Source organism: Rhodococcus sp. BP-241 (assembly GCF_019836145.1).
GTDB lineage: Bacteria > Actinomycetota > Actinomycetes > Mycobacteriales > Mycobacteriaceae > Rhodococcoides.
Window position 1 is genome coordinate 1 of the sequence record NZ_JABUEI010000012.1, and the last position, 57,671, is coordinate 57,671.

Sequence of the window (57,671 nt, forward strand, 5' to 3'; positions counted from 1 at the left end):
CACCCCCGTAGCCGTGGAACCCCCGGCCGCCGAATCGACGCCACCCGAGCCCACCGAGTCGGCACTCGAGCAGACAGAGACGGCAGCAGAGACAGCACCCGAGCCCGCCGCGCCGAGTCCCGCCGCGGCGGAGGGTCCGGATGCCGCGGACGTGCGCGCCGTCTGGTCCGAGGTGCGGACGAAGGTGCGCGAGCGCAGCCGCACCGTCGAGGTGATGCTCTCGGGCGCCACCGTGAAGTCCGTGGGGGACGGGGCGATCGTGTTGGCTCACGACTCGGTACCCCTGGCCAAGAGGCTGGTCGAGCCCCGCAACGCCGAGGTCATCAAGGACGCGCTGCGTGACGTCTTCGGCGTCGAGTGGACCGTGGTCTGCGAGGCGGGCGACGGCACCGCTCGGTCGGCGGCACCGGCGCCGGCATCCGCCCCGGCCGAGCGCCCGGCGTCCACCGGCCCTCGGTTCTCGCGCCCGAGCAGGTCGGCGCCCACCCCGGAGCCGGCACGGCCGGCGCAGTCCGGCAGCGCCCCGGCGCGGTCGACGCCCTCGCGCCCGTCCGACGACGACATCCCCCCGCCGCCCGAGGAGCCCGACTATCCGGACGACCCGGGTCCCTCGCCGTACGACGGTCCACCTCCCCCGGAGAGCCCGGAGGAGCAGGAAGAGCTCATGAAGCAGGCGAAGGAGCCGGTCGATCCGTCGACGCGTCGCGATCCGGACGAGGTCGCGCTCGAGCTGCTGCAGTCCGAGCTGGGTGCCACCCCGCTGAAAGACGTCTGACCTGCTGCTGACGGTGTGAAACACCGGCAGGAGTGTCACAGTGCGCGCTCGTTTCGGTCCTTTCGGCAGCGCGGCTCCATGCCTAGGGTGAATGGCGTCGAGGTCTGTCCTCGTGGGCGCCGGTGTCTCCAGTGCACCGTGCTGCCCGAGTCTCACGTCGGAAGGAACTGTGTTCAGTGACCACAGAGGCATACATCTACGAAGCCATCAGAACACCGCGAGGTAAGGGCAAGAACGGGTCGCTGCACTCGGTCAAGCCGATCTCGCTGGTCACCGGGTTGATCGACGAGCTCCGCCGTCGTTTCCCCGACATGGACGAGGATCGCATCTCCGATCTGATCCTGGGCGTCGTCTCGCCCGTGGGAGATCAGGGTGCCGACATCGCCCGTACCGCGGTGCTCGCCGCGAAGATGCCCGACACGGTCGGCGGCTTCCAGCTCAACCGTTTCTGCGCGTCCGGCCTCGAAGCCGTCAACCTCGCCGCGCAGAAGGTGCGGTCGGGCTGGGACGAGCTCGTCATCGCCGGTGGCGTGGAGTCGATGTCCCGCGTTCCCATGGGATCGGACGGCGGCGCGTGGGCCATGGACCCGCAGACCAACTACGACACCTACTTCGCCCCCCAGGGCATCGGCGCCGACCTCATCGCGACGATCGAGGGCTTCACCCGTGAGGACGTCGACGCGTACGCCGCGCAGTCCCAGGAGCGCGCTGCAGCCGCATGGTCGGGTGGCTACTTCACCAAGTCCGTCGTGCCGGTCACGGACCAGAACGGTCTGCTGATCCTCGACAGTGACGAGCACATGCGCCCCGGCACCACCGTCGAGTCGCTCGGCAATCTCAAGCCGGCCTTCGAGGGCATCGCCGCGATGGGCGGGTTCGACGACGTCGCGCTGCAGAAGTACCACTGGATCGAGAAGATCGATCACGTCCACACCGGCGGTAACTCGTCGGGCATCGTCGACGGTGCGGCCCTGGTCGTCGTCGGCAGCGAGGACGCCGGCAAGTCGATGGGCATGACGCCGCGCGCTCGCGTCGTCGCGACCGCCACCAGCGGCGCCGACACCACCATCATGCTGACCGGGCCGACGCCCGCGTCGAAGAAGGTGCTGGCCGCGGCCGGCCTGACGGTCGACGACATCGACCTGTTCGAGCTGAACGAGGCATTCGCCTCCGTGGTCCTGCGCTTCCAGCGCGACCTGAAGATCCCGGGCGAGAAGCTCAACGTCAACGGTGGCGCCATCGCGATGGGCCACCCCCTCGGTGCCACGGGCGCCATGATCACCGGCACCGTGCTCGACGAGCTCGAGCGTCGGAACGGCCGCTACGCACTGATCACCCTGTGCATCGGCGGCGGCATGGGCGTGGCCACCATCATCGAGCGAGTCTGAGGAACAGCATGAGTGACAACATGATTCAGTGGGACCAGGATGCCGACGGCATCGTCACCCTGACGATGGACGACCCGAACCAGGGCGCCAACACGATGAACGAGCTCTACAAGACCTCGATGGGCGCCACGGTCGACCGCCTCGAGGCCGAGAAGGACTCCATCACCGGTGTCGTCGTCACCTCGGCGAAGAAGACCTTCTTCGCCGGTGGCGATCTCAAGAACATGATCAAGGCCGGCCCCGCCGACGCCCAGCAGATCTTCGACGAGGTGCAGACGGTCAAGTCGCAGCTGCGTCGGCTCGAGACGCTCGGCAAGCCTGTCGTGTCCGCGATCAACGGCGCCGCACTCGGTGGCGGCCTGGAGATCACGCTGGCGACGCACCACCGCATCGTCGCGGACGTTCCCGGTGTCCAGCTCGGCCTGCCCGAGGTGTCGCTGGGCCTGCTGCCCGGCGGCGGCGGCGTCACCCGCATCACCCGCATGATGGGTATCCAGAACGGCTTCATGTCGGTGCTGTCCCAGGGCACGCGATTCCGCCCGGCCAAGGCGCTCGAGCTCGGTCTGGTGCACGAGGTCGTCGGCAGCGTCGAGGAACTCGTTCCCGCCGCGAAGGCATGGATCAAGGCCAACCCCGAGGGCGGCGTCGCCCCCTGGGACGTCAAGGGCTACAAGATCCCCGGCGGCACGCCGTCCAATCCCAAGCTCGCGCAGATCCTTCCGGCGTTCCCGTCGAACCTGCGCAAGCAGATCAAGGGCGCGCCGATGCCGGCACCGCTCGCGATCCTGTCCGCCGCGGTGGAGGGTGCGCAGGTCGACTTCGACAACGCGTCCACCATCGAGTCGCGCTACTTCACGTCGCTCGTCACCGGCCAGGTGTCGAAGAACATGATCCAGGCGTTCTTCTTCGACCTGCAGGCGATCAATGCCGGCAAGTCCCGCCCGGACGGCCACGAGAAGACGCAGTTCACCAAGGTCGCCGTGCTCGGCGCCGGCATGATGGGCGCCGGCATCGCCTACGTCTGTGCCAAGGCCGGAATCGACGTCGTCCTCAAGGACGTCGAGCAGGCGTCCGCAGACAAGGGCAAGGCGTACTCCGAGGCCATCGAGGCCAAGGCGCTCTCACGCGGCAAGACCACGCAGGAGAAGTCGGACGCGCTGCTGGCGCGTATCCACCCGACTGCCGATCCGAAGGACGTCGAGGGTGCAGACCTCGTCATCGAGGCGGTCTTCGAGTCGCAGGACCTCAAGCACAAGGTCTTCCAGGAGATCGAGGACCTCGTCGCACCCGATTCGCTGCTCGGCTCGAACACCTCGACGCTGCCCATCACCGGTCTCGCGACGGGTGTCAAGCGCCAGGAAGACTTCATCGGAATCCACTTCTTCTCGCCCGTCGACAAGATGCCGCTGGTCGAGATCATCCGCGGTGACAAGACCTCGGATGCCGCTCTGGCCAAGGCATTCGACCTCGTGCAGGCCATCAAGAAGACTCCGATCGTCGTCAACGACAGCCGTGGCTTCTTCACCTCCCGCGTGATCGGCACCTTCATCAACGAGGCCATCGCCATGCTGGGCGAGGGCGTCGAGCCCGCGACCATCGAGCAGGCCGGTCTGCAGGCGGGCTACCCGGCGCCGCCGTTGCAGCTCTCCGACGAGCTGACGCTGACGCTGATGCAGAAGATCCGCAAGGAGACCTACGACGCGATCGTCGCAGCCGGCGGAACTCCTCCCGAGGATGCCGCGGGCGCGGTCATCGACAAGATGGTCGACGAGTTCGAGCGTCCGTCGAAGGCCAAGGGTGCCGGCTTCTACGAGTACGTCGACGGCAAGCGCACCGGCCTCTGGTCGGGTCTGCGTGACGCCTTCAAGTCGGGTACCTCGGAGTCGTCGTTCGAGGACCTCAAGGAGCGCATGCTCTTCATCGAGGCGATCGAGACGCAGAAGTGCTTCGACGAGGGCGTGCTGAACACGACGGCCGACGCCAACATCGGCTCGATCTTCGGTATCGGCTTCCCGGCGTGGACCGGTGGCGTGCACCAGTACGTCGTCGGCTACGAGGCCGCGGACGGCTCGATCGGCAAGGAGGCGTTCGTCGCCCGTGCCGAGGAGCTGGCCAAGCAGTACGGCGAGCGGTTCACTCCGCCTGCGTCTCTGCGCTAGTCACGAGTACACGACAGCCCCGCACCTCCTGGTGTGGGGCTGTCGTCGTCTCAGCTCAGGACGCGCGCGGCGAAGTCGAGTGATGCGGGCATGGAGGCCATCAGGGTGCCGATGTGATCGGGCGTCGGAAAGGTGACCAGCTGGAAGTCCGTACCGGCAGCGGTCATCCGGGCCGTGTGGACGAACGTGAGCGGAGCCGGAACCGTCTGATCGGAGAGGCTCTGAGTCATGAGGAGCGGCCGGTCGTAGCCACTGACGGGGACGGCCTGCATCTGCGCGAGCACGGGGGCCAGCGGCGTCAACGGGCGCGTGAGGAGCTCCCCGAACTGGGCCGGGTGCGCCGAGCGATAGTCGCGGAACTCGGTGCCGCACAGCGTGGTCGCAGCGTCGAGATACTCGACGCCCTTCGGCGTCAGGTACTGCCGGACGTCGAGTTCCGGACGCTGGTCCGCCAGTCCGGCGAGGGTGTAGAAGACGTAGCCGAGAAAGCCGCTGGGGACGACCGGCGGGAGAACCGGACCGACCAGCGGGAGCACGGTGTCGAGCCCCGTCGGGCCGGCCACGGACACGGCGCCGCGGAAGTCGAGGTCCGGTGCGCGGGTGGATGCCGCTGCGGCGGTGAAGAAGGACGTGTTGCCGCCCTGGGACAGGCCGGTGGTGATCCATTCCGGCGAGAGCCGATCGCCGAGCATCGTGTGTGCTGCGCGGACGATGTCGATCGCGTTGGCACCGGCGGCGGGTCCGTCCAGATAGGCGTGCACACCCGGAGTCCCCATGCCCGCGTAGTCGGTGGCCACCACGGCGTGGCCGGCGGCCAGCCACGCCTCGATCGCCGGACGCTCGTACTGCGCGGTGCCCGTCGCCGACGGTGCACACGAGTCGGCGACACCGGTGGTGCCGTGGGCGTAGGACACGACCGGCCATCCGTCGGCGGGAGCATCGCCTGTGGGCACGAACACCGTGCCCGTCGACTCCCCGGCCTGCTCGGCCGTCCGCAGCGTGGAGTAGCGCACCACATAGCTCTCCGCGGCGCCGGCGGGTGCCAGCGCGGGATCGAGCGCGGTGCTGGAGAGCACCGTGCCCGCGGCCGTCTCGGCGGACGCGGGAGCAGGGACGAGAAGGACGGACGACGCGAGTGCGACGCACGCGACGAGGACCGGTGGACAGAATCGTCGGGGAAGAGAAGTCACGGACAGCAGTCCATCATGTCGAGCGGCGTCCGTGGTGTGTCCCGTCGCGACGATGTGTCTCGTCACGAGAACGGGCCCGACGCGGCATCAGGGGACTAGGTTCGACACGTGAAGACTCCCGTTGTCACCGTCATCGGTGCCGTGATCGCCGTCATGGGCCTGCTGTTCAGCCTCCAGGGATTCGGGGTGATCGGTGGCAGTGCGATGAGCAACACGACCACCTGGTCGATCCTCGGCCCCGTCATCCTGATCGTCGGAGTGGCGATCGTGGTGGTGAGCAGGCGCCGAGGGGTCTAGTCGGAGAAACGCCTGCGCAGGTCGACCTTCACGACCTTGCCGCCGGCGTTGCGGGGGAGCGCCTCCACCAGCACCAGGTGGCGCGGGTGCTTGTAGTGCGCGAGGCGTCCGTCCAGCCAGCCGACGAGGTCGGGAAGCGTGAGGTCCGGCTCGTCGGTGCCGCGCTGCGCGACGACGGCGACGGGCACCTCACCCCAGCGGTCGTCCGGGCGGCCTATCACTGCTGCCTCGAGGATTCGGGGGTGGGAGAACAGCACGTTCTCGACCTCGGCGCAGTAGATGTTCTCGCCGCCGGAGATGATCATGTCCTTCTTGCGGTCGACGACGAAGACGAAGCCCTCCTCGTCCTGACGCACCAGGTCGCCGGAATGGAACCAGCCGCCGTGGAACGCGTCCGACGTGGCGGCAGGGTTCTCCCAGTACCCGTGCATCAGCGTCGGCCCGCGATAGACGATCTCGCCGATGTCACCTCGCGGGACGTCGACCATGTCGTCGTCGACGACCCGAGCCTCCACCGTGGCGACGACGCGTCCCACGGACCCGAGTTTGCGGAGTGCGTCGCCGCCGTCGAGGACGCAGGTGATCGGCGACATCTCGGTCTGACCGAAGACGGCCACGGTGAGGGCGTCGGGGAAGGTCTGCGACATCGCCCGCAGGACGGTGTCCGACGCCGGCGCCGCACCCCACGAGATCACTCGCAGCGACAACGTCCTGGGGCGGCGCGCCTGTTCCGCGCAGACCGCCTGCCACTGCACCGGCACGAGGAACAGGGTGGTCACCGCCTCGGCCTCGAGGACGTCGAGCAACGCGGCCGGATCGAACGCACCGACGGGGTGGACGACGGTCGGGATGCCGAGCTTGAGGCTGGGGGCGATGCTGCCCAGGGCGGCGATGTGGAACATCGGTGACGCACAGAAGTTGATCTCGTCGACTCCGTACATCTGCAGGGCGCGAATGCAGGTCAGCGCCTGAGCCTGCATGTTGGAATGGGACAGCACAGCACCTTTGGGGCGGCCGGTCGTTCCCGAGGTGTACATGATCAGAGCCGGTGCGTCGTCCGGGACGTCGGTGTCCGGCGCGGGCGCGCCCTCGCGGATCAGAGCCTCGTAGGTGTCCCCGTCTCCGCCCACCACGATCGAGTCCGCGACGCCCACCGCCGCGGCGAGCGGCGCCAGAGCGTCCTCCACGACGATGAGGCCGGCGCCGCTGTTCTGCGCGAGGTAGGTGATCTCCGGGGCGCTCATCCGAAAGTTGACGGGCACGGCGATCGCACCGACGGCATTGATGGCGAGCACCGATTCGATGTACTCGGGCCGGTTGAGCATGAGGATCAGCACCCGGTCCCCGGCCGTCACGCCACGGTGGGACAACCCGCCGGCGAGTGCGTCGACACGATCGCAGAGGCCGCGCCAGGTGTGCGTCGTCCCGCCGAAGCGCAGCGCCACGCCCGCGGGATTCATCAGTGCGTGTCGTCGTACCTGGTTGTTCCAGTTGTCCCGCCGTGCACGTCCGGGCTGCGACTGATCCGCCATCTCGGGTGTCCTCTCGTGGAGTCGCACCCACTCGGGTGTCGACAGTCCCCGTGATTCGACACCCGAGACGGCGTCCGTGTCAGTGGATCAGCCGATCCACCAGGGCCGCAACGGAAGACCCGCGTCGTTGTTCTCGTCGAGCTTGACGGCGAGCACCTGGTGCAGCTGGACCACGTTGCGCTCGAAGCCCAGGCGTGAGCCCGCCATGTAGAGGCCCCACACGCGCGCGGTGCCCTCACCGACCTCCGCGACGCAGGCGTCCCAGTTGTCGACGAGGTTGCGGCACCAGTCCCGGAGCGTCATCGCGTAGTGCTCGCGCAGGTTCTCCTCGTGACGCACCTCGAGGCCCACGTCCTGCATCTCGGTGATGATGCGGCCGGATCCCGTCAGCTCGCCGTCGGGGAAGACGTAGCGGTCGATGAAGCCGCCGGCCCGCGCCGACGAGCGGTTGTCCGGGCGGGTGATGCAGTGGTTCAGGACGCGGCCACCCGGGCGCAGCTTTCCCTTGATGAACTCGAAGTACGCCGGGTAGTTCGAGACGCCGATGTGCTCGGTGAGGCCGATCGACGACACGGCGTCGAAGTCGCCCTCGACGATGTCGCGGTAGTCGCTGTGACGCACCTCCGCGAGATCGCTCAGACCGTCGGCGGCGATGGCGTTCTGCGCCCACTCTGCCTGCTCGCGCGAGAGCGTGGCGCCGATGACGTGGACGCCGCGACGGGCCGCGTAGCGCACCATCGAGCCCCAGCCACAACCGATGTCGAGCAGTCGGTCGCCCGCCTTCAGGTTCAGCTTCTCGAACACCAGGCGGTACTTGTTCTCCTGCGCCTCCTCGAGCGACGCCTCGAGAGTCGGGTAGGCGGCGCAGGTGTAGGTCATCGACGGGCCGAGTACGTACTCGTAGAACGTGTTCGACACGTCGTAGTGGTGGTGGATGCTCTCGGCGTCCCGAGTCTTGCTGTGCCGCAACCCCTCGGCGATACGCCGCCAGCGTGGGAGGGACTCCTGGGGCGGGGGAGCGATGGGACGCAACAACTCCCATCCGAGAGACCGGGTGACGGTCGCCAGTGCGCGCGCGGACGGACGTTTGAAGTGCAGGTCGTCGCCCAGCATCCGGAGCACGTCGTACGGGTCACCCGGGTGGGCGCCCTCGATCTCCAGATCGCCCGAGACGTAGGCGCGAGCCATGCCCAGGTCGCCGGGGGCGGTCGCGAGGTAGGTGGTGCCGCGGGGTGAGGTGAGCCTGAGCCCGTACTCGGAATCCTCGGCACCGGCCGTACTGCCGTCGTACGCCGAGAATCGAACGGGCAGATCACCTTCGGTGAACTGCTCGAGAATCTCGGCGATGGAGAGTTTGGGGGAACCGCCGGACAGGCCGGGGTTCCGTTGATCTTTGAATGTCGTCATCGACGATGCACCGCCTTCGAATACAGATCCAACAACCGCGAATCGGGGTCGTACTTCTCTTTGAGTCGGCGGTAACCGTCACCGCCGTAGAGGGCATCGAACTCGTCCCTGTCGTAGAACGAGTCCGAGTAGAGGGACTTGTGACCGTCGAACTCGGTCACCTTCTTCTCGATCCGACGGTTGGCTGCCCCGTCGGGTTCACCGGGGACCACGGGCACCGACGACCAGAAGCCGACGTTGACGTAGGTGCGGTGAGGTTCGAGCGGATAGAGGGGCCACCCGCGTACTCCGGCGTCGGAGTCCTGCGCGTCGGCGTACCCGTCGGGTTCGCGAAGTCGCAAGGGACACAGCCACAACGGCTCGATCGGGATCTCGTCGAGGAACCACGAGACGAACGCGGCCGTGTTCTCGATCGGCACCTCGATGTCCTGCACCACGCGCTCGCGGATCGGGTTGCCCTTGCGCTTCTCGAGACGGTCGGCGATGTCGTACTTCTGGTCGAGCGCGATCAGCTTCCAGTAGAAGCTGCTGCGCAGGTACTTCTTCGGCCAGAGACGTCGGATGCGCGGGTTCTGCGCACCGAAGGCGCGCGAGCACCAGAACCAGTCGGTGTCCCACCGCCACAGGTAGTCGCGCACCGTCAGGCGGTCCGTTCGCGGTGCGGTGCCGTCGTGCTGGATGGACCGGTAGAAGATCGCCGAGTCGGTGTAGTCGCTCACCGGTCCCGGCTCGTCGGTCTGCCGGCCCAGGGTCAGATAGGCCTCGGTCCCGGAGAACACCACCCCGTCGAGGTAGTCGACGCGGTCACCCTCGTACTCCCGCTCCGCGACGATGCGCGCCATGACCGTCTGCACCGACTCGAGGTCGTGGAACCGGACGTGGCGTAGGGCGACATAGGGAAGGACGGGCTCGAGTTCGATGCGCAACCGTGTCGAGTAGCCGAGGGTGCCGTAGGAGTTGGGGAACCCTCGGAAGAGGTCGCCGTACTCGTTGTCGGGAGTGGCCGTGACGACGTCGCCCGATCCGGCGAGAATGTCGATCTCGAGGACGGACTCGTGCGGAAGGCCGCTGCGGAACGACGTCGACTCGATGCCGAGGCCGGTGACCGCGCCGCCGAGCGTGATCGTCTTGAGCTGCGGCACCACCAGGGGAGCGAGCCCGTACGCCAGGGTGGCGTCGACGAGGTCCTCGTAGGTGCACATTCCCTGCACGTCGGCGGTCATGGCGTCGGGGTCGACCGAGATGACGCCTCCCAACCCGGAGACGTCGAGTCCGGGGGCGGAGTTCTTCGGCCTGGCCCGGAAGAGGTTGGAGGTCTTCTTCGCCAGGCGGACGGTCGCGTCCCGGGGAATGGCACGGTAACTGGCCAGAAGCCGTTCCACACCCGCCCGATGTCCCGCTTGTCCGATCTCGTGCGGACGGTTGCCGCCCCCGCCGGGTTCCCGCGCTCCCCCGAGCGCCGCATCGACTGTCTGAGCCACGCGAGAACGCTATACGGAGGTTGTTCGCAACGCTATGGAAGGTGCCTCCCGACGAGGAAACTTCACACGATCGTTGCGCTCGATTCGCCCGGGCGTGGACGTGAAACAATGAATGTCACCGTCCGTCCCACCCCGACATCAGGAGTTCTCCCCGTCATGGCCAAGGTCAGCGCGAGCAGTTCCCTCACCATCAGTGCGGCTCCCGACAAGGTCCTCGCGGCACTGTCCGACTACGAGACGGTGCGTCCGCGCATCCTGCCCGAGCAGTACCGCGACTTCGCGGTCATCGAGGGTGGGCAGGGCGACGGCACCGTCGCTCGCTGGGTCCTGCAGGCGACCGAGAAGCGCTCGCGGAACGTGCTCGCGACCGTGTCGGTGTCCGGCGCGACCGTCACGGAGAAGGACGCCAACTCGTCGATGGTGACCACGTACCTCGTCGCCCCGAGCGGTAGCGGGTCGTCGGTCACCACCACCACGGAGTGGACGGGCGCCGGCGGTGTCGGCGGCTTCTTCGAGAAGACGTTCGCGCCCCTTGGACTGAAGAAGATTCAGGCGCAGCTCCTGCAGAACCTCTCGCGCCAGGTGGAGTGAGGCACGCGGCTACGCTCGACCGACACGATCTCGTCACCACTTCGGAAGGACACCCGCCGTGCAACCCGGTGAACAGCCCGACATGTCCCAGCTGCTGCAGCAGGCCCAGCAGATGCAGCAGCAGTTGATGGCAGCCCAGGCGGAGATCGCCGCGACTGAGGTCACCGGTCGCGCCGGCAACGGTCTCGTCGTGGCGACGGTGAAGGGCAGCGGCGAGGTGGTCGGTCTGACCATCGACCCCAAGGTCGTGGATCCCGACGACGTCGAGACCCTGCAGGACCTGATCATCGGTGCGATCGCCGACGCGTCCCGCGCCGCGGGTGAGGTCGCGTCGCAGAAGCTCGGTCCCCTCGCCGGCCTGGGCGGCGGCGGACTCCCCGGCCTGCCCGGCTTCTAGAACCGGGTCGAGAAGCGTGTACGAAGGTCCGGTCCAGGATCTGATCGACGAGCTGGGTAAACTTCCCGGTGTCGGACCGAAGAGCGCGCAGCGCATCGCCTTTCATCTGTTGGGGGTCGAGGCGCCCGAGATCGACCGTCTGCAGAAGGCGTTGCAGCGCGTCCGCGACGGGGTGCAGTTCTGCATCGTCTGCGGCACCGTCTCCGACAAGGAACTGTGCCGCATCTGTGCGGACCCGCGCCGTGATCGGACGAAGATCTGCGTCGTCGAGGAACCCAAGGACGTGCAGGCCGTCGAGCGCACCCGCGAGTTCAAGGGCAGATACCACGTGCTGGGCGGCGCGTTGGATCCGCTGAGCGGGGTCGGTCCCGATCAGCTGCGCATCCGGGAGTTGCTCACCCGCATCGGCAATCAGGAGGACGGCGTCGACGTCTCCGAGGTGATCATCGCGACCGACCCCAACACCGAGGGGGAGGCGACGGCCACCTACCTGCTGCGCATGATGCGTGATTTCCCCGGCCTGTCCGTCACCCGGCTGGCCTCCGGACTGCCCATGGGCGGCGACCTCGAGTTCGCGGACGAGCTCACGTTGGGCCGTGCGCTGTCCGGCCGCAACGTGATGAATTAGCGCTCGAGCCGATAGAGGCGCTCGGGTCGCCCCACGTTGCCGTAGTCGAGCGAGACGGTCACCCGGTCGACGTCGCTGAGGTATTCCAGGTAGCGGCGAGCGCTCGACCGCGACATCCCGGTCCTCTCGGCCATCGTGCTCGCCGAGGTCTCGCCGGGATTCTCCCGCAGTTGGTGCTCGACCATGGCCAGCGTCTCGGCGCTCAGGCCCTTGGGGAGCCGCGTCGCGGTCCCGCGCACGCCGAACGCCTTGTCGACGGCGTCCTGCTCCGCCTCGTCGATCGCGGCCAGCGACTCCCGTGTGCGGCGGTAGTGCTCGAGGCGCTCCTGCAGTGCCTGGAACTTGAACGGCTTGATCAGGTAGTGCACGGCGCCCGCGCGCAGTGCCTTGCGCACCGATTCGGCCTCGCGCTCGCTGGTGATCACCAGGACGTCGAGGTCGGGGATGATCTCCCGGAACGGGCCGATGAGATCGAGCCCGGTGACGCCGGGCAGATGGACGTCCAGCAGCACCAGATCGGGACGGGTGTGCTCCACCTTCTCCAGCGCTTCCTGCGCCGTGTGCGCCACCCCGCACACCTCGAATCCGGCCACCTTGGTGACGAAACCGGTGTGCACCCGCGCGACCATGAAGTCGTCGTCCACCACCAGCACCCTGAGTGTCATCGCGTCCTCCCCCCGGATCCGGTGACGGCCCGGAAGACCGTCCACCGCCTACCGTCCTCGACTCTGTCACTCACGCCGACCTCACCGCCGCGTCGGCGGCACACGACACGCACGAGGGCGAGGCCGAAACCGTGCCCGTCGAGCGACGTCCCCTTCGTGCTCCACCCCTGCTCGAACACGCGATCGGCATCCTCCGTGCCGATGCCGGGGCCGTTGTCGGCCACCTCGACCTCGATCCCGTCCGCGTCCGCGACGATCCGGACGCGCACCACCGCGTCCACCGACTGCCCCTCGAGGACTGCGTCCACAGCGTTGTCGACGAGGTTGCCGACGACGGTGCAGAGGTCTCGGGAGGCATCGTCGTCGAGTCGCGGGAGGTGTGAGGCGTCGTCGAGCGCCACGGTCACCGAGCGGGCCGCGGCGGCGCCGATCTTGGCGATGAGCAGCGCCGCGACCCCGAGATCGTCGATGCGGTCGGTCACGGTGGACGTGAGGCGCTCACGATGCTCGGTGATGCCGTCGACGTACCGCTCCACCTCGTCGTACTCACCGAGCTGGACCAGTCCCGAGATGGTGTGCAGCTGGTTGTCGAACTCGTGGATGTGCTCCCGCAGTGCCGTCGAGCTGGTGCGGCTGATGTCGAGTTTGCTCTGGACCTCGCTCAGTTCGGTGCGGTCACGGAACGTGGTCACCGTGGCCACCTTCTGTCCCGACGCCTCGATCGGCACCGTGTTGAAGACGAGGATGCGATCTCCGGTGAGGACGAGCTGGTCGCCGTCGTCGCTCGGGTGACGCAGGACGTCGAGGACCCGGTCGTCGAGTCCGAGCTCCTCCACCCGCCGGCCCACACCGTCCTCGTCGAGGCCGAGCATGTCGTGTGCGCTGCGACTCAGCAGGACCACCCGACCCGACGGATCCAGCGCCACCACGGCCTCCTTGAGGCCCTCGAGCATCGCCTGCCGCTGGCGCACCAGGTCGACGATCTCCCCGGCCTCCATTCCCATGGTCTGCCGCTTGACGCGTCGGGCCAGCAGGATCGACCCGACGGCGCCCAGAACGGAGGCCACGGCAAGGTAGATGACGAGGTCCGGGGTCGCCTGCGCGAGGCGCTCCCACACCGACGGGTACTCGCGGCCGACGATCGCCACACCGACGATGCGGCCGTCGGCATCGAGCACCGGGACCTGTGACTGCACGGACGCGTCGGGGGACACCGCGGTGTTGGCGCTCGTCTCGGCGAGACCGGTCCAGGATCGGCCCGTCCGCGCGCCCGCTCCCTCGGCCGCCGATTCCTGTCCCACCCGCGACGGGTCGGTCGCGACGACGATGATGCCGTCGGGGTCGGTCAGTTGCGCGTAGTCCAGACCCGAGACGGCCCGCACCGACTCGACTGCACCCTGCAGCGCCGTACGAATGCGGGGCTGGGCGGAGGCGAGCAGTTGTCGCACGGTGGGACTCGCGGCGAGGTTCTCGGCAGCCGACTGGACGCGCAGACCCTGTTCGCGCTGGAAGGTCGCCGACGCCTGGGCCAGTGACAACCCGCTGATGACGACGAGCACCGCGACGATGATGAGAAGCTGCAGTGCGAGCAGTTGCGACGAGAGGGTGCGGCGTGTTCCGAAGATGCGCAGTCGCCGCCCGATCACGAGGTGAACCGTACCGCCGGGCGAGCGCGGAATTCGTGCATCTGCGTGCGCTACGGACGCTCACAATGAACACAATCCCGTTTGTGCACCAAAGGGTGACCACAGTCACAAGATCCGACACAGTGAGACCGTGCCCATGAACCGACGCCTCCGCATCAGCGCTCTCGCAGCGTTGCTCGCGGTGCTCTGCACGGCGACCGCGTGCAGTGCGGGGGTGTCGGCCATGGTGACCGGGGCGGAGGAGCCGGGACTTCGTGTCATCGCTCCGTCGGTCGCCGGTGGCGGTTACGACCTGACCGCTCGCAGTCTGGCCCGAGGTTGGGCCGCGGAGGGCGTCGTGGTGGACGACGTCCTCGTACTACCCGGATCGGGTGGTGTCGTGGGACTCAATCGTCTCGCTCTCGAACAGGGCAACGATCGACTCCTGCTGGTGATGGGGCTGGGTCTGGTGGGCGCACTGTCCACCACCCCGTCCGATCACGAGATCGCGGACGTCACCCCGATCGCCCGACTCGTCACCGAACCCGAGGTCGTCCTGGTGCCGGCAGCATCCCCGCTGCGGACTCTGGCCGATCTCACGAACGCCTGGCGACAGGATCCCGCGGCTCTGCAGTTCGCCGGCGGCTCCGCGGAGGGTGGGCCGGACGGGTTGTTCCGGACGCAGCTCGCCCGCACCGTCGGTGTCGACCCGCGAGCATCCGAGTACCGCGTCTTCGACGGCGGCGGCGAGTTGCTGCCGGCCCTGTTGACCGGCGAGGTCGACGTCGCCACCACCGGCGTCAGCGAATATCTGGACCAGATCGCGTCCGGCACGGTCCGGGCGCTCGCAGTCTCGAGCTCCGAACGTGTCGACGGCATCGACGCGCCCACTCTGCGGGAGCAGGGAGTCGACCTCGACTTCGACAACTGGCGCGGCATCCTCGCCCCGCCGGGACTGCCACCGGAGCGCGTCGACCGCCTGATCGCCGACGTCACAGCACTGGTCGGGTCGCCGCTCTGGCAGGAGATCCTGGCGCAGAACGGGTGGCGAGACGCGCTGCTCACCGGAGACGACTTCGCGTCGTTCCTCCGCGAACAGGCCGACCTGGTCCGCTCGACCATCGATCCACCCACCGACGGCTGACGCCGCACTCCTCCGTACTGCGCCACACCTGTGCCCGCAGCCTGCCTCGACACACCCTGCACTGATCGAACCCTGCACTATTCGAACAACGAGGAGTAGTAACCATGTTGGTGATACTCGGCTTCCTCATGGTTGCCGCTTTCATGTTCCTGATCCTGACCAAACGAGCGACTCCGGTGGTCGCCCTGATCCTGGTCCCGGTCATCTTCGGCCTGTTCGCCGGCGCCGGGCTCGGCATCGGCGACATGATCACGGACGGCATCAAGTCGCTCGCCCCCACGGCAGCGCTGCTGTTCTTCGCGATCATCTTCTTCGGCATCATGATCGACGTGGGTCTGTTCGACCCGCTGGTGCGCGGCATCCTGCGCCTGGTGCGCAACGATCCGATGAAGCTGGTCGTCGGCACCGCGGTGCTCGCCATGGTCGTGTCCCTCGACGGTGACGGCTCCACCACGTTCATCATCGTGACGTCCGCGCTGCTGCCGCTCTACCTGAAACTCGGTGTCTCACCGGTCATCCTGACGGTCGTCGCCGGCCTCGCCAACGGCACCATGAACATCATCCCGTGGGGTGGCCCGACCGTTCGCGCCGCGTCCGCGCTGGGCATCTCGCCCTCCGACGTCTTCATCCCGATGGTGCCGTCGATGATCGCCGGCCTGATCATCGTGCTGCTCTTCTCGATCCACCTGGGTCTGATGGAGCGTCGCCGCCTCGGCTCGCTGGTCTACGACACGGAGCTGGTGGGCGCCGGCGTGGGTACCGACGGCACCGGAACCGGAAACGGAAAGACCCGTCGCAGCACCGGAAGCGCCGACATCACCACCGGCGACGACGAGAACGACGGCAAGGCCGGCCAGTTCATCGACGGCCTCGACCCCAACCGTGACACTCTGCGTCCGAAGCTGCTGTGGTTCAACGCGATCCTGACCGTCACGCTCCTCGTCATCCTGGTCATGGACATCCTCCCCATCCCGGTGCTGTTCATGATCGCCGCCTCCATCGCGCTCACGTTCAACTTCCCGAAGGTCAAGGAGCAGGGCGAGGCCATCGCACGCCACTCCGCCTCGATCGTCTCCGTCGTCGCCATGGTGCTCGCAGCTGCCGTCCTCACCGGCGTGTTCTCCGGTACCGGAATGGTCGAGGCCATGGCCGAGTGGCTCCTCGGCGTCATCCCCGACGCGATGGGTCCGTTCCTGGCCGTCATCACCGGAATCCTGTCGATCCCGTTGACGTTCTTCATGACCAACGACGCCTTCTACTTCGGCATCCTCCCGGTCCTCACCGAGACCGCCGCCCAGTACGGCATCGAGCCGGTCGAGATGGCCCGCGCCTCCATCACCGGACAGCCGGTGCACCTGCAGAGTCCGCTGGTTCCCGCCATCCTGCTGCTGGTCACCCTGGCCGGCGTCTCGCTCGCCGACCATCACCGCAAGGTTCTGTGGCGCGCGACCGTCGTGTCCCTCACCATGCTCGCCGTGGGTGTTCTCCTCGGCCAGATCCCCTTCGGCTGATCAGCATCCACGAGAGAGAGGAGTCACCGACATGAGTGTCGCCGTCGTGCACAACAGTTCCGAGGAAGGCCGCAAGGCACTCGGATCGGCAGTCCAGCAGGCCCGGTCCGCAGGAACCGAACTGGTCGTCCTCCACGCCTTCTCCGGATCCGCGGATCCCTCCTCGGAGGCGAAGGAGACCACCGCGGTCGAGGACTCGATCCGCGCGTCGCTCGCCGCGCTCGGAGAGTCCGAGGCGCAGTGGACTCTCGCTGCGGCCCAGCCCGATCCGGACGCGACCACCACACTGCTCGCGCTCATCGACAAGGCGGACGCCGAGTTGCTGGTCGTCGGGTCGCGGCATCGGTCGGCCGTCGGCAAGTTCCTGATGGGACAGGCCGTCCAGCGCCTGCTTCTCGAAACACCGGTACCGGTGCTGCTCGTCAAGTCGTGAGCGGAGTTCGTACCGTCGCTGTGAGCGCCACCCGCTGGGTGGCGCTCACAGCCGTGTCCGTGGCCGGATGGTTCGCGCTCGACGCCGTCGGCCTGACGGCGCCGTCGTTGTTCGCGGCACTGGTGGTGGCGGTGGTCTTCGCCCTCACCGGACTGGGGCCGCGCGCCGTCCCGCGCGCGGGATCCATGGCGGCGCAGGGAACGTTGGCCGTCACCATCGGTCTCATGGTGGATGTCGAGACGCTGAGTGCGCTGGGGGACAACTGGTTTCCTGCGGTCGCCATCGGGATCGCGACGCTCGTCGTCAGCGCCGGCTGCGGTGCACTGCTCGCATTGAACAAGGACGTCACCGCGGCCACCGGGATGCTGGCGCTGATCGCGGGCGGGGCCACCGGTCTCGTCGCGACAGCGAGAGAGCTCGGCGGCGACGAACGTGTGGTCGCGGTGGTGCAGTACCTGCGGGTGGCACTGGTGGTGGTGACCATGCCTCTGGTGGTCACGTTCGTGTTCCACGCCGACACCCACTCGGTCGCGGCGGCCGCACCCGACGAGAATGCGCTGCCGTGGTGGGTGGGTCTGCTGTTCCTGCTCGGCGCTGTTCTCGTCGGCATCGCGGTGGGGCGGCTCGCGCGGCTTCCTGCACCGGCCACGCTGGGTCCGCTGATGGTGTCCGGCGCCTGCGCGCTGCTGGGCTGGCCCGTGGGCATCGAGGTTCCCATGATCGTGCTGCCACTCGCGTTCCTGGTCATCGGATGGCAAGCGGGACTGGCGTTCACGATGTCGAGCATGCGCCTGATCGGCCGACTCTTCCCCTACGCGTTCGCGCTGGTGCTCGGCATCGGCGTGATCTGTGCGCTGCTCGGATGGGCGCTGTCCGCGTGGACCGGGACCAGCCTGCTCACCGGCTACCTGGCGACGACCCCCGGCGGGTTGGCGGCAGTGCTCGCGGTGTCCGCGTCCACCGGGTCCGACGTCACGTTCGTGGCGTGCGTGCAGCTCATCCGGCTGGTCTCGATGCTCGTGGCGGCACCGCTCATCGCCCAGCTCCTGATGCGCCGGGCGGCGCGGAGGCCGGCCGAGGATCCGGTCTCGGTCTAGCGGCGCAGACGCTCGGTGCGCAGCTGCTCGACGTCGGCCAGGTGCAGCGGCTCGAGGGAGTGACCCAGAGCTGTCTCGAGCAGATGGTCCGCCAGTTCGGGATTGCGGGCCAGCGCCGGTCCGTGCATGTAGGTGCCGATCACCGAGCCCTGCACGACGCCCTCGTTGCCGTCGCCGACACCGTTGCCGATGCCGTGCTCGACGCGCGCGAACGGTGCGGCATCGGGACCGAGAGTCGTACCGCCGCGGTGGTTCTCGAAGCCGGTCAGCGTCTGGGTCAAGCGGTCGGACACCGGGCGGGTGATGACCTCACCGATCGACCGGGTCTCCTGCGGCGCCGTGGTGACGTTCAGCATCGAGACACCGTCGACGCGTTCGCCGGAGCTCGTCTCGTACCACTCGCCCAGCACCTGGATCGCCGCGCAGATGGCGAGCACCGGTGCACCGCGCTCAGCGGCGCGCTGCAGTCCGGGGTAGCGCGCGAGGTGCTTCGTCGCGAGTCGCTGCGCCGAGTCCTCCGCTCCGCCGAGCACGTAGACGTCGAGGGACTCGGGCACCGGATCGGCGAGGGTGATCGACACGATCTCGGCGTCGAGTCCGCGCATCAGCATGCGCTGGCGCAGGACGAGCGCGTTGCCGCTGTCGCCGTACGTGCCCATGACGTCGGGCAGGACGAGCCCGATACGGAAATCAGACACCGGGTGCCTCCTTCGCGGTCTCGCGCGCCAGCGCCCGGCCGAGGTCACGGAAGGCCGTGTAGTTCGCCAGGACCTCCACGCGCCCGGGTGGGCAGGAGGCGATGGCCCGCAACGGGTTCGGCACCACGGTGTGGTCGGCTCCGGCGTACGTCAGGCGAACTCCCAGGTCGGTCGCACGTTCACCGGCCGCCACCACCGTGGTGTTCTCGAAGTGCTCGAACCGCACGTCCCACAGCCACGACAGATCCTCGCCGTCGGGCACCTGGCCGTTGACGGCGATCACCAGGCCGTCGGCGGCCGGGTCGATCATCGACAGTGCTTCCTGCCATCCGGCGGGGTTCTTGGCCAGCAGCATGCGCACGGTGTGGGATCCGTACTGGATCGAGCTGTAGCGGCCCGCCACCTCGTCGACCGCGGACACCGCGGCGACGGCCTGCGCGGGATCGGCGCCCATCGTGACCGCGGCAGCGACGGCCTGCGCCGCGTTTCCGCGGTTGGCCCGGCCGGGCAGCGTCAAACTCATGGGGAGCACGAGACCGTCCGGGCCGTACAGGTTCTCGTCGTCGAGCCACCACTGCGGCTCCGGCCGCGAGAACTCCCGCCCGCCCTCCAGCAGACCTGTGCTGCGCCAGTGCGTGCCGTTCCACTCGATGGGTTCCCCGGTGCGGGGGCAGCTGACCGAGTCGCCGACCCACCCGCCGCCGGCGGCCACCCACACGGTCCGCGGAGCGTCGTACGCCGCGGACGTCATCAGCACGTCGTCGCAGTTGGCGACGACGACGGTGTCGGGATGGGCGACGATTCCCGCGCGGAGCTTGCGCTCGATCATGTTGATCTCGCCGACGCGGTCGAGCTGATCACGGCTGAGGTTCAGCAACACCAGGACCTCGGGGTTCACGGCGTCGCACACGTGCGGGACGTGCAGCTCGTCGACCTCGAGGGCCGCCAGCGGCGCGGTGCGCCGTGAGTTCAGCGCGGCGACGATGCCCGCGTCCATGTTGGCGCCGTCGGCCTGCGTCGCCACCTCGCCCAGTGTCGCGAGCGCCGCCGCGGTCATCCGGGTGGTGGTCGACTTGCCGTTGGTACCGGTGATGACGGCCGTGCGTCGATTCGCGCCCAGGCGCGACATGAGGGCCGGGTCGATCTTCAGCGCGACGAGACCGCCGATCATCGATCCCTTGCCGCGACCGGCCTTCTGCGAGGCCCACGCGGCCGCGGAGGCCGCCGACAGTGCCAGGCGTCCGCGGGCTCCGAGGTGCCGTCTGCTGCTGTCGATCATGGTGTCCGATCCTCCCACACGGGAAGGAACTCAGGACGCCCCGAGGATCCGTTCGATGTCGTCGAGCACGGCCTGTCCGCCGCGAGGTCCCACGCCGGTGATCCAGTACGACTGGTCGACGAGGTGCGGATTCGGGAACGCCGTCGTGTTCGACGTGACGGACGTGGGCATCGACGCCGGATCGTCCGGTGTCGCCGACGTCACGACCACGAGATCGGCGCGGGCCTCCGTCGCCAGTTCGGGGGAGACGTCGACACTGATCTCGTTCGACCACTCCGGGCGGGGCGGCGTGGTGAACCCGGCGCACTCGAGGGTGCTGCCCGCGAAGGACAGCGGTCCGTAGAGCGTGAGCTCCTCGTTGCGTGGCCGGATGAGCTGCGCCGTCGACCCGGCGGTGTCGAACCTGTCGGCGATCTCGTCGCACCGCGCGTCGTAGTCGCCCAGCAACGGCTCCGCCTCACGTCCGAGGGCGCGCCCGACGAGGCGGACGTTGTCCTGCCACGGGTCGCTCTGCGACGCCATGAACACCGTCGGAGCGATCGCGGACAACCGCTCGTACAGCTCCGAGTGGCGCGTCTCCGTTCCCAGGATCAGGTCCGGCTGCAGAGCCGCGATGGCCTCGACGCGAGGCTCCGCGACGGTGCCGACGGTCTCGATGCGCGACGCCTCGTCGCCCAGATACGGGGGCACCCCCGTCGCCTCGCTCAGCACCGACGTGCCCACCGGAACGACGCCGAGCGCGACACTCGTGTCGAGCTGGACGGGTTCGAGAGTGACGACTCGCAACGGCGACGAGGGCACCTCCGTGTCCCCGCGCGCATGGGTCACGGTCCGGGTGCTGTCCGCGGCGTCCTCGGCTGTCGCATCGGTCGAACACGCCGAGGCCACGAGGGCCGTCGCGGCGAGCAGGGTCGCCAGGACAGTACTTCTTCTTCCGAACACGCTTGCCGAGCCTCCGTCACAGTGATGGTGAGGGGACCCTAACCGACGGTGGCTCCGGACGGGGGAGTCACGATCCGGGGCTCGGTCGGTGTGGTCGTCGCGGATCGCGGCGAGCGGCTCAGACCCCACGTGCAGCCGCCGATCACGACGGCCGCACCGACGAGGGAGAGGACGCTCGGCGTCTCGTCGAGCACGAGCCAGGACGCACCGATGCCGACGACCGGGACCAGCAACGAGAACGGCGCGACGACGCCGGCGGGGTAGCGGCTGATCAGGACGGTCCACAGTCCCGAGCCGGCGATCGTGCCGATGAGCACGATGTAGGCGAGCCCGATCAACCCGGAGAACTGCCCGGCCGACACCACGTCGCCGATGGCGGTCCATCCCGTGGTCGGACCCTCGACGACGGCCGACAACGCGAACATCGGCAGCGGGGGAACCACCGTCATCCACAGCATGAGTCGCATCGGCTCGACGGGAACGCCGGAGGCCGGTCGAGATGCTCGAGTCGCCAGTCGGTTTCCGAGATTGCCGAAGGCCCAGCTGAGGCCTGCCAACAGCGTCAGCAGCACGGGCAGGAGGGTGGCGTTGTGGGCACGATCCCACCCGATGAGAATCATGCCCCCGACGGCGATGCCGATCCCGATCCACTGGCGCGGCCCGACCTTCTCCCGCAGCAGCAGCGCGCCGAGAACGACGGTGAACGGCGCCGACGACTGGAGTACCAGCGAGGCCAGGCCGGTGGGCATGCCGGCGTTCATCGCGGCGAAGAGGAACGCGAACTGCAGCAGGCCGAAACCCGTGCCGTACAGCAGGAGCCAGCGCACCGGCACGGTCGGTCGGCGGACGAAGAGGACGACCGGAACGGCAATCACCGCGAACCGCAGCGCAGCGAAGAAGAACGGCGGGAACTGGTCGAGCCCGGCGCGGATGGCGAGGAAGTTCAGTCCCCAGACCACCACGACGATCAGTCCGAGCAGGCGGTCGCGAGTGGTCATGACCTCGAGTGTTCCGGGTGCGACTGCTAAGAACAATCGAATTGTGGTGACCGGTAGCTGTAGCGTTGCTACATGAATGTCGACCGGTTGCGCGTCCTGCGGGCGCTGGCGGATCGCGGCACGGTCGCCGCGGCCGCCGACGCGCTGTCGATGACACCGTCCGCGGTGTCGCAGCAGCTCAAGGTGTTGGCGAGGGAGGCGGGAGTCGCCCTGCTCGAACCCGACGGGCGCCGCGTGCGGCTCACCGCGGCGGGACGCGCGCTGCTTCCTCACGCCGACGACGTGCTGGCCGCCCTCGACCGGGCGTCGGAGGAGATGGCGTCGTACCGCGGCAGCGCACGCGGAACCGTTCGACTGGCGCTCTTCCCCTCGGGCGCCGCACTGTTGCTGCCGGGGGTTCTGGACCGGCTCACCGAGGCGGGTGTGGATGTCGACGCCCGGGACGAGGACGTGCCTGCGTCGGCCGTGCCGGCGTTGCTCGCGGACTACGACGTGGTGCTGACGCATCGGGACGAGCGCGCACCGAGCATCGCGTCCGAGCGGGTGGAGGTGCGTTCACTGATGCGCGAGCCCATCGACCTGGTGCTGCCGCCGGGGCACCCGCTGGCGGAGCGTGATGCCGTCGACATCGAGGATCTGGCGGACGAGCGGTGGATCAGTGTCCGCGGAGGGTTCCCGGTGGACGACGTGCTGCTCTCCATCGCGACGGTCACCGGGGTGGCGCCGCGAGTGAATCTGCGGATCAACGACTTCCGGCTCATGGAGGAGCTGGTGGCCCACGGCCACGGGATCGCGCTGATGCCGCGCCACGCCTCGACGCACCCGGGTGTCACGCAGCGCCGGTTGGCCGGGGTGCGCGCGGCCCGCATCTACGACCTGGCGACCCGACCCCGCGCCGCGGAGCGTCCGGCCGTGCGGGCCGTGGTGGACGCGTTCGCGGCGCGGGTCGCGGAGGTCACTGCGTGACCCGTGCGCCTTTTGCGTATCCCTGGATGCGCAGAAGGCGCACGAGGGCTACGCCCCGGATCGTGCCGCCCGGTTCACGGCCGAGACCACGGCGCGCAGTGATGCCGTGGTGATGGAGGTGGCGATACCGACACCCCACACGATGGTCTCGCCGCCGCCGGGCAGCCGCACGGCCGCCTCGACGTAGGCCGCGGCCTGGGCGTCGTCGCCGGCGGACATGGCGTGCTCGGAGTAGTCGAGGACGCTGACGTCGTACCCGATGGAGCCCAGCGCGTCGACGAAGGCGGCGAGTGGACCGTTGCCGTCGCCCGTGATCTCCTGCTCGGCGCCGTCGACCTTGACGATCGCGGAGATCGAGTCGATTCCGCCGTCCTCCTCGGCCGCGGTGACGCGCTGCCGGATGCGCTCGAGGGGAACGATCGGGGCCAGGTACTCCTCGGAGAACACGTCCCACATGGCCTTGGGCGACACTTCGCCGCCCTCGCCGTCGGTGACGCGCTGCACGGCCGAGGAGAACTCGATCTGCAGTCGGCGCGGCAGCACCAGACCGTGGTCCGACTTCATGATGTAAGCGACGCCGCCCTTGCCGGACTGCGAGTTGACGCGGATCACGGCCTCGTACGTGCGGCCGACGTCCTTGGGGTCGACGGGCAGGTACGGAACCTGCCACAGCACGTCGTCGACGTCCTGATCCTGTTCGTCCGCAGACACTTTCATCGCGTCGAGGCCCTTGTTCACGGCGTCCTGGTGGCTACCGGAGAACGCGGTGTAGACCAGGTCGCCGCCGTACGGGTGGCGCTCGTGGACGGGCAGCTGGTTGCAGTACTCGACGGTGCGTCGGATCTCGTCGATGTTGGAGAAGTCGATCTGCGGGTCGACTCCGCGAGTGAAGAGATTGAGGCCCAGCGTGACCAGGCAGACGTTGCCGGTGCGCTCACCGTTGCCGAAGAGGCAGCCCTCGATGCGGTCGGCGCCGGCCTGGTAGCCCAGTTCGGCTGCGGCGACGCCGGTCCCGCGGTCGTTGTGCGGGTGCAGGCTCAGCACGATCGAGTCGCGACGTTCGAGATTGCGGTGCATCCACTCGATGGAGTCGGCGTAGACGTTGGGGGTCGCCATCTCGACGGTCGCGGGCAGGTTCAGGATCATCGGGTTCTCCGGTGTGGGAGCGATGATCTCGGTGACCGCGTCACAGACCTTCTTGGCGTACTCGAGCTCCGTGCCGGTGTAGGACTCGGGCGAGTACTCGTAGCGCCAGTGCGTGTCGGGGAACTTCGTCGCCTCCTCGAGCACCTTGCGGGCACCGTCGGTCGCGATCTTCTCGATGGCGTCGCGGTCCGCGCGGAAGACCACGCGGCGCTGCAGGATCGACGTGGAGTTGTAGAAGTGGACGATGACGCTGCGGGCGCCCTCGCACGCGACGAACGTGCGCTCGATCAGTTCCGGCCGGCACTGGGTGAGCACCTGGATGGTGACGTCGTCGGGAATCGCACCGTCCTCGATGATCTCGCGGACGAAGTCGAAGTCGGTCTGGCTCGCGGACGGGAAACCGACCTCGATCTCCTTGTAGCCCATACGAACCAGCAGTTCGAACATGCGGCGCTTGCGCGCGGGGCTCATCGGGTCGATGAGTGCCTGGTTGCCGTCACGCAGGTCCACGGCGCACCACTGGGGTGCGCGATCGATGACCTTGTCCGGCCAGGTGCGGTCGGGGAGGGTGAGCGGTTCGACCTCCTCGGCGAACGACCGGTACCGGAACGTCGGCATCGACGAGTTCTTCTGGGTGTTCCACGAGGGCTGATCGGCGGGCGCAGGCTTGGTGGGGGTGGTGACCGTGCGTGAGCCGGATACGAAAGCGTCGGCGGGTGACATCGATGATCTCCGTTGTGAGGAAGGGGACGACCGGCGCCGAAAAGACCCGCGACAGGGAGCCGGTCTGTGAATCAGACCCCGTCGCGGCGACGAAGGAGGAGGGCGAACCCGGCGCCGAACATGCGGGTCACCCTACTCCGTCGCCCGCGCGGACGACACCGGCACGTCTCACGGGCGCGGTGCCACGTCCGCCCACCGCTCCGGTTCCGCCAGCATGGCGCCGTCTGCGGTGCGCCAGCAGGCGGACAGGAGGTCGTACCCGGCCGCGTCGACTCGCAGGTGCGACTCCCACCTCGCCGACGTCCACTCTCGGTCGTCGCTGACGGCGTGCTCGGCGGCGAAGGCGGCCCCGACGAGCTCGAACTGCACGTCTCGCCGCGCGGTCATGGCGTCCGGATGGGTGGGTGTCACGGTGCGCAGCAGATCCGCCGTCCGGCGACAGGCGTCGAGAACGCGCCCGTCGCACCACAGCAGGCACCGCCGATGAGCGTGACGAGCGACCACCCACATCGACGCCAGCGCGCACACCACACCGATGCACGTCTCGACGAGACGTTCGGTCGCGAGCGGCCACGCCTGCGCACCCGGATGGGACGCGCCGCCGATGAGCAGCGCCAGGGGCGTGATGAACATGACGGCGATGCCGTAGTTCCGAGCGATGACCAGTTCGATGAGGAACTGCAGTGCCATCAGCAGCAGGACCAGCACGAACCCGCTCGGTGACAGTGAGAAGACGATGGCGAAGAGCACCACTCCGACGGCCGTGCCCACCAGGCGGTGCAGGGCGCGGACGGTACCTCGTGGTCGGTCGAGGCCCTGTTGCAGCACGAGGACCGCGCCGATGACAGCCCAGTCGGGCCGCCCGAGTCCGGCGACGACGGCGATCGCGCCCGAGGCCGCGGATGCGCAGAACACGCGGAGCGCCGTGGTGGTGGCGTGGGAATCGACGTGCAGGGCCCGGAGCAGCCGGAACGTGATCGTCGGGCGCGACATCGGGACGGAGGGCGTGTGATCCGGCGTGACGTGCACGGTGTCCGACGCGTGCTCGGGATCGAGCGGTGCGTCGCCGATGATGCGCGCGAAGTCGAGGTGGACTCCCCGTAGTCTCATGACCAGCGGATCGTCGATCCGGCGAGCCGGTATCCCGGCGTCGTGCAGCGCGGCCCAGGCGCGATCGACCGCGACGGCGGCGCGGTGCCGGGCACCGACCGCGGGATCGCCCGCGGTGCGCGCCTCACCGAAAGCGGTCACGCTCCGCTCGGCGGCCGCCACGGCGTCGCGTTCCGGTTTCGACGCGTCGCGCAGTGCCGGTGCCATCGACACGACCAGGGCCCACAGCGCTCCGAGCGCGACGCAGGCGGAGTTGACCCACGCCGTCACCCCGCTCTGCGGGACGATGGTGGCGATCGCGCAGGTCAGGACGAAGAAGAAGGCACCGGGCGGTCCGAGACGGAGCGCATCCACCACGAAGGTCGCGACGGTGCCCAGGACGGTGAGCACCACGACGACGAGGACGGCGCCCACCACGGAGTTCCGCGGGTCGGCGTACTGGCCCACGAGGCCGCCGACGGTGGCGGACAGCACGAGTGCGAGACCGGCCCACAGGACGACCGACCAGCGGGACCGGAACGGCCGGCCCTCGCCGTAGACGACGGCGAATCCGCCTGCCGCGGTCAGCAGGGCCTCGGTGGGAAAACCGAGCGCGAGCAGCGCGAGTGCCGGAACACCGAACGCGAGCGCGGCGCGGAGGCCGCCGGGCCAGCGCGGCCCCACCGACGGCACCGCGACGAAGAGTCGTCGGCGCCGAGGACGAGGCGGTAGGGCGGACGGGTCCGGGGCTGTCACCACCTGATGGTAGGCACGCGATTCCCCCCGGACCCCCGCAGGTCGGTAGGCTGCTGACCGTTCCGGCGGCACCCGTCGCACCAGTGGATGTCCAGCGGGACGTTCTCGACTCGGGAGGTAGCACCAGCGTGGCACTCGTCGTTCAGAAGTACGGAGGATCCTCGGTGGCGACCGCCGAGCGGATCCGGCGCGTCGCTGAACGGATCGTCGAGACCAAGCGCAAGGGCCACGACGTGGTCGTGGTCGTCTCCGCGATGGGAGACACCACCGACGAACTGCTCGACCTCGCGCAGCAGGTGTGCCCCGCGCCGCCCGCGCGCGAGATGGACATGCTGCTCACGTCGGGCGAACGCATCTCCAACGCGCTCGTCGCCATGGCCATCCACTCCCTCGGCGCCGAGGCCCGATCCTTCACGGGATCGCAGGCCGGCGTCGTCACCACCAGCGTGCACGGCAACGCCAAGATCATCGACGTGACGCCCGGGCGCGTCCGCGACGCACTCGACGAGGGCTCGATCGTCCTCGTCGCCGGTTTCCAGGGCGTCAGCCAGGACAGCAAGGACGTGACGACGCTCGGGCGAGGTGGGTCGGACACCACCGCCGTCGCGCTCGCCGCCGCGCTGAACGCCGACGTCTGCGAGATCTACACCGACGTCGACGGCATCTTCACCGCCGACCCACGGATCGTTCCCGACGCCCGTCACCTCGAGAAGGTTTCTTTCGAGGAGATGCTCGAGATGGCGGCGTGCGGCGCCAAGGTCTTGATGCTGCGGTGCGTGGAATACGCCCGCCGCTACAACGTTCCCGTCCACGTCCGCTCGTCGTACACCACCAAGCCAGGGACCATCGTGTCCGGATCCATGGAGGACATTCCAGTGGAAGAAGCCATTCTGACCGGTGTCGCGCACGACCGGAGCGAAGCGAAGGTCACGGTCGTCGGCCTGTCCGATCAGCCGGGCTTCGCCGCCAAGGTCTTCCGGGCCGTCGCGGACGCCGAGATCAACATCGACATGGTGCTGCAGAACGTCTCGCGCATCGACACCGGCAAGACCGACATCACGTTCACGTGCCCCAAGGCCGACGGACCCACCGCGGTGGAGAAGCTGACCAAGCTGCAGGGCGAGATCGGCTTCACCAAGGTGCTCTACGACGACCACATCGGCAAGGTCTCGCTCATCGGCGCCGGCATGAAGTCGCACCCCGGCGTCACCGCGACGTTCTGTGAAGCGCTCGCCGACGCGGGCATCAACATCGACCTCATCAGCACCTCGGAGATCCGTATCTCCGTGCTGACCAAGGACTCCGAGCTCGACGAGGCCGTGCGCGTGCTGCACGCCGCCTTCGGCCTCGGCGGCGACGAGATCGCCGTCGTGCACGGCGGAACCGGAAGGTAGGAGCACCATGACCACGAATTCCACCGGCCTCCACATCGGAGTCGTCGGCGCGACCGGCCAGGTCGGCGCCGTCATGCGAACCTTGTTGGCGGAGCGTAAGTTTCCCGTCGCCTCGATCCGTTTCTTCGCGTCCGCCCGGTCCGCCGGCAAGACCCTGCCGTGGGGCGACGGCGAGATCACCGTGGAGGACGCGTCCACCGCGGATCCCACCGGGCTCGACATCGCGCTGTTCTCGGCCGGCGCCACCATGTCCCGCGAGCAGGCGCCGCGCTTCGCCGCCGCCGGCGTCACCGTCATCGACAACTCCTCCGCGTGGCGCAAGGATCCCGACGTCCCGCTCGTGGTCAGCGAGGTGAACCCCGAGGCGACGAAGAATCTCGTCAAGGGCATCATCGCGAACCCCAACTGCACCACCATGGCGGCGATGCCGGTGCTCAAGGTGCTGCACGACGAGGCCGGGCTGCAGCGGCTCATCGTCTCGAGCTACCAGGCAGTGTCCGGCAGCGGTCTCGCCGGTGTCGAGGAACTGGCGACGCAGGCGCGCGCCGTGGTGGCCGACGCCGAGAAGCTGGTGCACGACGGCAGCGCCGTCGCGTACCCCGATCCGACGGTCTACACCGCGCCGATCGCGTTCAACGTCCTGCCGCTCGCGGGCTCTCTCGTCGACGACGGAAGCGGCGAGACGGACGAGGACCAGAAGCTGCGCAACGAGTCCCGCAAAATCCTGGGTCTGCCGGACCTGCTGGTGAGCGGCACGTGCGTCCGCGTTCCCGTGTTCACCGGCCACTCGCTGTCGATCAACGCGGAGTTCGCGAACCCGCTGTCCGTGGAACGGGCGACGGAACTGTTGTCGTCGGCTCCCGGCGTGCGCGTGGTGGCCGTGCCGACGCCTCTGCAGGCGGCCGGCGCCGACGAGTCGCTCGTCGGACGCATCCGGCAGGATCCCGGTGTGCCGGACGGTCGCGGACTCGCGCTGTTCGTGTCCGGCGACAACCTGCGCAAGGGTGCTGCCCTCAACACGATCCAGATCGCCGAACTCTTCGTTCGGTAGTGCGGGAAGGCCGGAGGCCGGTCGGATCAGGCGGGAAGGCCGGAGGCCGGTCGGATTCGGTCCCGCGCGCTCAGCTCTCGAGGGCGCGCAGGGTGCGGTGCGTGTCGCGTGACGGCACGTACCCACCCAGGATCGAACTCCAGGTCCACAGGCGTCCGTCGAGTCGGTAGCGCCCGTGGGGGAGACCGGCGTCGAGCGCTGTCGCCTCGCCGCTGACCACGGCCGAGAGCATCACGCTCTCGTCGACGACACCGACCACCATCGCATCGACCGTGGACACCGGCTCGTCGGCATCGCGGCCCGACGAGTCGACCAGCGGCTCCATGACCGCCTCGGTGCCCTCGGGAGCGTGGAGGAAGCCGGAGTCGTGCGAGCACCCGTCGGCCTGACACTGTTCGAATCCGGCGATCACCTCGAGCCGCTCGATCAGTGGCCACAGGTCCTGCGAATGCCAGCGGGACAGTCCGCTCTCGCCGCCGTAGGCCTCGCTCCAGGACGCGAACACGGCGGTGAACTCCTCGACCACCGGTCCGTGCCGGTACCAGCAGCGGGGGATGCGCTCGGTCAGCTCGTAGCGGTCACGCAGCCACCACACCCAGTCGGTCACCTCGTCCCACAGGCGGGCGGCGTCGTCGGTGTCGAGATAGCGCCACGTATAGCGACCGCGGGCGCGATCGGGACCGGGGAGAGTGCCCGGACGAGGTCGAGCGCCGCGGCCCGAAGGATCACCGTGGTGCGGGAAACCGCCGTGGTAAGACATCGTGTCCTTGCCGGCCGCGCGCCAGGGTGGTGGCGAACAGCCTGCTCGAGAGTGGCCGTGTGGTGCCGGGCGCCCCGGGGCTCGAACGCCTCGCACTTCGACGTGAGCGCACGGTGGACGAGGTGACGACACCGCACGTGCGACGAATCGACTTCGACAGTAGGTGCAGGTCAGTCGTGCCGCAAGTAGACCCTGTCCAACCGTTGGTCAAAGATGTTGTCGGTGATCGGAATACGAACCCGCCACGGGAACGGCGCCCGATGTGCACTCACTCTCGAACTGATCGAACGATCAGTAGGACGACTTGGGGATCGCGATCCACAGGACCAGGTAGATCACGAACTGCGGTCCCGGAAGGATGCACGAGAGGACGAACAGCAGGCGCACGAGTCCTGCGCTCAGACCGAAGCGCTCGGCGAGACCGCCGCACACTCCGGCGATGAGCTTGCTCTGACGTGAACGGGTGAGCCTGCGGGCCGGGCTGGTCATCGTGGGACCTCTTCTTCGTCGGTGACGTGTCGTCGCGGGTCGGACACCACGGCAACGTGCGGCGCCGGTGCCGGGTTCCCGTGCCGCCGTCGTGCGACGACGGTGAATGCTCGACGTGAGTGTTCGTGCGACGTTCTCGGCGCGGTCCTCGTCCGTACACGGCTCACCTCGACACTGGGCCGCATGCGCATCGTGCAGGTGGCCAACTTCTACGGACCTCGTTCGGGCGGTCTGCGGACGGCCGTGGACCAACTCGGAGCCGGCTATGTCGCTCGCGGCCACGAGGTGACGGTCATCGTGCCCGGCGACGTCCACTCCGAGACGATGTCCGACACCGGGGTGCATCGCATCACCGTCCCGTCCACCCGGCTCCCGATGACCGGTGGCTACCGGGTGGCGAGGCCGTCCGTGACGGCCGACGTCGCGGCGAGTCTGCGACCGGACGTGCTCGAGATCTCGGACCGTCTGACCCTGCGTGGCCTCGGAACGTGGGCGCGCCACAGGGGGATTCGCAGCGTGATGATCTCCCACGAGAGGCTGGACCGACTGCTCGGACAGGTGTTGCCCGTCCCGGTGGCGCGCGCGGCGGCGGACGTCGCCAACAGGCGATCCGTCCTCGGTCACGACGCGGTGGTGTGCACCACCGCGTTCGCGCAGGAGGAGTTCGACCGGATCGGCGCAGACGCGCACCGCATCGCACTCGGGGTGGACCTCGAGTTGTTCCACCCGTCGCGTCGCCATCGCAACGAGGGACGGATGATCCGGCTCGTGCACTGTGGACGGCTGTCGGTGGAGAAGCACGCCGAGCGGAGCGTCGACGCCCTGGCACACCTGCGCCGCGAGGGCATCGACGCACGCCTGGTGGTGGTGGGCGACGGTCCGCGGCGGTCCGCGCTCGAGCGGCGCGCCGAGGGTCTGCCCGTGCACTTCGCCGGGTTCGTCTCCGACCGCGAGCGCGTCGCACGGTTGCTCGCCGAGGCGGACGTGGCGGTCGCTCCCGGACCGCACGAGACGTTCGGGCTGGCGGCGCTGGAGGCACTGGCGTCGGGCACACCCGCGGTGGTCTCGGGAACGTCCGCGCTGGCCGAGATCGTCACCCCGGACTGCGGCGCAGCAGTGGCCAATCGCTCTCGCGACTTCGCCGAGGGCATCGCCGCGACCCTGGCGCTCCCCTCGGGCGGACGGCCCACGGCCAGGGCGAGGGCGGAGCAGTACGGCTGGCCGACGGCGGTGGAATCGATGCTCGAGGTCCTGTCCGGGCGGTGACGGTCGGCCCGCCCTGAACTCCGGCTAACTCACTTACATTCAGTCTGGACTGTTTGTAAGAAAGCCGATATGGTCGCAGATGTGACCGAGACCACCGCCGTGACCGAGCCGGCTGCCCAGCCCGCCCGCCGGACGCAGGCCGAGCGCACCGCCGGCACGCGGGCCAAGCTTCTCGACGCCGCCATCGACACGTTGGTGGACGTCGGATACTCCCGCGCCAGCACTCAGGAGATCGCACGTCGGGCCGGTGTGTCCCGCGGTGCTCAGCTCCACCACTTCCCGACGAAGGAAGCGCTCGTCGTGGCGGCCGTCGAGCGGCTCGTCGAGCGACGCCTCGACGAGCTGGTCGGGGTCCACCGCGGTGGGCCCGTCGGCCCGGCGCTCCTGCTCGACGCCTTCTCCGGCCCGTTGTTCCACGCGGCGCTCGAACTGTGGGTCGCCGCCCGCACGGATGCGGCACTGCACGCCGCGGTGGAACCACTCGAGCGTCGAGTGACCGAGGTGTTGCAGGAAGGCGGCCGAGAGCTCTACGGGGACAGCATGTCTCCCGCTGCCTTCGACCTGAGTATCGAACTCGCACGAGGGATGGCCGTGTCGGCCATCTTCCGAACCCCCGAGGAGGAACACGCGATGCGTGCACGATTGTTGCCGGAGTGGGAGCGGGCGGTGACGGAGCTGTGACGACCACACTGCCCGCGCACGTCGATGTTCTCGTCGTCGGATCGGGATTCGCCGGTATGGGTGTGACGGCGCGGGTGCTCCGCGAGGACCCGTCCGCCGACGTGCTCGTGATCGAGCGTGCCGACGACGTCGGTGGGACCTGGCGCGACAACACGTATCCCGGTGTCGCGTGCGATGTTCCGACGTCGCTGTACTCGTTCTCCTTCGCCCCGCATTCCGATTGGAGCCACACCTTCGCTCGTGGACCGGAGATTCATCGGTACCTGCGCGGGGTGGCCGACGACTTCGGGATCCGAGACCGTCTCGTCACGGGTTGCGCGCTGCTCGGGGCGCAGTGGGACGAGGAACGCTGCGTCTGGGACGTCACCACGGAGAAGGGTGATCTGACCTGCCGAGTGTTGGTCGCGGCCACGGGAACGCTCTCGACGCCGAAGCTGCCCGCTGTGCCGGGCCTCGACACATTCGCCGGCCACACCTTCCACTCCGCGACGTGGGACCACGACTACGACCTGCGCGGCAAGCGTGTCGCCGTCGTGGGCACCGGTGCGTCGGCCATCCAGTTCGTTCCCGAGATCGCCCCGGTCACGTCGCAACTGCACGTCTTCCAGCGCACCCCGGCGTGGGTGATCCCGCGCATGGACCGCACGCGCGGTCCGATCGAGCGATGGTTCTACCGCCGCGCGCCGTGGACACTCGAGGCGCAGCGCGGTGCGATCTACGCGTACCGCGAGATGTACGTCGAGATGATGGCCAAGCGGCCCAAGCTTCTGTCGATCGCGCACACGATAGCCACGGGTTTCCTCCGACTGAAGGTGCGCGACGGCGGACTCCGGAAGCGCCTCACGCCGGGCTACACCATCGGCTGCAAGCGCATGCTGTTGTCCAACGACTGGTACGACACGTTGCAGCGACCGGACGTCGAACTGGTGGACAGCGGTCTGGCCTCGATCACGCCGACAGGTGTGGTGGACGCCGCGGGACGCGAGCGCGAGGTCGACGCCATCGTCTTCGGTACCGGCTTCACCCCCACCGAGCCGCCCGTCGCACATCTGTTGCGCGGCAGCGACGGTCGAACTCTCGCCGAGCGGTGGGGCGGCAGCCCGCGCGCCTACCGAGGTACGACGATGGCCGGCTTCCCGAATCTCTTCCTCATGTACGGGCCGAACACCAACCTGGGACACAGCTCGATCGTCTACATGCTCGAGTCCCAGTCGGCGTACGTCGAATCCGCTCTGCGCGAGATGACGCGTCGCAGCGTCGATGCCGTCGACGTGAGTCCGTCCGCGGTCGACGAGTGGAACGCGTCTCTCGACGCCGACCTGGCCGGCACGGTGTGGAACACCGGTGGGTGTTCGAGTTGGTACCTGGACGCGAGTGGACGGAACTCGGCCATGTGGCCGACCTTCACGTGGAAGTTCCGCAAGGCGACCGCCGCGTTCGACATCGAGAACTACCGCACGATGCGGGCGCGCGGAGGGCCGGACGTCGGCCGAACTGTGGGAAGTACACCGTCGGAGAAGGCAGCAATATGAAGAACACCTACGACGTCATCGTCGTCGGATCGGGTTTCGGCGGCAGCGTCTCCGCCCTGCGTCTGACCGAGAAGGGATACCGAGTCGGTGTCCTGGAATCCGGTCGTCGTTTCGAGGACGACGAGCTGCCCAAGACGAGCTGGCGACTGCGGAAGTATCTGTGGGCGCCCATGATCGGGTGCTACGGACTGCAGCGGATCCACCTGCTCCCCAATGTCCTGGTGATGGCCGGAGCCGGTGTCGGCGGCGGATCGCTGAACTACGCGAACACTCTGTACCAGCCCCCGAGCCGCTTCTTCGAGGATCCGCAGTGGGGTGACATCACCGACTGGGAAGCGGAGATGACGCCGTACTACAAGCAGGCGCGTCGGATGCTGGGCGTCGAGGACAACCCGACCATCACCCCCGCGGACAAGGTCATGCGCGACATCGCCGAGGAGATGGGCGTCGGTGACACGTTCAGCACCACACCGGTCGGCGTGTTCTTCGGTCAGCCGGGGCAGAAGGGTCGCGACGTCCCGGACCCGTTCTTCGGTGGCGTCGGACCCACCCGGACAGGCTGCACCGAGTGCGGTGCGTGCATGACGGGCTGCCGTGTCGGCGCCAAGAACACCCTGGTGAAGAACTACCTCTACCTCGCCGAGAAGGCCGGTGCCATGGTGCATCCGCTGACCACGGTCACCTCGGTGCGTCCCCGCGAGGGCGGCGGATACGAGGTGCGGACGCGTCGCACCGGTGCGAAGCTGCGGCGCAAGGAGACCGTGATGACGGCCGACCACGTCGTCTTCGCCGCCGGCACCTACGGGACCCAGAAGTTGATGCTGGCGATGAAGGAGACCGGAAATCTGCCCCACCTGTCGGACAAGCTCGGGTCCGTGGTGCGTACCAACTCCGAAGCGGTGCTGGCCGCGACGGCGCGTGACCGGCAGATCGACTACACGGAGGGCGTGGCGATCACCTCGTCGTTCCACCCCAACGATCACACGCACATCGAGCCGGTGCGATACGGCAAGGGCAGCAACGCCATCGGACTGTTGCAGACCGTTCTCAGTGACGGCGGCGGCAGGCTGCCGCGACCGCTGAAGACGCTGGGCGTCGCGCTGCGCCATCCGGCCGCCACCGTGCGCAGCCTGTCGGTGAAGAACTGGTCGGAACGCACCGTCATCGCGCTCGTCATGCAGACCGACGACAACTCGCTGGAACTCGGTTCCAGGAAAGGTCGATTCGGTCGGCGTCTGACCTCCCGCCCGGGAGGTGGCAGCCCGCCGCCGAAGTGGATCCCGGAGGGGCACATCGCGATCAGGAAGGCCGCGGACAAGATCGGCGGCGACCCGGGTGGCTCGTTCGCGGACGTGTTCGACATTCCCATGACCGCGCACTTCCTCGGTGGTTGTGTCATCGGTGCGACGCCGGAACGGGGCGTCATCGACGCGTACCACCGGGTGTTCGGGCACGAGGGTCTGCACGTCGTCGACGGATCGGCCGTGAGCGCGAACCTCGGCGTCAATCCGTCGCTCACCATCACCGCCCAGGCTGAGCGGGCGATGGCCCTGTGGCCGAACAAGGGAGAAAACGATCAGCGTCCGCCGGTCGGCACAGGGTACGAACCCCTCGCCCCGGTCCGCCCCGTCGCTCCCGTGGTTCCCGCCGAAGCACCCGGCGCACTGCGACTCCCGCTCACCGTGGTGGGTCGGAACCGCTGACTCGCGCGGGCTCGACCCCGAGACGACACAGGCCCCGACCTCCTCGCGGAGATCGGGGCCTGTCCCGTTCGGTCACTTGCCGGAGATGGGTCCCAGCAGCGAGGTGGTCCAGATCGCCGAGTTGGCGGACCCTGCCGGGTCACCGGCCGGCACCAGTCCGTTGATGGTCACCTGTCCGCCGGCCAGTCCGCGTGCGGGGTTCGGCGGGAGGGTGAGGCCGCAACTCTGCTGCACGTCGGCGATGCCGGGCAGCGAGTTCTGGCGGCACTGACCGCGTCCCTCGACCGTCAGCGGGCCACCGGGCAGGTTGTCGTACGTGACGGTCAGGGCAGCACCGAATTCGGGCTGCGCCGTCGGGGAGTAGCAGACACGCGCCGTCGCGGCCGTGATCTCGCTGGGCGAGGTCGAGGCCGCGCCCGTGGCCGGATCCACACTCGCCGCGTGCAGTTCGGTGGTGCGCTCGCCTCCCGCACAGGACGGCGACGATCCCACCGATCGGGAGTTCACCTCGCGTGTCACGTTGTAGGCGATCGGGCCCGTCGGCTGCGGGATTCCGGCGGGCGGAGCCGAATCGACGGGCGCGGTGCCCTCGCCGAGCGAGTACAGCGTCCACACCGATCCGGTGCGTCCACCGGGCAGACGCAACGGGTTGGCCACCGAGTTGCTGGTGGCGACACCGGCGCTCACACCGGACGCGTTGGGCTGGATGCGGAGAACGCAGTCGACGGCGCCGCGTCCGGGCGATCCGGGGTAGAGCTCGAAGCCGCACGGTCCGCGCATGTCGAGACGGCCGAGGCCGGGAGCGTCGAGAGTGCCCCACTGGTCGAGGATCTGGGTTCCGTCGAGCCCCAGCCCGTCGCACACGTAGATAGGTCCGACGTTGCGCGCCGTCTCGGCGGTCAGCACGCCGGACGCGGGGTCCGACTGGAACGTGTACATACGGGCGTCGAGACGTTCGACGAGGAGGTACTGGGCCGGAACGCCGTACTGGGCGTTGCATCGCGCGGTGTCCTCGGCAGTCGGCCGATTGCCGCTGTCCACCGTGCGGAAGACGTGGAACTGGCCGGGGCCGTCGCTGATCGATCCGAGAAGGGTCGACGGTGCCACCGGTCCCGGGTCGGCCGAGGCGGTGCCCGTGAAGGAGGCGACCGCGGTGACGGCCGCAGCGGCGACGAGTCCCGCCCGCCGCAGAAGACCGGATCTGCTCGAACGACTGTGCATTGTTGTATTCCCCCCAGAACTGCTGCCATCTCGACGACCGAAGAGTGCCACACGAATCCCCCATCTCCGACATGTGTGTGACCTGGCACAATGCCCGCTACGCGGCCCTGGACGAGTGGACACGAGGGGACGGTCGGACTGACCGTAGTGTCCACCGGAGCAGCACAGTGCTGCGCAATTCGTGCCGGGGGGCTCCTGACGTGTCGACGTTCTCTCTGACCAGAGTCATGGTCACCGTGGTGGCAGTGGCCGCCATGACCGTGCTCGGGAGTGCCACGGGGAGTGCGGATCCCGCCGTACAACCGTCGCCGGCGCCCGGTGGCGCACGAACGTTCTCCGAGCTTTCGCTGCCCGGACAGCCGGAGGGCATCACCGTCGATCCGTCCGACGGCAGCGTGTGGACGGGATCGAATCGGCCCCGATCGACGGGAACGGTCTGGCATCACGACGGATCCGGTGCACTGATCGGCACCTACGATCTCGTAGGGCATTCCCCGGACGCCGAGCACGGGGTCAACGGCATCGCGCTGGACGGTGCGGGCCGGGTGTACGCGCTCGACTGGTCGGGTGCGCGTGCGGTACGACTCGATCCTGCATCGGGAGCCCAGTCGGTCTACGCGACGTTCCCCGATCTGCCGTCCTGTGGTCGGGGGATCGTCCCGTGCGAGCCGAGCCCTGTCGATCGACCCGCGTGGCCCAACTACCCGGTGTTCGACGCGGCGGGCAATCTGTACGTGAGCGATCTGAACCAGGCCACCATCTGGAAGGTGCCGGCCGGCGGCGGTGAGGCTCGGATCTGGTACCAGAGTCCAGATCTCGCGTCGCTGTACAGCGTCAACGGCATGCAGTTCGACGCGCAGGGCCGCCTCGTCTTCGTGGTCACGATCTCCCTGACAGCGGACCCGTCGACCTTCCGCGGGAAGCTGTTCCGCCTCGGCGTCGACGGGAACGGTGGTCCGGGTACTCGCGAGGAGATCGCCACGACGTCACAGGGTGACGGCATCGCCATCGGGGAGTCGGGCCGCGTCTACGTGGCGGTCGCGAACCCGATCATCAACGACGTCGAGATCGTGGAGCCCGGACGTGGCGTCGTCGGCGCGCTCCCGTCCCCCGAAGCGAGGGCGGCGCTGGCGGTGCCTCTCGTCACTCCCGCATCGTTGGCCTTCCGCGGCACGTCGGTGTTGGCGACCAACCATTCCCAGTACGCGATCGACCCCCGCGAGTGGTCGATCCAGGAGTTGGGCGTGGGGGAGCGGGGACTGCCCCTCCTGTACCCGTCGCCCTGACACCACGAACGTAACTGGACTGATTCCAGAAAAGGGGTCTTACTGGAACGGATCGACATTCTGCGTGTGCGCGAGTCGATGCCCGGGTATGCGGGTACGACGGACGTTCTGCGTCACACCGCGACGCTTCGCGTCTGCCACGAACAGGAGGCACTGGACTCATGACACAGCCGAGGCCCACGACCAACAACGCCGGTATCCCGGTTCCCAGCGACGAGCACTCCCTCACTGCGGGTGCGCAGGGACCGATCCTGCTGCACGATCACTACCTCATCGAGAAGATGGCGCAGTTCAACCGTGAGCGGGTCCCGGAGCGTGTGGTGCACGCCAAGGGTGCAGGCGCCTTCGGCACGTTCGAGGTCACCGGTGACATCTCGCAGTACACGCGGGCGGCGGTGTTCCAGCCCGGCGCGAAGACCGAGATGCTGGCGCGCTTCTCCACCGTCGCGGGCGAGCAGGGCAGCCCCGACACGTGGCGCGACCCCCGCGGTTTCGCGCTGAAGTTCTACACCACCGAAGGCAACTGGGACATGGTCGGCAACAACACGCCGGTGTTCTTCGTGCGCGATCCGTTGAAGTTCCAGGACTTCATCCGCAGCCAGAAGCGCATGCCCGACTCCGGTCTCCGAGACAACGACATGCAGTGGGACTTCTGGACCCTGTCGCCCGAGTCGGCGCACCAGGTGACCTGGCTGATGGGTGACCGCGGAATCCCGAAGTCGTTCCGCCACATGGACGGTTTCGGTTCGCACACGTACCAGTTCATCGCTGCCGACGGCACCAAGTCGTGGGTCAAGTTCCACTTCAAGACGGATCAGGGCATCGACTACCTGACACAGGACAAGGCCGACGAGCTGGCGGGCACGTCGCCCGATCATCATCGTCAGGACCTGTTCGGATCGATCCGCAACGGCGACTTCCCGAGCTGGACCGTCAAGGTGCAGATCATGCCGTACGACGATGCCGAGACGTACAGGTACAACCCGTTCGATCTGACCAAGGTCTGGTCGCAGAAGGACTACCCGTTGATCGAGGTCGGCACGATGACCTTGAACAGGAACCCGGAGAACTTCCACGCCCAGATCGAGCAGAGCTCGTTCGAGCCGTCCAACCTCGTTCCGGGCATCGGTGCGAGCCCGGACAAGATGTTGCTCGGACGCATTTTCAGCTACGCGGACGCGCACCGGTACCGCATCGGCACCAACTACGCGCAGCTACCGGTCAATCGGGCGAAGGCGGAGATCAACTCCTACTCCAAGGAGGGTGCGATGAACATCCACTACAACTCCGCGGAGACGCCCGTGTACGCCCCGAACTCGTACGGTGGTCCCGCCGCCGACACGAACGCGTACGGCGACGACGGTGCCTGGGACTTCGAGCCCCGATTCGTGCGCACCGGGTACGTGCAGCATCCCGAGGACGGCGACTTCGTCCAGGCCGGCATTCTCGTGCGCGAGATCATGGACGACGACGCCCGCGAGCGTCTCGTGGGCAACATCGTCGGCCACGCGCTCAACGGTGTCACCGAGCCTGTGCTGCAGCGGGTGTTCCAGTACTGGAGCAACGTCGACCCCGAGATCGGCAAGAAGGTCGAGGAGGGTGTGCGCTCCGGACAGGGCGAGACCGCCCCCACGACCGGCGCCGGCGCGGTGGACGACCCGGCCGACGAGGCCGCGAAGGTCTGATCCGCTCCGATTCTCGACGCCGCCCGTCGCACCCTCAGCGGGTGCGGCGGGCGGCGTCGTGTGTCCACCCGCACGGCCACCCGGTCGTGACGCTGCCCTCCCGCCGTTTGTCGTCCCCCACCCCCGGGTAGTCGAGGAGAGTGACTTCTCCCGCCGTTCTGTTCGACATCGACGGCACGCTCGTCGATTCGAACTACGCCCATGTCCACGCCTGGGCTCGTGCCTTCTCCGACGCCGGTATCGCTGTGGACTCGTGGCGGATTCACCGCTCGATCGGCATGGACGGCGCGAAGCTGCTCTCGTCGTTGGCGGGTGACGCACCCGAGGACGCGGCGGAACGCGCGAAGGAACTACACACGCAGTACTACGAGGAGATGTCCTCCCTGCTGTCGCCGCTGCCCGGTGCGCTCGACCTGCTCGGCGCGGTAGCAGACCGCGGGCTGCAGGTCGTACTCGCCACCTCGGCACCGGAGAACGAACTCGCGATCCTTCGCGGACTTCTCGGGGTCGAGGAGATCGTCTCGGAGTTGACGTCGTCGGAGGACGTCGAGACGGCGAAGCCGGAGCCGCGCATCGTCGACATCGCGCTGGACCGTGCCGGCGTCGGTGCCGAGCGCGCCGTCTTCGTCGGGGATTCCGTGTGGGACGTGAAGGCATCCGTCACAGCGGGCGTCCCGTGTATCGGAGTGCGCAGTGGCGGCGTCTCGAGTGCCGAGTTGACCGAGGCCGGCGCCACCGCGGTGTACGACGATCCTGCAGACCTGTTGGCGCACATCGACAGTTCGATGATCGCGCGCCTCGAATGAGAGAGAACGGCTACGCACCGATCGAGAACTACGCGGCGATCGGCGACGGCCGCACCGTCGCGCTCATCGCGGACGACGGGCGCATCGACTGGTTTCCCGTTCCCAATCTCGACACCGCGCCGGTGTTCGCGGCACTGCTCGACGCCGAGTCCGGCGGCTACATCTCGATGCGCCCGGCGGAGGAGTTCACGACCACGCGTCGGTACGCCGACGGCACCAATGTCCTGGTCACGACGTTCACCACCGAGTCGGGCGTCGTGAACGTCACGGACTCACTGAACACCGGTGTGGCGGGACGCCTTCCGTGGACCGAGCTCGCACGGCGCGTCGAGGGCGTCGAGGGCAGTGTCGACATGGAGTGGTCCGTCGCTCCGGGGACGTGTCTGGGAACGGCGTCGCCGTGGTCGTACGAGACGGTGCACGGCACGGTGCTGCGCGTCGACGGTGTCACTCTGGGCGTGCGCACTCTCAATGCCGACGACATCGAGCTCGAATCTCGCTCCATCAGTGGTCGATTCACCACCGCGGTCGGTTCGCGCTCCCTCGTGGCCGTGGTCGGTACCGAGGTGGAACCGCTGTATCTCCCGGTGCCGGAGGACGTCGACTCGGGCATCGATCGCACGATCGCCAACTGGCAGATGTGGTCCGAGGAGTTCCGGTACGAGGGCCCCTGGCACGACGAGGTCCATCGCAGCGCCCTCGCACTGAAGCTGTTGCTGTACAGCCCGTCCGGTGCCATCGCGGCAGCGGCGACGACCTCGCTGCCGGAGCGGTGGGCCGGCGCGAAGAACTGGGACTACCGCTACGCGTGGGTGCGTGACACCGCGTACACGATCAAGGCGCTGATCCGCTTCGGCCTGCGCGAGGAGGTCCACGCCGCGGTGGCGTGGCTGCTGCGCATCATCCGCAGCAACGAGCAGATCACGCAGGTGTTCTACACCCTGAACGGCGAGATCCCGGGCGGCTCGACATATCCCGACGTGCCGGGGTGGCGCGGCGTCGGTCCGGTGATCAACGGTAACGAGGCGGCAACTCAGTTGCAGCAGGGGATCTTCGGTGACCTGTTCGACATCGTGTCCCTCTACGTCGACGCGGGCAACGTACTCGATGCGCCCACCGGTCGACTTCTCGCGGAGATCGCCGACACGACGTGTGACATCTGGCGCCGCAAGGACGCCGGGATGTGGGAGCTGCCCACGATCCGGCACTACACATCCTCCAAGATGGGCTGCTGGCACGCGCTCGACCGTGCGGTGCACCTCTCCGAGCAGGGCATGATTCCCGGCATCGCGGACAGGTGGGTGACCGAGCGCGACCACATCGCTCAGTGGATCGACGACAACTGCTGGTCCGAGTCGCGCGGCGCCTACGTCTGGTACCCGGGCACGGATGAGCTCGACGCCTCCGTGTTGCTGCACGCGGGCAGTCGGTGCGTCGACGACGAGCGGATGTCGAGGACCGTAGACGCTCTGCGCGACGAACTCGGTTCCGGCGACCACCTCTACCGCTACTCCGGCATGCAGATGGTCGAGGGTACGTTCGTCGCCTGCTCGTTCTGGGTCGTCGGCGCCCTCGCCAAGCTCGGCCGCGACGACGAGGCCACCGCACTCATGGATCGACTGGTCACCAGCGGCAACGACGTCGGCCTCTTCGCCGAGATGATCGACCCCGACCGGTCGGCCGAGGACGAACCGTCGACCTTCCTGGGCAATTTCCCGCAAGGGCTCTCCCATCTCGCTCTCATCAACGCTGCGCTCACGCTCGCCAGCGGCCACGACCACACGACCTCCGACACAGGAAAGTAGGACCACATGGACCTCGGAATCACGGGCAGAACTGCTGTCGTCACCGGCGCGGACTCGGGAATCGGGTGGTGCACGGCGCAGATGCTGCTCGACGAGGGTGTCCGGGTCTTCGTCACGGACAAAGACCAGGACAAGCTGGCCGCCGGCGCTGCCGAGCTCACCGGACCGGAGGGTGCCGTCACGGCGTTCGCCGCGGACGTGACGAAGCCCGCCGACGTCGAGGCGATGCACGCGAAGGCGGTCGAGGCGCTCGGCACCGTGGACATCCTGGTGCAGAGCGCCGGCATCACCGGCGCACAGGGCATGTTCCACGAAATCGACGACGACGGGTGGTCGACGACGATCGAGGTCGATCTTCTCGGGCCGGTGCGCGTCGTGCGCGCCTTCCTTCCCGAACTCCGCGCGGGCGGATGGGGGCGCATCGTGTTGCTCGCGTCCGAGGATGCGGAGCAGCCCTACATCGACGAGCTGCCCTATTGCGCGGCCAAGGCCGGCATCCTCTCGCTGGTCAAGGGACTGTCGAAGACGTATGCGTCCGAGGGTGTCCTGGTGAACGCGGTGTCTCCGGCCTTCATCCACACCCCGATGACGGACGCGATGATGGACAAGCGAGCCGACGAGCGTGGCACCGACCGCGACGAGGCCATCGAGAGCTTCCTGAAGGAGGACCGGCCGTTCATGGAACTCGGCCGACGGGGTACCCCGGAGGAAGTGGCGTCGGTGATCACGTTCCTGTGCTCGGAGCGCGCCAGCTTCGTCAACGGCTCGAACTACCGCGTCGACTCCGGTTCCGTCGCGACCATCTAGAGAGGACCCACGCCCATGACACGTTTCGGCTACACCCTCATGACCGAGCAGAGCGGACCCAAGCAGCTCGTCGACTACGCCGTGAAGGCGGAGGACGTCGGGTTCGACTTCGAGGTGTCCAGCGATCACTACTCACCCTGGTTGTCGTCGCAGGGACACGCGTCCTACGCCTGGACGATGCTCGGCGCGGTGGCGCAGGCGACGTCCCGAGTCGGCCTCTACACGTACGTGACCTGCCCCATCATCAGGTACCACCCGGCGATCGTCGCGCAGAAGGCGGCAACGCTGCAGATCCTCGCCGACGGCCGTTTCACGCTGGGCCTGGGAAGCGGCGAGAACCTGAACGAGCACGTCGTCGGCGAGGGTTGGCCCTCGGTGGACAAGCGTCAGGACATGTTCGAGGAAGCGGTCAAGATCATCCGGCAACTTCAGTCGGGTGAACTGATCACGTGGCAGGGCGAGCACTACCGCGTCGACTCGGCGCGCCTGTGGGACACCCCCGAACACCCGCTCGAGATCGGCATCGCGGTCTCGGGGTCGAAGTCGATCGAGCGGTTCGCGCCGCTCGGCGACCACATGATCTCGACGGAGCCGAAGTCCGAGCTGGTCGAGGGCTGGGACAAGGCCAGGCACATCGGCACGGGCCTGAACCGGGAGTCGAAGAAGATCGGTCAGATCCCCATCTGCTGGGGTCCGGACGAGAAGGCGGCCACCGAGCTCGCGCACGACCAGTTCCGCTGGTTCGCGGGTGGGTGGGCCGTGAACGCGGACCTGCCGACGACGGCCGGCTTCGCGGGTGCGACACAGTTCGTCCGGCCGGAGGACGTGGCCGGAACCATCCCCTGCGGACCGGATCTCGATGCAATCGTCGAGAAGGTGGCGCCCTACTGGGAGGCCGGTTTCACCGACATCGCACTCGTGCAGGTCGGCGACGAGACCCAGGAGCGCTTCCTTGCCGAGGCCGCCGGGCCACTGCTCGAGAAGCTCCGCGCAGCGTCCTCCTGACCGACGGATCGATCAGAGCGCCGGTCCACGCACAGCGTCGTGGGCCGGCGGATCTGTGTCGGTGGACAGCTTGTCGCGCAACGACTCCGAATTCAGCAGCATGTTCAGGACCACCGCGCACAGCGCACCCGCGCTGATGCCGGAGTGGAAGATGGTCTGGAACCAGTCGGGGAACCGGTCGTAGAGGTCCGGCGACACCGTGGGCAACAGTCCGACGCCCACCGCGACGGCGACCACCAGGATGTTCGTGTTGTTGAACGACACCTGCGCGAGCGTGCGGACGCCACTCGCGGCCACCATGCCGAACAGTGCGATGCCCGCGCCACCGAGCACGGGAAGCGGCACACCCTCCACCACGGCACCGAGTTTCGGCAGCAACCCCAGCAGGATGAGGATGCCGCCGGCGAACGTGGCCACATGGCGGGTCTTGACGCCCGTGATCGCCACCAGCCCCACGTTCTGCGCGAACGCCGTGTACGGGAACGTGTTGAAGATGCCACCGAGCATCGTCGACAGGCCGTCGGCGCGCAGACCGTCGGCCAGACGGCGAGGCGGAACCTTCTTGTCGACGATCTCGCCGACAGCGATGATGTCGCCCGTGGTCTCGGTCATGATGACCAGCGCGACGATGCACATGGTGATGATCGCGCTGACCTCGAACGTCGGGAATCCGAAGTGGAACGGCGTGGTCACGCCGACCCAGTCCTGTTCCCGCACACCACTGAAGTCGGTCATGCCCAGCGGGATCGCGATGACGGTGCCGGCGACGAGTCCGAGCAGGATGCTCAGTCGCTTGGCGGCCGGGGGAGCAAACCGTTCGATCAGCAGGATGATCAGCAACGTGAGTGCGCCCATCCCGATGTACTTCGGATCACCGAAGTCCTCGGATCCCGTTCCGCCGCCGAACCATCCGGCCGCCACCGGCATCAGCGACAGGCCGATGATCAGGATGACCGTGCCCGTGACCAGAGGCGGGAACAGGTGGAGCAGCTTCGCGAACACCGGCGCCAGCGCCATCATGAACACGCCGGACGCGATCACGGAACCGTAGATGGCGGTGACGCCGTACTGCGAGCCGATGGCGATCATCGGCGTCACCGCGGCGAACGTGCAGCCCTGCATCAGCGGTAGTCGTACCCCGAAGCGCCAGAACCCGACCGCCTGGATCAGTGTCGCGATCCCGGCGACGAACAGGTCGGCCGTGATGAGGTACGGCAGGTCGCTCGACTGCAGTTCCCCCGCAGCGACCAGGGCGCTGCCGACGATGAGAGGGACGGCGACCGCGCCCGCGTACATCGCGAGCACGTGCTGCAAGCCGAGTGGAGCCAGCACCGACAGCGGGGGAATGTGGTCGACCGGATGCGTGCCCGCCCGACCGCGAGTGAACCTCGACAACGACACCATGGGACACAGTGTCGGCCCTGCCCGTGTCGTTCGTCGGTCTTCTCGGTTTCCGCGCCGTTACGGCGGCACTCCGTCGGCTCAGAGGGTGGTGGCGGCGAAGGACACGAAGACGACGAACAGTGCGGCGCCGCCCAGCGCGGCTCCGATCATCGCCTCGCGGCCGTTGGTGGCCGTGCCGTCCTCGTCCCGGCCGATACCGACCCATCCGCACACCACCGCGAGGATGCCGGTGGGCACCGCGACGATGTCTCCCACGAAGGGCACGAACGCGCAGACCAGCGCGACGATGCCCGCGACCAGCGCGCTGCTGCCCGCGCCGTTGCGATACGCGGGACGTGATGACGGAGTGTCGGTCACACCCGGAATGGTCTCAGGTGCTCCCCGCGGCGCCGCCACCGCCACCCGCGCCGGCCCCGGACACCGTGCCGGCGCTGCTGTTGGTCGAGGTGAACACCGAGGAGAAGACGACCCAGTTCAGCAGTGCCGGGTCCGAGGCGTGCAGTGATCCGGACGGTGAGGCGAAGGCACGCAGCGTCGTTCCGCCGTCCGCGTCCGTGGCCGCCTCGAGGCGCTTCGTGAACGTGGAGCCGAGCCCCAGCGCGACGATGTCGGGCAGTGCGTCGTCCAGATCGAGCGAGGAGTCGTCGTCCTTTCCCGACTGCTTCAACCCGTCACGGTAGGCCTCCCAGGGACGAGCGGCGTCGAGACCGGCAGCCGAGAATCGTGAGTAGGCGACCGTCATGATGAGGCCGGCGATCAGCAGGATCCCGCCGGGAATCGCGGCGACCAGCATGATCGGGGCCCCGGAAGCAGCGACCACGCCTGCGCCCACCATGACTGCACCGCCGAGAAGTGCCAGTCCGACCAGACCCCAGCGTGGTCCGGCCGTACCGTGGCGCACCCACCCGTTCGCCTCGAGGTGCGCGTCGACGACGGCCTTCGTCGCGCCGTGACCCTGCGCGAGCGTCGTGAGCGCGGCGCTGTCCACCACGTCGCCCTCGGCCTTCTCGGACAGCATGGTCCAGACGGCGTCCTGCACGTCGCCGCGTACCTTGCCGCGGTCGAGCAGTCGGACTCGGAGCGTGTCCTTGCCACGTTTCTTCGACCCGGAACCCGGCTCGGACTCGAGAGCCACTGCGTCGGCCGCCGCGAGCGCCAGCAGCGTGGCCGGCACCGCACTCGCCTGCGCGCTCCGATGGACCAGAGCCGTGACGATCGCGGGATCGGTGGTGTGATCGGGTCGGTAGGTCGTCGGAGGCTGCGCCGACACCGTGGGCCGCGAACGGCGATGGTAGATCTGCGCCGCGCCCGCGGAGCCGACCAGCACGACGGCGAGACCGGTCCACGGGAGCCACGTCGACCCCGGCCCGGCGGCGAACTCGTCGAGCGCCGTCACCGGTGGCCCGACCAGGATGGAGGACTCGAGCCGGTCGATGCCGTTCGTCAGACTGCCCGCGACGTCACCGTCGCGCAGCGGCGGCACCAGGGCGTCCTCGACGATCGCTTCCTGCTCGTCGCGGGGAACATTGCCGTCGTCGAAGGTGGAACCGAGGAAGATCCCGGCCCGAGCCTCGTCGTCGGTACCGGGCTCGCGGTTGATCAGGATGGCACCGGCGACGTCCTGATCGACGTCCGCCGTCGACACCCACGCCTGCTGGAGTGCCTCCACCTGATCGAGGGTGTCGTCCGAGTCGGCGTCCAGCTCGCGGACGTACGCGACGACGTCGGCCCCGGTCTCGGCGCGGAGCGCGTCGAGTCGCTGCTCCAGCGCCTCGACGTCGGCCGGACCCAGCGAGTCCCCGGTGCGGTCGTACACGCGTTGGCCGACCGTGAGCCCGTCGAACTGTGTGTCACCGGAGCTGTCGGAGCAACCGGCGAGACCGAGCACTGCTGTCACCGCGATGAACGCGACCGCGAACCGGAACCGTGTCATGCCGTCATGATAGGCAGACTCGACGGTCCGGTATCGCGTGTCGCGTGTGGGTCAGCGGTTGTCGACGGCCTCGGCCAGCTCGCGCAGGCGCGGCAGCGCGCGGTCCGTCAGCAGCTGCTCACGGGTGTCGGCCGAGACGGCCATGCTGTCCTTCCAGAGGGAGCGACCCGCCATCGCGCCGCTGGCGCCGTTCGCCACGGCGGTGCGCACCTGCTCGATGAACGTCTCGTGATCCACACCGGCGGACAGGACGGCCCACGGCACGCCGTTCGCGGCGGCGGTCACGGCGGCACAGGCTTCGGCCGATCCGGGGTACTGCAGCTTGAGCACCTTGGCACCGCACTCGACGGAGATGCGGGCGGACTCGGCCACGAGGGACGGGAAGCGCTCCGCGTAGTCGACGGCCGATTCGCCCTCGAGCCGGTACGTGAGGATCTCGACGATCAGCAGCAGACCCTCGGCCGAGCACGCCTTCACCAGTTCGGCGATCTCCCGGCCGACCCGCGAGTCCGCCGTCTGACGGTCGGGGCGCATGTACCACAACATCTTCGCGACATCGCCGCCCAGATCGCGCACCACGCGCGGGGTGACGCCGTCGACGAAGCGGGTGAACTTCAGGCCGTCCACGGTCTCGAATCCCGAGGCGTCCATCCCGACCACGAGCGCGGTGTCCCGCGACAACGTGCCTTCGTCGACGACGCGGGGGAGCGCCACCTCCGGGTCGAGCAGGATGGCGGGAGCGTGGTTGCCGAGGTACTTCACGAGATCGCCCTTGGCATCGGCGAGTTGATCCTTCGAGATGGAGTCCGGACCGTCCGGGGCGTCGTTCATGACGGCCTTCATGCCGTTGCGCTGGTCGCCGGCCACGATCAGCATGTTGCCGTTCGCAGTGGAGATAGCGGCCATGCCGCGTCGTTCCAGTGTGGTGAGGTCGTTCATGTCGGAGCTCCTGTCGGTGGTGCGAGGTGGGGTTCGGTCGCTCGAGTCGAGCAGTCTGGAGGCGAACAGGGCTGCGCCGTAGGCGGTGTCCTGTGTTCGGCCGGAGGTGGTGATGTCGGGCAGGACGGCGGCGCGGGCGTCGCGGACGCAGGCCATGCTCGCCCAGCCACCGGTGAGGATGCTGCGCCGTGCGGGCGGGACCTCACGGTCGAGCGCGGCGACCAGCAGGGCCACCTCGTCGTTCCCGTGGAGCAGCACGGCGCGGAAGAGTTCGGCGGCGTCCACCCCGTCGGTCCGGATGGTCAGTGCGAGCACACCGTCGTCGTTGCGTGCACCGGAGACGGTGACACCACCCTCGGCGACGGATCCCGCGGACGGCAGTGCCTGCACGCGCTGGTCCAGCCCGTCCCGCCCGGCGCGATCGGTGATGTCGCACAACTGCAGTGCGCGGCGCATGAGCAGTCCCGACTTCACACCGGCCACCAGCACGTACTTGCCGGGCACGACGTGGCGGACCGAGTTGATCAGGTGCTCGGCCAGTCGCGCGCGACTGGCCGCGGACGGTGGCGTGTCCAGGACGCGCAACAACACCTCCGCGGTACCCATCGAGACGAGGTAGGTGTCGTCGGCGATGTCGCCGCCGGACACCGCGGACACGAGGTGGTCGTGGCCCGCGACCGTGAGGGCGGCCCCGCGTACGAGCTCGGGAAGCCATGGCGCCGAGGCGAATCCGAGTGCGGTGCCGGCAGCGACGAGCGGCGGGAGGAAGGTGTCGTCGACACCGAGGTGCGCCAGCATGTCCCGCCAGGGGGCGCCGGTGTCCTGGTCGAGCAGCCCCGTTCGCGACGCCAGCGAGTACTCGCTGACAGCCCGTCCGCCGAGAGCGGCGACGACGAACGCGGGCAGATCCAGCCATCGGAGTCCGGTGAGGTCCAGTCCGCCGGACTGCAGATGCAGGATCTTCGCGACCGAGACCTGCACCCCGAGAGGGATTCCCGTGGTCGCTGCGAACGCGGCCCGCAGCGGCTCGGGCAGGGCGGCGACCTGCTCCCCGCCGCGCGGGTCGAACCACGCGAACGACGGCGCCACGACCTCCAGCCCTGCGTCGACGAGGAAGCCCGTCTCGCCCATGCCCGAGACGGCGACGGCATCGAGCCGGGCGTTCGGATCACCGGTGACGTCCGGCAGTCGGCGCGCGACGATCTCCACCAGGTGACGCACGGTGTCGAGGAGATCGTCCGCCGCCATGTCGGTGGTACCGCCGGCACCGTGCGTCCAGGGAGTGGCGAGTTGCTCGATCAGGACCTCGGAACCCGAGGAGTCGCTGACGAGGATCTTGATTCCGGTGCTGCCGAGGTCGAGACCGGCGACGAGGGACATGCTCACGGGCGGTACCGCTTTCCAGCGCTGGGGGACTGTCGATTCGGGGGAGCGAGATGCGAGCTGCGCTCGACGAGTGTCGTGTCGGCGAGGCCGGCCACGGCGTCGAGGGTGGGATCGTCGAAACGCAGCAGCAGACGGTCGAACGCCGCGGCTCCGATCTCGTACGGGTTCTGGTCGATGCAGGTGACGGGCGGATCGACGGCGTCGGCCAGAGCGAAGCTGCCGAACGACACCATGGCCACGTCCGTGCGGTGGATCTCGTGCAGGACCGAAACGACGGCACTGGCGTGGCGGGCGTTGGAGACGAACAGCGCCGTGGGGGGTTCAGGGAGGGCGAGCAGGTCGAGCACCACCGGGCGCACCGCGTCCGGTGACGGCGCCACTTCGGGAATGCCGTCGCCCGGGGCGCTGAGACCGTGCTCGGTGAGGACGTCGACGTACGCGTCGCGTCGACGTTGCGCCGTCTGCAGTCGCGCATCGTGACCGACGAGGGCGATCCGCCGGTGCCCCGCGTCGACCAGCACCCGGACGGCGCGTCGAGCCGCCGAGTAGTCGTCGACGGTGACGGAGTCGAAACCCGGGATCGAGCGGTCGACGGTCACCACCGGCAGGGTGTGGCGGCGCGGGGTGAGGAACGACGAGTGATCGCCGACGGGGGCGAGCACGATGCCGCGCACGTGTTGACCGGCGAGGCGGGTGAGTTGCGACAGTTCGCGCTCGGGATCGAACCCGGTGCTGCCGACCATGACTCCCATGCCGCGATCGAGCGCACGCTCCTCGATCGCGCGTACCAGGGAGGCGAAGAAGATGTCGTCGATGGAGTCGACCACGATGCCGATGGTGGTGCCGGATCCGGACTTCAGTGATCGTGCGGCGGAGTTGGGAACGTAGTTCAGTTCCGCCACCGCCGCTTCGACGCGCTCGCGCAGCTCGGGGAGCACCGTGTCGACACCGTTGACCACGCGCGAGACAGTCTTGAAGCTGACGCCTGCCAGTGCGGCGACGTCCTTGATGCTGGCGCGGTGGGTCACGGGAGAACTCTCGATCGAGGGTGGGTGACGGTCCGGCATTGCTGCGAGACAACGTTGTCTTCTATGATCGTCATCGTGCACACCTCCTGTCAAGAGATCGCGTGGAACAGCGGCCCGCACATGGTGATCGCCGGGGTCGCCGGCAGTGGCAAGTCGACCCTCGGAGCAGCGGTCGCCCGTGATCTCGCAGCGCCGTTGCTCGACCTCGACACCCTGACGGCGCCGCTGCTCGACGTGCTGAGTCCGCTGCTGGGCAGTGGACACTGGAACGACTCCGGCGACGCGGCGCCCCTGATCCGTGCCGGTCGATATGCCGTGATGCGTTCCGTCGCAGAAGAACTGACGTCGGTGGGCGTGCGGTCCGTGATGGTCGCGCCGTTCACCCGCGAACTGCAGGGTGGTGACGAGTGGGCGGCTCTTCTCGAGTCCGTGGCCCCTGCGCCGGTGGTCGTCGTCCATGTCGACGGCAGCGAGGCGTTGCTCGCCCGGCGCCGCGCGGACCGCGGTCTGGACCGGGATCGCCACCGCGCCGACACGCCGCACTCGAGCCCCACGGTCCCGCATCTGCGCGTCGACGCGTCTCTGACCACCGCGCAGCAACTGTTCCGTGTCCGCCGGGCGCTGGGACTGGTGTCCCCGCCCGCGGACCGGGGTGGTGTCGTCGGGCGGACGTTCGACGCGATGCTGTTCGACCTCGACGGCACTCTCGTCGACTCCACGGCGGCCGTCGCGCGGTGCTGGGCCCAGGTCGGCGACGAGTACGGATTCGCGGTCGCGGACATCGCGCACGGAATGACGGCGGCGGAGTCGATGGCGCTGCTTCTCGGCGACGTGGAGGGGCCGGCAGCGGCGCTGCGGCTCGGTGATCTGGAGACCCGCGACGTGGCCGACGTGGTCCCCACCCCCGGTGCGCTGGAGATGTTCTCGGCACTGCCCGCCTCGCGGGTGGCGATCGCGACGTCGGGTGCACCGCCCGTGGCGCACGCCCGTCTCGCAGCGGCGGGTCTGGCCGCACCCACCGCGATGGTGACCTCTGCGGACGTGGCACACGGCAAGCCGGACCCGGAGCCCTATCTCCTCGCGGCGCGCACGCTCGGGATCGATCCGAGCCGCTGCCTGGTCGTCGAGGACGCGCCCGCCGGAGTGCGATCGGCACGGGCCGCGGGCTGCACGGTGATCGGTGTGGGAGGCACGCACGACCGAGCCGACCTGGACGCGGACCTGCAGGTCGACACCCTGGATCAGCTGACGGTCACCCTCGCCGAGGGAGGCGTCACCGTGTCACTGCGGTGACGCGGCGCCGTCGGGGAGCGTGCACGATTCCCTCTCGATCAGCTCGACTCCGAGCACGTTGCGGCGGCGGTAACGCCGGCGCGGGTTCTCGATGCGTCCGAGAATGCGATCGATCGCTTGGAGCCCGAGTTCGGCTGGGTTCTGGTCGATCACGGTGACGGGCGGGCACAGAGCGTCGGCCAGCGGGAAGTCGCCGAAGCCGACGTACGCGGGGCGCGTCGCTCCGCGCTTCTGCAGTTCGGGCACGCACGCCATCGCGGTGCGGGCGTTGGACAGGAACAGCGCCGTGGGCGGCGCGGAGGAGTCGAGCAGTGTGCGCATCGCCTCCCGTGCCTGATCGCGGCCGAGGACTCCGGTGACGACCAACGTGTCGTCGTACTCGATCCCGTTGCTCTCCAGCGCATCTCGATACCCGGAGAGGCGGTTGAACGCGGTGCTGATGGAGATGTCGTCGCCGACCAGAGCGATGCGCCGGTGGCCCCGATCGAGAAGATGGGTGGTGGCCGTCCAGGCACCGCCGTGATCGTCGTCGACGAACGTGTCGGCGGTGAGCCCGGAGGGCGCGCGGTCCACGAACACGGTGGGGGTGCGCTCGGCCCACCGCTTGAGATAGGCGTGGTCGGTACCGATGGGCGCGATCACCAGGCCGCTGAGTTGTCTGCGCAAGAGCGATTCCACCAGTGAGCTCTCGAGGGACGCGTCGTGACCGAGGCTGGTCATGATGACGGCCATGTCGTGCAGCCGGGCTCGGTTCTCCACCGCACGCGCGATCGACGCGAAGAAGGGATCGTCGATGTCCGGAACGGCGACCCCGATGGCACCGGTGTGGCCGGCGCGGAACGACGTCGCGATGGTGTTGGGAACGTAGTTCAACGATTCGAGCGCCGCGTTGACCCGAGCGCGAGTCTCGGGATCGACGTGCGGATCGTCGTTGTAGACACGGGACACCGTCTTCGCGCTGACGTTGGCCAGTGTCGCGACATCCTGCATCGTGGTCATCGGGCCACCTTCTTCGTACGTGCCGGGACAGTATGACGGGTCAGCGGCTGGTGTACCCGCCGTCGACCGGAAGAGACACCCCGGTGATCATCGAGGCGTCGTCGCTGAGCAGGAACGCGATGGGGGCCGCGATCTCGGCCTCGGTGGCCCACCGACCGAGCGGCATCTGCGACAGGAACGGGCCCTCGATCTCCGGGCGCCCCCAGTAGAAGGCGGACATCTCCGTCATGACGACGGTGGGATTGACGCTGTTGACCCGGATGCCGTGCTTCCCGAGTTCCAGTGCCGCGACGCGAGTGATGTTGTCCAGAGCCGCTTTCGAGGATCCGTACGAGATGTGTCCGGGGAGCGCTGCGAGCGATGCCTGGCTCGAGACGTTGACGATGGCCCCGGCTCCGGCGGCGATCATCGCGGGAGCCGCGTACTTGATGACGAGGAGGCTGCCGCGCGCGTTGATGGAGATGACCTTGTCGAAGATGTCGATGTCGGTGTCCTGGGGGGTGGCGATCTCGCCGCCGAAGCCGCCGCAGTTGACCACGCCGTAGAGCTCGAGGCCCGACAGGGCCTCACGGATGCTGTCCTCCGACGTGAGGTCGAACGGCAGCGGACGTGCGCCGGTCTCCTCCTGCAGAGCAGCGAGCGCGGCCTCGTTCCGTCCGGACGCGATGACGTCGGCGCCGTCGGCGACGAGGCGCCGCACTGTGGCGGCGCCGATACCGCCGCTGGCCCCGGTGACGAGGATCGTGCGGCCGCTGAACTTCGACGGGGAACTCTGCGACATGTCGGTTCTGCCTTCTGGGGAGTCGTGGGTGTGGCGGTGATGCGATGTCATCGATGTCATGACCTCCGTTGCGGTGGTCCATGACATCGATGACACGGACCGTACGTCACCGTGTGCAATTCTGCGCCCGATTGCCGAGAAACATCGCTGAACTGCGCTGATCCTTCTCTCGGGAGTGTCCTCCACGAATCGGGGAGGCTCGACCGATCGGTGCCCATGTCACCGGTGACATGAATTTTCGCGAAACGCGTGACACGGCGAGTTGCGTGGGTCACACTGATCCGCATCGCGATGCGGCTCGGGCCGCACGACGACCCGCCCCCACGATGGTCGGGTCGATCGAGTTCCGCGATTCGACGAGGGACGGACATGTACGCAGCTTCGAACGACGCCGGCACGCCGGACGGCCGCGAGGACCGTCGGCGCTACGCGCCGGCCGATCTCATTGAGATGGTGAGCCACCTGGCGTCCGTGCTGCGCGACGGATCCGGCGGTCGCCGGCTGCTGGGTGTCACCGGTGCACCGGGCGCGGGCAAGTCGACCTTCTGCGCACTGCTTCAGGCGGAACTCGGTACCGACTCCACGCTGGTGGGGATGGACGCGTTCCACCTCGCCGACGAGGAGCTGATCCGGCTCGGGCGCCGTGGACGCAAGGGTGCGCCCGACACCTTCGACGTCGACGGATACGTCGCGCTCCTGCGCCGCCTGCGGAACCAGACGGCGGAGACGATCTATGCACCGCGGTTCGAGCGGTCGATCGAGGCCGCGATCGCCGGCGCCGTCCCCGTGCAGCGCGACACCGCGATGGTGATCACCGAGGGCAATTACCTCCTGCTCGACGACGGCGGGTGGGACGCGGTGCGCTCGGAGCTCGACGAGGTCTGGTACCTCGACGTTCCGACGACGGTGCGCGCGGAACGACTCGTGGCCCGACACCGACACCACGGCAAGTCGCGTGCGGACGCCGAGCAGTGGACCCGCGACGTCGACCTCCGCAACGCGGAGATCGTGGCCGCGGCGGCCCGCCGCGCCGACCTGATCATCGAGGTGCCGAACGACCCGCTTCTCGCACCCGCTCACGACACCGACTCATCACGCGACACCGACTCATCCGAGGAGCTCTCATGAGCAACCACCCCGACGGCGCCACGCCCGTCCTCGAGGCACGCGGGCTCTCCCGCAGCTTCGGGAACGTGCGCGCGCTCGACGACGCCGATTTCGACATCTACGCGGGCGAGGTGGTCGCACTCATCGGCGACAACGGCGCCGGCAAGTCGACGATGGTCAAGGCGCTGTCCGGCAGCCTGGCGCTGGACTCCGGCGAGATCCTCTACGACGGCGTGACCGTCGACCTGGACAACCCCACCGCAGCAGCAGATCTGGGCATCGAGACGGTGTTCCAGGACCTGGCGCTCGCTCCGCACCTCAACGCGGCCCAGAACATGTTCCTGGGGCGCGAGATTCCCGCGGCGGGCCTGCTGGGCAAGCTCGGCTTCCTGAACACGGCCGAGATGCGCACGCAGTCGCGTGCGGCGCTCGACGAACTGGGGGCCACCGTCCGCAGCCTCACCGATCCGGTCGGAGCCATGTCCGGTGGCCAGCAGCAGGCCATCGCCATCGCCCGCGCCGTGGCCTGGGCCAAGGGTGTGGTGTTCCTCGACGAACCCACCGCCGCACTCGGCGTGGTCCAGACCCGCAACGTGCTCGACACCATTCGTCGAGTGGCCGACAAGGGCGTCGCCGTGGTGTTCATCAGCCACTCGATGCCGCACGTCATGGAGGTCGCCGACCGCGTCCAGGTATTGCGCCTGGGCAAGCGCGTCGCGACGCTCGATGCCAAGAACACGACCATGGAAGCACTCGTCGGCGCGATGACCGGCGCGACGGTGGGAGCCGCGAGATGAGCAATCAGACCTTGCCGAAATCAGCGGGATCCTCGGCCCCCGAACCGTCGTCGAGCGGCAGCTCGTTCGATCTGCGGAGCAGCCTCGCCGGCCTCGCCCGTGTCCAGGTGTTCCAGATCGTCATCGTGCTGCTGGCGATCAGCATCCTGTTCTCGATTCTCGCGCCGAACAGTTTCCCCGAGTGGGGCAACATCCGGCAGATCATCCAGAACGTCTCGATCCTCGCCGTCCTCGGCATCGGGATGACGTTCGTCATCGTCACCAGCGGTATCGATCTCTCCATCGGCTCTGTCCTGGTCTTCTCCGGCGTCGTCGCCGCGAAGGTGATGCGGGCCGTCGGCGGCGAGGGCTGGAGTGCGGCCGTCATCGGCATCCTCGTGGCCGTCGCCTGCGGGCTGGCGTGGGGGCTGCTCAACGGGTTCCTCATCGGTATCGCGAAGGTGCCTCCGTTGATCGCGACGCTGGGGACGCTCGGCGGCGCACTGGGTCTCGCCCAGGTCATCACCGGTGGTGTCGACATCCGCGACGTGCCGCCGGTGCTGGTCGACACGATCGGCTACGGCAACGTGCCCGCGACCACCATCCCGCTCATCTCCTTCATCGCCCTGGTGTTCGTCATCGTGTTCGGTATCGTGCTGCACCGCACAAGGTTCGGCCTGCACACCTTCGCTGTCGGGTCCAAGGAGCAGTCCGCCCGGCGCGTCGGCATCAAGGTCGACCTGCACCTGATCAAGGTCTACGCGCTGTCCGGCACGCTCGCCGGTCTCGCGGGCATCCTGTCGCTCTCGCAGTACGGCACCACGGCCATCGCCGGCCAGTCGCAGACCAACCTCAACGTCATCGCCGCGGTCGTCATCGGCGGCACCAGCCTCTTCGGCGGTGTGGGCACCATGTTCGGCACCGTCATCGGACTCTTCATTCCCGCCGTGCTCCAGAACGGCTTCGTCATCGTCGGTGTGCAGCCCTTCTGGCAGCAGGTCGCCGTCGGTGCCGTGCTCATCGCCGCCGTGTACTTCGATCAACGCCGCCGAGCCGCCGCCACCCGCGGGGCGTCGACGTCCTCACTGAAACGACTGTGGGCTCGAAACCCCTGACGTACCACCGTCGCTCGGCCTCATCGCACACTCCACTCACCACGCTCGGCCTACCGGAAAGATCACTCACCCATGCGTACATCCCGGACCGTCGCCGCCGCTGCGCTGGCAGCCGCGTCACTCTCCACCTTCGTGCTCGCCGGCTGTTCGTCCGACTCGGGCGGCGGTGAGAAGAAGCTCGCGTTCATCCAGGGCGTCAGCGGCGACGAGTTCTACATCAGCATGCAGTGCGGCATCCAGGACGCCGCTCAGGCCGCCGGTTACACGGTCGACGTCCAGGGTCCCGCCAAGTTCGACCCGACCCTGCAGAAGCCGATCGTCGATTCGGTCGTCGCCTCTCGTCCCGCCGCGATTCTCATCGCCCCCACCGACGTGTCCGCGATGCAGGCACCGCTCGACGCCGCCGCGCAGGCCGGAATCAAGGTCGTCCTCGTCGACACGACGCTCGAGGATCCGTCGAAGGCCGTGTCGGCCATCTCGTCGGACAACGAGGGCGGCGGCG

At 68.4% G+C, this 57,671-nt stretch carries 50 protein-coding genes and 1 pseudogene (1 of these 51 running past the window's edge); 29 read left to right on the plus strand and 22 right to left on the minus strand.

Annotated features, from left to right (window positions below):
* The 3 genes and pseudogenes from HQ308_RS19360 to HQ308_RS19370 all read left to right on the plus strand — a co-directional run.
* Positions 1 to 775 (plus strand): annotated as a pseudogene (locus tag HQ308_RS19360) (DNA polymerase III subunit gamma/tau); the annotation flags it as partial.
* A 176-nt stretch (positions 776 to 951) separates the two neighbouring features.
* Complete coding sequence (locus HQ308_RS19365) at positions 952 to 2,163, plus strand: acetyl-CoA C-acetyltransferase (protein WP_222638981.1); 1,212 nt, start codon at positions 952 to 954, stop codon at positions 2,161 to 2,163.
* Positions 2,164 to 2,171: 8 nt separating this feature from the next.
* Positions 2,172 to 4,322, plus strand: a complete 2,151-nt coding sequence (locus HQ308_RS19370; protein WP_222638980.1) for a 3-hydroxyacyl-CoA dehydrogenase NAD-binding domain-containing protein — start codon at positions 2,172 to 2,174, stop codon at positions 4,320 to 4,322.
* A 50-nt stretch (positions 4,323 to 4,372) separates the two neighbouring features.
* On the opposite strand, the gene HQ308_RS19375 is transcribed toward HQ308_RS19370, so the two are convergent.
* Entirely contained in the window at positions 4,373 to 5,512 is a 1,140-nt protein-coding gene (locus HQ308_RS19375) for a lipase family protein (protein ID WP_222638979.1), read from the minus strand.
* Positions 5,513 to 5,620: 108 nt separating this feature from the next.
* Between HQ308_RS19375 and HQ308_RS19380 the strand changes: the two genes are divergently transcribed.
* A complete protein-coding gene (locus HQ308_RS19380; protein WP_027506631.1) occupies positions 5,621 to 5,809 on the plus strand; it encodes a hypothetical protein in 189 nt (62 codons plus the stop codon).
* On the opposite strand, the gene fadD5 is transcribed toward HQ308_RS19380, so the two are convergent.
* From fadD5 to HQ308_RS19395, 3 genes are all read right to left on the minus strand, one after another.
* Positions 5,806 to 7,341 carry a fatty-acid--CoA ligase FadD5 gene (gene fadD5, locus HQ308_RS19385; RefSeq protein WP_222638978.1) on the minus strand — a complete coding sequence of 512 codons (1,536 nt, stop codon included), beginning with the start codon at positions 7,339 to 7,341 and terminating at the stop codon, positions 5,806 to 5,808. The genes HQ308_RS19380 and fadD5 overlap by 4 nt on opposite strands.
* 87 nt (positions 7,342 to 7,428) lie before the next feature.
* Positions 7,429 to 8,748: a class I SAM-dependent methyltransferase gene (locus HQ308_RS19390; protein WP_027506633.1), complete on the minus strand. Its 1,320-nt coding sequence runs from the start codon at positions 8,746 to 8,748 to the stop codon at positions 7,429 to 7,431.
* Positions 8,745 to 10,157 (minus strand): FAD-binding oxidoreductase, encoded by a 1,413-nt coding sequence (locus HQ308_RS19395; protein ID WP_222633435.1) that lies wholly within the window; start codon positions 10,155 to 10,157, stop codon positions 8,745 to 8,747. Before HQ308_RS19395 ends, HQ308_RS19390 begins: the two co-directional genes overlap by 4 nt.
* Positions 10,158 to 10,385: 228 nt before the next feature.
* Here HQ308_RS19395 and HQ308_RS19400 point away from each other — a divergent pair, with 228 nt between their 5' ends.
* Genes HQ308_RS19400 through recR form a run of 3 tightly spaced genes read left to right on the plus strand, consistent with a single transcriptional unit; the run spans position 10,386 to position 11,845 of the window.
* The gene (locus tag HQ308_RS19400; protein ID WP_222638998.1) at positions 10,386 to 10,820 is read left to right on the plus strand and encodes an SRPBCC family protein; all 435 of its coding nucleotides are present in this window, start codon (positions 10,386 to 10,388) and stop codon (positions 10,818 to 10,820) included.
* A 58-nt stretch (positions 10,821 to 10,878) separates the two neighbouring features.
* Positions 10,879 to 11,217, plus strand: coding sequence for a YbaB/EbfC family nucleoid-associated protein (locus HQ308_RS19405; protein WP_204869622.1), 339 nt, complete (start codon positions 10,879 to 10,881; stop codon positions 11,215 to 11,217).
* A gap of 16 nt (positions 11,218 to 11,233) precedes the next feature.
* Positions 11,234 to 11,845: a recombination mediator RecR gene (gene recR, locus HQ308_RS19410; protein ID WP_027506637.1), complete on the plus strand. Its 612-nt coding sequence runs from the start codon at positions 11,234 to 11,236 to the stop codon at positions 11,843 to 11,845.
* Here recR and HQ308_RS19415 read toward each other — a convergent pair.
* Together HQ308_RS19415 and HQ308_RS19420 are read right to left on the minus strand one after the other, a co-directional pair.
* On the minus strand, positions 11,842 to 12,510 hold the full coding sequence (locus HQ308_RS19415) for a response regulator (protein WP_222638977.1): 669 nt from the start codon (positions 12,508 to 12,510) through the stop codon (positions 11,842 to 11,844). The two genes, recR and HQ308_RS19415, sit on opposite strands and share 4 nt — an antisense overlap.
* On the minus strand, positions 12,507 to 14,156 hold the full coding sequence (locus tag HQ308_RS19420) for an ATP-binding protein (RefSeq protein ID WP_308115830.1): 1,650 nt from the start codon (positions 14,154 to 14,156) through the stop codon (positions 12,507 to 12,509). Before HQ308_RS19420 ends, HQ308_RS19415 begins: the two co-directional genes overlap by 4 nt.
* Positions 14,157 to 14,292: 136 nt before the next feature.
* Here HQ308_RS19420 and HQ308_RS19425 point away from each other — a divergent pair, with 136 nt between their 5' ends.
* The 4 genes from HQ308_RS19425 (at position 14,293) to HQ308_RS19440 (ending at position 18,320) form a co-directional block, all read left to right on the plus strand.
* Positions 14,293 to 15,279, plus strand: a complete 987-nt coding sequence (locus HQ308_RS19425; protein ID WP_222633438.1) for a tripartite tricarboxylate transporter substrate binding protein — start codon at positions 14,293 to 14,295, stop codon at positions 15,277 to 15,279.
* A 104-nt stretch (positions 15,280 to 15,383) separates the two neighbouring features.
* On the plus strand, positions 15,384 to 16,790 hold the full coding sequence (locus HQ308_RS19430; RefSeq protein ID WP_222638976.1) for a CitMHS family transporter: 1,407 nt from the start codon (positions 15,384 to 15,386) through the stop codon (positions 16,788 to 16,790).
* Positions 16,791 to 16,821: 31 nt separating this feature from the next.
* Positions 16,822 to 17,223, plus strand: coding sequence for a universal stress protein (locus tag HQ308_RS19435; protein ID WP_056443269.1), 402 nt, complete (start codon positions 16,822 to 16,824; stop codon positions 17,221 to 17,223).
* A gap of 20 nt (positions 17,224 to 17,243) precedes the next feature.
* The gene (locus HQ308_RS19440) at positions 17,244 to 18,320 is read left to right on the plus strand and encodes an AbrB family transcriptional regulator (protein WP_308115831.1); all 1,077 of its coding nucleotides are present in this window, start codon (positions 17,244 to 17,246) and stop codon (positions 18,318 to 18,320) included.
* On the opposite strand, the gene HQ308_RS19445 is transcribed toward HQ308_RS19440, so the two are convergent.
* From HQ308_RS19445 to HQ308_RS19460, 4 genes are read right to left on the minus strand one after another with little or no spacing between them, the layout of a single operon-like run.
* Positions 18,317 to 19,018, minus strand: coding sequence for a type 1 glutamine amidotransferase (locus HQ308_RS19445; protein WP_222647549.1), 702 nt, complete (start codon positions 19,016 to 19,018; stop codon positions 18,317 to 18,319). The two genes, HQ308_RS19440 and HQ308_RS19445, sit on opposite strands and share 4 nt — an antisense overlap.
* Complete coding sequence (locus HQ308_RS19450) at positions 19,011 to 20,297, minus strand: MurT ligase domain-containing protein (protein ID WP_027506645.1); 1,287 nt, start codon at positions 20,295 to 20,297, stop codon at positions 19,011 to 19,013. Before HQ308_RS19450 ends, HQ308_RS19445 begins: the two co-directional genes overlap by 8 nt.
* A 30-nt stretch (positions 20,298 to 20,327) precedes the next feature.
* Positions 20,328 to 21,239 carry an iron-siderophore ABC transporter substrate-binding protein gene (locus HQ308_RS19455; protein ID WP_222647550.1) on the minus strand — a complete coding sequence of 304 codons (912 nt, stop codon included), beginning with the start codon at positions 21,237 to 21,239 and terminating at the stop codon, positions 20,328 to 20,330.
* Between the two features lie 38 nt (positions 21,240 to 21,277).
* Positions 21,278 to 22,237, minus strand: coding sequence for an EamA family transporter (locus HQ308_RS19460; protein ID WP_222638973.1), 960 nt, complete (start codon positions 22,235 to 22,237; stop codon positions 21,278 to 21,280).
* Positions 22,238 to 22,309: 72 nt separating this feature from the next.
* Here HQ308_RS19460 and HQ308_RS19465 point away from each other — a divergent pair, with 72 nt between their 5' ends.
* Positions 22,310 to 23,203, plus strand: coding sequence for a LysR family transcriptional regulator (locus HQ308_RS19465; protein WP_222633309.1), 894 nt, complete (start codon positions 22,310 to 22,312; stop codon positions 23,201 to 23,203).
* A gap of 48 nt (positions 23,204 to 23,251) precedes the next feature.
* On the opposite strand, the gene leuA is transcribed toward HQ308_RS19465, so the two are convergent.
* Both leuA and HQ308_RS23025 read right to left on the minus strand, forming a co-directional pair.
* Positions 23,252 to 25,072, minus strand: coding sequence for a 2-isopropylmalate synthase (leuA, locus tag HQ308_RS19470; protein WP_027506649.1), 1,821 nt, complete (start codon positions 25,070 to 25,072; stop codon positions 23,252 to 23,254).
* A 168-nt stretch (positions 25,073 to 25,240) separates the two neighbouring features.
* Positions 25,241 to 26,917, minus strand: coding sequence for an FUSC family protein (locus HQ308_RS23025; RefSeq protein ID WP_222647551.1), 1,677 nt, complete (start codon positions 26,915 to 26,917; stop codon positions 25,241 to 25,243).
* Positions 26,918 to 27,045: 128 nt separating this feature from the next.
* Here HQ308_RS23025 and HQ308_RS19480 point away from each other — a divergent pair, with 128 nt between their 5' ends.
* Both HQ308_RS19480 and HQ308_RS19485 read left to right on the plus strand, forming a co-directional pair.
* Complete coding sequence (locus tag HQ308_RS19480; RefSeq protein WP_027506651.1) at positions 27,046 to 28,311, plus strand: aspartate kinase; 1,266 nt, start codon at positions 27,046 to 27,048, stop codon at positions 28,309 to 28,311.
* Positions 28,312 to 28,318: 7 nt separating this feature from the next.
* Positions 28,319 to 29,362, plus strand: a complete 1,044-nt coding sequence (locus HQ308_RS19485; RefSeq protein ID WP_027506652.1) for an aspartate-semialdehyde dehydrogenase — start codon at positions 28,319 to 28,321, stop codon at positions 29,360 to 29,362.
* A 70-nt stretch (positions 29,363 to 29,432) separates the two neighbouring features.
* Here the strand turns inward: HQ308_RS19485 and HQ308_RS19490 are convergent, their stop codons facing one another.
* On the minus strand, positions 29,433 to 30,122 hold the full coding sequence (locus HQ308_RS19490) for a hypothetical protein (RefSeq protein ID WP_056443289.1): 690 nt from the start codon (positions 30,120 to 30,122) through the stop codon (positions 29,433 to 29,435).
* 291 nt (positions 30,123 to 30,413) lie between these two features.
* Positions 30,414 to 30,611: a PspC domain-containing protein gene (locus tag HQ308_RS19495; RefSeq protein WP_027506653.1), complete on the minus strand. Its 198-nt coding sequence runs from the start codon at positions 30,609 to 30,611 to the stop codon at positions 30,414 to 30,416.
* 183 nt (positions 30,612 to 30,794) lie between these two features.
* Between HQ308_RS19495 and HQ308_RS19500 the strand changes: the two genes are divergently transcribed.
* From HQ308_RS19500 to HQ308_RS19515, 4 genes are all read left to right on the plus strand, one after another.
* Positions 30,795 to 31,877 (plus strand): glycosyltransferase, encoded by a 1,083-nt coding sequence (locus HQ308_RS19500; RefSeq protein WP_222647552.1) that lies wholly within the window; start codon positions 30,795 to 30,797, stop codon positions 31,875 to 31,877.
* 69 nt (positions 31,878 to 31,946) lie between these two features.
* Positions 31,947 to 32,558 carry a TetR/AcrR family transcriptional regulator gene (locus HQ308_RS19505; RefSeq protein ID WP_056443296.1) on the plus strand — a complete coding sequence of 204 codons (612 nt, stop codon included), beginning with the start codon at positions 31,947 to 31,949 and terminating at the stop codon, positions 32,556 to 32,558.
* Positions 32,559 to 32,614: 56 nt separating this feature from the next.
* Entirely contained in the window at positions 32,615 to 34,090 is a 1,476-nt protein-coding gene (locus HQ308_RS19510) for an NAD(P)/FAD-dependent oxidoreductase (protein ID WP_051613577.1), read from the plus strand.
* Entirely contained in the window at positions 34,087 to 35,793 is a 1,707-nt protein-coding gene (locus HQ308_RS19515) for a GMC oxidoreductase (RefSeq protein WP_222638969.1), read from the plus strand. Before HQ308_RS19510 ends, HQ308_RS19515 begins: the two co-directional genes overlap by 4 nt.
* A gap of 72 nt (positions 35,794 to 35,865) precedes the next feature.
* Here the strand turns inward: HQ308_RS19515 and HQ308_RS19520 are convergent, their stop codons facing one another.
* Positions 35,866 to 37,014, minus strand: a complete 1,149-nt coding sequence (locus HQ308_RS19520) for a hypothetical protein (protein WP_027506657.1) — start codon at positions 37,012 to 37,014, stop codon at positions 35,866 to 35,868.
* Positions 37,015 to 37,214: 200 nt separating this feature from the next.
* Between HQ308_RS19520 and HQ308_RS19525 the strand changes: the two genes are divergently transcribed.
* The 6 genes from HQ308_RS19525 to HQ308_RS19550 all read left to right on the plus strand — a co-directional run bounded on the left by HQ308_RS19525 (position 37,215) and on the right by HQ308_RS19550 (position 44,408).
* Positions 37,215 to 38,300 carry an SMP-30/gluconolactonase/LRE family protein gene (locus HQ308_RS19525; RefSeq protein ID WP_222647553.1) on the plus strand — a complete coding sequence of 362 codons (1,086 nt, stop codon included), beginning with the start codon at positions 37,215 to 37,217 and terminating at the stop codon, positions 38,298 to 38,300.
* A gap of 161 nt (positions 38,301 to 38,461) precedes the next feature.
* On the plus strand, positions 38,462 to 39,985 hold the full coding sequence (locus tag HQ308_RS19530) for a catalase (protein WP_222647554.1): 1,524 nt from the start codon (positions 38,462 to 38,464) through the stop codon (positions 39,983 to 39,985).
* Positions 39,986 to 40,125: 140 nt separating this feature from the next.
* Positions 40,126 to 40,791 (plus strand): HAD family hydrolase, encoded by a 666-nt coding sequence (locus tag HQ308_RS19535; RefSeq protein ID WP_222626304.1) that lies wholly within the window; start codon positions 40,126 to 40,128, stop codon positions 40,789 to 40,791.
* Complete coding sequence (locus tag HQ308_RS19540; protein ID WP_222647555.1) at positions 40,788 to 42,596, plus strand: glycoside hydrolase family 15 protein; 1,809 nt, start codon at positions 40,788 to 40,790, stop codon at positions 42,594 to 42,596. The genes HQ308_RS19535 and HQ308_RS19540 overlap by 4 nt, the downstream gene beginning before the upstream one ends.
* Before the next feature lie 6 nt (positions 42,597 to 42,602).
* Complete coding sequence (locus HQ308_RS19545; protein ID WP_027506665.1) at positions 42,603 to 43,403, plus strand: SDR family NAD(P)-dependent oxidoreductase; 801 nt, start codon at positions 42,603 to 42,605, stop codon at positions 43,401 to 43,403.
* A gap of 15 nt (positions 43,404 to 43,418) precedes the next feature.
* Positions 43,419 to 44,408, plus strand: a complete 990-nt coding sequence (locus HQ308_RS19550; RefSeq protein ID WP_027506666.1) for an LLM class F420-dependent oxidoreductase — start codon at positions 43,419 to 43,421, stop codon at positions 44,406 to 44,408.
* A gap of 12 nt (positions 44,409 to 44,420) precedes the next feature.
* On the opposite strand, the gene HQ308_RS19555 is transcribed toward HQ308_RS19550, so the two are convergent.
* The 5 genes from HQ308_RS19555 to HQ308_RS19575 all read right to left on the minus strand — a co-directional run bounded on the left by HQ308_RS19555 (position 44,421) and on the right by HQ308_RS19575 (position 51,098).
* Entirely contained in the window at positions 44,421 to 45,812 is a 1,392-nt protein-coding gene (locus tag HQ308_RS19555; protein ID WP_082544397.1) for a nucleobase:cation symporter-2 family protein, read from the minus strand.
* 78 nt (positions 45,813 to 45,890) lie between these two features.
* Complete coding sequence (locus HQ308_RS19560) at positions 45,891 to 46,169, minus strand: hypothetical protein (RefSeq protein WP_027506667.1); 279 nt, start codon at positions 46,167 to 46,169, stop codon at positions 45,891 to 45,893.
* Between the two features lie 13 nt (positions 46,170 to 46,182).
* Positions 46,183 to 47,745: a TPM domain-containing protein gene (locus HQ308_RS19565; protein WP_222647556.1), complete on the minus strand. Its 1,563-nt coding sequence runs from the start codon at positions 47,743 to 47,745 to the stop codon at positions 46,183 to 46,185.
* Positions 47,746 to 47,796: 51 nt separating this feature from the next.
* Positions 47,797 to 50,064, minus strand: a complete 2,268-nt coding sequence (locus tag HQ308_RS19570) for an FGGY family carbohydrate kinase (RefSeq protein WP_261776360.1) — start codon at positions 50,062 to 50,064, stop codon at positions 47,797 to 47,799.
* A gap of 2 nt (positions 50,065 to 50,066) precedes the next feature.
* The gene (locus tag HQ308_RS19575) at positions 50,067 to 51,098 is read right to left on the minus strand and encodes a LacI family DNA-binding transcriptional regulator (RefSeq protein ID WP_051613560.1); all 1,032 of its coding nucleotides are present in this window, start codon (positions 51,096 to 51,098) and stop codon (positions 50,067 to 50,069) included.
* 75 nt (positions 51,099 to 51,173) lie between these two features.
* Here HQ308_RS19575 and HQ308_RS19580 point away from each other — a divergent pair, with 75 nt between their 5' ends.
* Positions 51,174 to 52,391 (plus strand): HAD-IA family hydrolase, encoded by a 1,218-nt coding sequence (locus HQ308_RS19580; protein ID WP_222647558.1) that lies wholly within the window; start codon positions 51,174 to 51,176, stop codon positions 52,389 to 52,391.
* Here HQ308_RS19580 and HQ308_RS19585 read toward each other — a convergent pair.
* Together HQ308_RS19585 and HQ308_RS19590 are read right to left on the minus strand one after the other, a co-directional pair.
* Entirely contained in the window at positions 52,380 to 53,390 is a 1,011-nt protein-coding gene (locus HQ308_RS19585; RefSeq protein ID WP_027506670.1) for a LacI family DNA-binding transcriptional regulator, read from the minus strand. The genes HQ308_RS19580 and HQ308_RS19585 overlap by 12 nt on opposite strands.
* Before the next feature lie 40 nt (positions 53,391 to 53,430).
* A complete protein-coding gene (locus HQ308_RS19590; protein WP_027506671.1) occupies positions 53,431 to 54,171 on the minus strand; it encodes an SDR family oxidoreductase in 741 nt (246 codons plus the stop codon).
* A gap of 369 nt (positions 54,172 to 54,540) precedes the next feature.
* Here HQ308_RS19590 and HQ308_RS19595 point away from each other — a divergent pair, with 369 nt between their 5' ends.
* The 4 genes from HQ308_RS19595 to HQ308_RS19610 form a co-directional block, all read left to right on the plus strand.
* Positions 54,541 to 55,299 (plus strand): nucleoside/nucleotide kinase family protein, encoded by a 759-nt coding sequence (locus tag HQ308_RS19595; RefSeq protein WP_222647559.1) that lies wholly within the window; start codon positions 54,541 to 54,543, stop codon positions 55,297 to 55,299.
* Complete coding sequence (locus tag HQ308_RS19600; RefSeq protein ID WP_027506672.1) at positions 55,296 to 56,075, plus strand: ATP-binding cassette domain-containing protein; 780 nt, start codon at positions 55,296 to 55,298, stop codon at positions 56,073 to 56,075. The genes HQ308_RS19595 and HQ308_RS19600 overlap by 4 nt, the downstream gene beginning before the upstream one ends.
* Entirely contained in the window at positions 56,072 to 57,169 is a 1,098-nt protein-coding gene (locus tag HQ308_RS19605; RefSeq protein ID WP_222647560.1) for an ABC transporter permease, read from the plus strand. The genes HQ308_RS19600 and HQ308_RS19605 overlap by 4 nt, the downstream gene beginning before the upstream one ends.
* 72 nt (positions 57,170 to 57,241) lie before the next feature.
* Positions 57,242 to 57,671, plus strand: partial view of an ABC transporter substrate-binding protein gene (locus tag HQ308_RS19610; protein WP_027506674.1) — the start only. It continues 539 nt past the right edge of the window; the window shows 430 of its 969 coding nt (coding positions 1-430); it begins with the start codon at positions 57,242 to 57,244; its stop codon lies off the right edge, out of view.

Excerpts from the sequence above, each read along its gene's own strand:
- HQ308_RS19370 (WP_222638980.1), top strand. The coding sequence starts at position 2,172 with ATGAGTGACAACATGATTCAGTGGGACCAGGATGCCGACGGCATCGTC.
- fadD5 (WP_222638978.1), bottom strand. The coding sequence starts at position 7,341 with ATGGCGGATCAGTCGCAGCCCGGACGTGCACGGCGGGACAACTGGAAC.
- HQ308_RS19390 (WP_027506633.1), bottom strand. The coding sequence starts at position 8,748 with ATGACGACATTCAAAGATCAACGGAACCCCGGCCTGTCCGGCGGTTCC.
- HQ308_RS19400 (WP_222638998.1), top strand. The coding sequence starts at position 10,386 with ATGGCCAAGGTCAGCGCGAGCAGTTCCCTCACCATCAGTGCGGCTCCC.
- HQ308_RS19415 (WP_222638977.1), bottom strand. The coding sequence starts at position 12,510 with ATGACACTCAGGGTGCTGGTGGTGGACGACGACTTCATGGTCGCGCGG.
- HQ308_RS19425 (WP_222633438.1), top strand. The coding sequence starts at position 14,293 with ATGAACCGACGCCTCCGCATCAGCGCTCTCGCAGCGTTGCTCGCGGTG.
- HQ308_RS19430 (WP_222638976.1), top strand. The coding sequence starts at position 15,384 with ATGTTGGTGATACTCGGCTTCCTCATGGTTGCCGCTTTCATGTTCCTG.
- HQ308_RS19435 (WP_056443269.1), top strand. The coding sequence starts at position 16,822 with ATGAGTGTCGCCGTCGTGCACAACAGTTCCGAGGAAGGCCGCAAGGCA.
- HQ308_RS19450 (WP_027506645.1), bottom strand. The coding sequence starts at position 20,297 with ATGATCGACAGCAGCAGACGGCACCTCGGAGCCCGCGGACGCCTGGCA.
- HQ308_RS19460 (WP_222638973.1), bottom strand. The coding sequence starts at position 22,237 with ATGACCACTCGCGACCGCCTGCTCGGACTGATCGTCGTGGTGGTCTGG.
- HQ308_RS19465 (WP_222633309.1), top strand. The coding sequence starts at position 22,310 with ATGAATGTCGACCGGTTGCGCGTCCTGCGGGCGCTGGCGGATCGCGGC.
- leuA (WP_027506649.1), bottom strand. The coding sequence starts at position 25,072 with ATGTCACCCGCCGACGCTTTCGTATCCGGCTCACGCACGGTCACCACC.
- HQ308_RS19485 (WP_027506652.1), top strand. The coding sequence starts at position 28,319 with ATGACCACGAATTCCACCGGCCTCCACATCGGAGTCGTCGGCGCGACC.
- HQ308_RS19490 (WP_056443289.1), bottom strand. The coding sequence starts at position 30,122 with ATGTCTTACCACGGCGGTTTCCCGCACCACGGTGATCCTTCGGGCCGC.
- HQ308_RS19495 (WP_027506653.1), bottom strand. The coding sequence starts at position 30,611 with ATGACCAGCCCGGCCCGCAGGCTCACCCGTTCACGTCAGAGCAAGCTC.
- HQ308_RS19500 (WP_222647552.1), top strand. The coding sequence starts at position 30,795 with ATGCGCATCGTGCAGGTGGCCAACTTCTACGGACCTCGTTCGGGCGGT.
- HQ308_RS19505 (WP_056443296.1), top strand. The coding sequence starts at position 31,947 with ATGGTCGCAGATGTGACCGAGACCACCGCCGTGACCGAGCCGGCTGCC.
- HQ308_RS19510 (WP_051613577.1), top strand. The coding sequence starts at position 32,615 with ATGGGTGTGACGGCGCGGGTGCTCCGCGAGGACCCGTCCGCCGACGTG.
- HQ308_RS19515 (WP_222638969.1), top strand. The coding sequence starts at position 34,087 with ATGAAGAACACCTACGACGTCATCGTCGTCGGATCGGGTTTCGGCGGC.
- HQ308_RS19520 (WP_027506657.1), bottom strand. The coding sequence starts at position 37,014 with ATGCACAGTCGTTCGAGCAGATCCGGTCTTCTGCGGCGGGCGGGACTC.
- HQ308_RS19530 (WP_222647554.1), top strand. The coding sequence starts at position 38,462 with ATGACACAGCCGAGGCCCACGACCAACAACGCCGGTATCCCGGTTCCC.
- HQ308_RS19540 (WP_222647555.1), top strand. The coding sequence starts at position 40,788 with ATGAGAGAGAACGGCTACGCACCGATCGAGAACTACGCGGCGATCGGC.
- HQ308_RS19545 (WP_027506665.1), top strand. The coding sequence starts at position 42,603 with ATGGACCTCGGAATCACGGGCAGAACTGCTGTCGTCACCGGCGCGGAC.
- HQ308_RS19550 (WP_027506666.1), top strand. The coding sequence starts at position 43,419 with ATGACACGTTTCGGCTACACCCTCATGACCGAGCAGAGCGGACCCAAG.
- HQ308_RS19555 (WP_082544397.1), bottom strand. The coding sequence starts at position 45,812 with ATGGTGTCGTTGTCGAGGTTCACTCGCGGTCGGGCGGGCACGCATCCG.
- HQ308_RS19565 (WP_222647556.1), bottom strand. The coding sequence starts at position 47,745 with ATGACACGGTTCCGGTTCGCGGTCGCGTTCATCGCGGTGACAGCAGTG.
- HQ308_RS19570 (WP_261776360.1), bottom strand. The coding sequence starts at position 50,064 with ATGTCCCTCGTCGCCGGTCTCGACCTCGGCAGCACCGGAATCAAGATC.
- HQ308_RS19585 (WP_027506670.1), bottom strand. The coding sequence starts at position 53,390 with ATGACCACGATGCAGGATGTCGCGACACTGGCCAACGTCAGCGCGAAG.
- HQ308_RS19590 (WP_027506671.1), bottom strand. The coding sequence starts at position 54,171 with ATGTCGCAGAGTTCCCCGTCGAAGTTCAGCGGCCGCACGATCCTCGTC.
- HQ308_RS19595 (WP_222647559.1), top strand. The coding sequence starts at position 54,541 with ATGTACGCAGCTTCGAACGACGCCGGCACGCCGGACGGCCGCGAGGAC.
- HQ308_RS19600 (WP_027506672.1), top strand. The coding sequence starts at position 55,296 with ATGAGCAACCACCCCGACGGCGCCACGCCCGTCCTCGAGGCACGCGGG.
- HQ308_RS19605 (WP_222647560.1), top strand. The coding sequence starts at position 56,072 with ATGAGCAATCAGACCTTGCCGAAATCAGCGGGATCCTCGGCCCCCGAA.